This is a genomic window from Pseudomonas sp. PDM27, from assembly GCF_019219205.1.
GTDB classification, from domain to species: domain Bacteria; phylum Pseudomonadota; class Gammaproteobacteria; order Pseudomonadales; family Pseudomonadaceae; genus Aquipseudomonas; species Aquipseudomonas laurylsulfatiphila.
Genome location: NZ_JAHUWF010000018.1, coordinates 56534 through 113010 on the forward strand (window position 1 = coordinate 56534; position 56477 = coordinate 113010).

Sequence of the window (56477 nt, forward strand, 5' to 3'; positions counted from 1 at the left end):
TCTATCGCGATCCGGCCTGAAGCCCGGATGCACACAGGAGGATCGTGATGAGTGACAACATGGGCGGGTCGACGCTGGCGGTGATTCTCGCGGCCGGGCAGGGCAAGCGGATGCAGTCGCCGCTGCCCAAGGTCTTGCACCCGGTGGGTAACCGGCCGCTGCTCGGCCATGTGCTGGCGGCGGTGGAGGCGGCCGGTATCGAGCAACGGGCGGTGGTGGTGGGCGCGGGCGGCGGGCAGGTGGCTGAGTACCTGCAGCAGGTCGCACCGACGGCACAGGTGTTTACCCAGCACGAACAACGGGGCACGGCCCATGCGGTACTCGCCGCCCGACCGGCCTTGCAGGTCCAGCAGCAGGGCTATGTGCTGGTGCTGTTTGGCGATTCCCCCCTGATCACCCCGCAGACCTTGAACCGCTTGCGCAGGGCGTTGATGGACGGCGCGGCGGTGGCGGTGGCGGGTTTCCACACCCAGCGGCCGGGACCCTACGGGCGGCTGCTGGTGGAGCAGGGGCGTTTGCGGGCGATCCGCGAAGCCAGGGATGCGAGCCCGCAGGAGCTGGACATCAACTTCTGCAATGGCGGCGTCATGGGTCTGCGCGCCGATACCTGCCTGTGGTTGCTGGAGCGTATCGGCAACCGCAACGCCCAGGGCGAGTATTACCTCACCGATGCGGTGGCGCTGGCCAACGAGGCGGGGCTGATGGTGACTGCCGTGGAGGTGGAGGAAACCGATGTGCTCGGGGTCAATGACCGCGAGCAATTGCAGGTCGCCGAACAGCTGTACCAGCAGCGTCGGCAGCGCAGGATCAAGGAGTGTCCCATGGGTGACTATCAACGGTTGTACATCGGCGGCGAGTGGGTTGCCCCGGTTCAACGCGGTGTTTTCGATACGCTCGATCCGAGTGACGAGTCGGTGCTGGCGCGGGTCGCTTCTGCCACGTTCGAAGACGTCGACCGGGCGGTGGCGGCCGCGCGTTCGGCGTTTGATGAGGGGGACTGGCCACGCTGGTCCGGCGCGCAACGGGCCGAGGTCCTGCGCCGTATCGCCGAGGGTATTCGCCGCCGTCAGGACGAACTGGCCGCCATCGAAGTGCGCGACAACGGCAAGCCATTGCCGGAAGCATTGTGGGACATCGCCGACACCGCCGGTTGCTTCGACTTCTATGCCGGGTTGGCCGAGCAGTCGGATCAACAGGGTGAACAGGCGATCGATGTGCCGGATGCGCGCTTCACGTCATCGGTGATCAAGGAGCCGGTCGGTGTGGTCGCAGCGATCATCCCGTGGAATTTCCCGATGCTGATGGCTTCGTGGAAAGTGGCCCCGGCGCTGGCGGCAGGTTGCACCGTCGTGCTCAAGCCATCGGAGCTGACCCCATTGACCGCCCTCGAACTGGCCGGCATCGCCGACAAGGCAGGGTTGCCGGCCGGGGTACTGAACGTGATCACGGGTCTGGGACGCGAGGCGGGCGCGCCGCTGGCCAAACACCCGTATGTCGACAAAGTCGCCTTCACCGGCAGCGTACCGACCGGGCGCAAGATCATGCAGGCGGCTGCCAACGACATCAAAAACATCAGCCTGGAACTGGGCGGTAAATCACCCTTCGTGATCTTCGCCGACAGCGACATCGAAGCCGCCGTGGAGTGGATTCTGTTCGGGATCTTCTGGAACCAGGGCCAGGTCTGTTCAGCCACTTCGCGGGTGCTGGTGGATCGCGGGTTGTACCCGGCGTTGCTCGAGCGCCTGATTGCTGCGACCGAGCAGATTCAGATCGGCCAGGGTTTCGAGGAGGGGGTGAAACTCGGGCCGTTGGTCAGCCAGGGGCAACTGGACAAGGTGCTGGCGGCCATCGCAGCCGGTCAGCAAGAGGGCGCGCGGCTGGTGTCGGGCGGTGGCCGGCCGGGCAATCTGGAAAAGGGTTACTACCTGACGCCGGCGATTTTCGCCGATGTCCCCGAGGACAGCTCGGTATGGCGTGAGGAGATCTTCGGCCCGGTGGTGTGCCTGCGTGCCTTCGACACGGAAGCCGAAGCGATCCGTTTGGCCAATGACTCGCCGTTCGGCCTGGCGGCAGCGGTGATGTCCCGGGATATCCCGCGTTGCGAACGGGTCGCCCGTGGATTTCGCGCCGGTATCGTCTGGGTCAACTGCTCGCAGCCGACCTTCGTCGAAGCGCCGTGGGGCGGCTACAAGCAGAGCGGCATCGGTCGCGAACTGGGGGAGTGGGGCTACAACAATTACCTGGAAACCAAGCAGATCACCCGCTACAACGGCGAACCCTGGGGGTGGTACCTGAAGTGAACGCGGGTTGGCAGGTGCCCCGCGGCGCTCTCGGGTTTATCGCGAGCAGGCTCGCTCCTACAGATGGCATTGGCCGCGGGCGAAAACACAAACCCTGTGGGAGCGAGCTTGCTCGCGATGGTCGTCAACGATAACGCGGGTTGGCGGTTACCCCGCGGCGCTCTCAGGTTTATCGCGAGCAAGCTCGCTCCTACAGATGGCATTGGCCGCCGACGAAAACACAAACCCTGTGGGAGCGAGCTTGCTCGCGATGGTCGTCAACGATAACGCGGGTTGGCAGGCACCCCGCGGCGCTCTCGGGTTTATCGCGAGCAAGCTCGCTCCTACAGAAATGGGGCCGCGGCTATCCCCACACATGGGGTATTCCACCCACCTGACCGGGCCTTTTTCACCAAACTTGCGTCTCGCCTGGCACACCGTCAAACAGCTTGTTCATTAACGTGGACTTTTTCTTGGCCCCGTAGTGATGGCTCATTCGTTGCTTAACCCCTTGGTACCCGCAACAGGTTTCGTCCCGGACATCATGGAGACGGCGGGGCTTCCTGATTCGGCATGACGCGAGAGCTATTACATGTACGGCGCAAAAGGGAGAACTGGTGATGGCTTCCACGACTAAATCCATTGCTCTGATCACGAAAAGATCGACACACCGTTATACGCAACTCGCTCAGTTGAGTCTGATGGTTATCGCGTTGTTGATGATGCTGACGTTGTCCGCCGTACTGGCAATGGAGTTGACCCTTTGAGCGCTCTGACCTGCCGTCGCCGATGACCGGGCAGGTCGAATGAAAGCGGGTGGGCCAGCCTGTGAATGACCCAGCCGATGGAACTGCACACCATTCTGGCAATCGAATCCTTTACGGGCGAGACAGGCGTCGTAATGGCTACGCATTCGCATTGAACGCCCTGTATGGCTGTAAAGCCGGGAGGGTTGCATGGGTAACAGCGCGATGGTCAAGTTCTTTGCGGGCTACCTGTTCGTGTGCGCCCTGCTGGCATGGGCAGTGACCCAGGCGTCGCCCTGGATTGCCTCGCACTTGCTGCTCAACTGGATTCTCTAGCACCGCCCCCCGGTTTCCCCTGACGCATTCTGGCGGCAGACGAACGGTCATTTGCATTGCACTGTCACGGTGCGCCTCTATATAGTGGCATAACAACATCATCCCCTGATCAGCGGAGCTGCATTCACATCGTTGGGCGCTCTGGCTGACGCCTTGCCCAATAGAGAATGTGCATGCCTAACCGCTCTTTACACTTCAAGTTGTTCTGGACGGCCCTGACTGGAACAGTGGTCGTCATGGCGCTGCTCCTGGGCTCCATTGCCTGGATCGCTTATGGCACGTCGGTAAAGGAAACCTCTGCGCTGGTCGAGACCATCGTCAAGGCCAATGCCAAGGAAGTCGAAGTTGAACTGGGGGCCGGTTTCACCGTGGCCGAGTCGCTGGCCAGTGTCGCCACGGCGATGCAGCAACAGCACGTCGAGCGTGGGGCTGCCGATGCCATGACGCGCCAGTTGCTCGAGGCCAATCCGAACCTGTTGGGCCTGGGGCAATACTGGGAAGCCAATGCGTTCGACGGCAAGGACAGTGACTTCGTCAACCAGCCGAACCACGACGCCACGGGCCGTTACCTGACGTACTGGAATCGCGCGAACGGCACGGTGAAGTCCGAGCCGCTGAGCGGTTACGCTCCGGAGAATGCCGATAACCAGTACTACTACCGGCCGCTGCACACCCGTCAGGCATGGGCGACCGAGCCCTACGTCTACAGCACGGGCAACGGCCAGAAGGTGATGCTGGTATCGATCATGGCGCCACTGTTGCAGGGTGGCAAAGCGCTGGGTGTGGCCGGTGTCGATATTCCGCTGGAAAACATCAACCGGCAGTTGGCGAAAATCGATGCCTATAAAGGCTACGGTGCACTGGTCTCCAGCGACGGGCTGTACGCCAGCCATCCCGATGCCAAGCGCCTGGCACAACCGGCCGACGATTTGCCGGCTGAAGCCAAAAGCGCCATCAAGGCCGGCCAGCCCTATCATTTCGAGCGCGATGGCTGGGGCTATGTGCTGCAACCGGTGCGCATCGGCAAGACGCCGAACAGTTGGGCGTTGATGGTGGCCTATCCGCTGGCCGAAGCCATGGCCGGCATCAATCACTTCCTCTATACCGCGGTGGTCATCGGCCTGGTGGCGCTGCTGGCGCTGGCCATTGTGCTCTGGCATTTGCTGGCATGGCAGATTCGTCCGCTGTCGGGCCTGACGGTCGGTATCCAGGCCTGGGGCGGTGAACTGGGCCTGCGTTTCGAACAACGCAGCGGCGATGAAACCGGCAAGCTGGCCGGGGCGTTCAACCAGTTCATCCAGCGCCTGGGGGACCTGGTGGGGTCGATCCGCCACAGCAGCGCGACGCTGATGCAGATCTCCACGCACCTGGGCGACACCACCCAGGCGGTGGCCGAGCGCGCCACCTCGCAACACACGGCCACCGAGGAAATGGCCAGCGGCGTCACCGCGCTGGCGCACTCGGTGACGGAAATGTCCCAGCAGGCCGAGGACGTGGAACAACTGGCGCGCAATACCGAGATGCTGACCACGCATATTTCCGGGGACATGAGCCAGACCCTCGCCGGCATCACCCACATCGACCAGACCATGGATGTGGTGGCGGGCGCCGTGGGCGACCTGGAAAAACGCTCGCAGCAGATCGCCGGCATCATCGCGGTGATCCGCAGCATTGCCGACCAGACCAATTTGCTCGCGCTCAACGCGGCGATTGAAGCGGCGCGGGCAGGGGAACAGGGGCGCGGGTTTGCGGTGGTGGCCGATGAAGTGCGGCAACTGGCCGAGCGCACCAGCCGTTCGACCGGGGAAATCGGCGAGATGATCGGGGCCATTGGTTCGGACGTGCGCAACACCGTCGCCAACGTGCAGCAGGTCGGTGAGGCGGTGCGTCAGGGTGTCGTGCAACTGACCACGTCGGCGCAGGGTGTGGACCAGATCCGCCAACATGCCCGGGACATTTTGACGCGCATCAGCGAAGTGGCGCGCCAGACCCAGAGCCAGGCCGCGACGGGGGAGCAATTGTCCGTCGCGATCCAGGGTGTGAGTCGCATTTCCGAGCAGAATGATCACGCGATCCGCAGCCTGCTCGATCAGTCGTTGCAACTGCGCGACCAGGCCGGTTCGCTGAACCGGCAACTGACCCAATTCAAGGATTGAGCCAGTTGCCGATGCTGACGGGTTAGTGGAACGGAAAGATGTAGTTCATCCAGGCAGCCATGCGCAGGAGGATCTTGCGCATCATCGCGATGTGATGGAAATGCTGGCTGTACAACGCCGCCTGGCCGTAGGAACCGCCGGGCATCAGGTCGGCGTACTGGGCATAGTCGGGATCGGTGATTTCAATGATCACCGGTACCCGGCCGGCCGGAGGTGAACCGGTGAAACCGATCAGCGTGCCCGACGGTTGGATCTGGCCTTCGGCGATGACCGAAATCACGGTTTTGACCTTGCCTTCGAACACCTTCCCGGGAATGCCGTCAAATGCGACTTCGGCCTCATCGCCCTCGGTCAGGCGCAACAGGCTGTTCTGCCGCATCCACGCCGAGAAGTAATGCCCTTCGGCGGGAATGAACACCATCGACGGGCGCAGCGGCAGCTTGGTCGCCATCATGCCCGGACGCAGCGAAACATGGGTGACGAAGCCTTTGCTGGGCGCACGCACCGTGGTGTTGTCGAGTTCGTACTGCGCGTTGTCCAGTTGTGCCTTCAGGTCGTCGGTGCGGGCGACCACCATATCCAGTTCCCGTTGAGTGCTGAAATTACGCTTGATCAACTCGGTGATCCGCACACGATCGGCCTGGGCGGCAATCAGCTGTGCCTTGAGGGATTTCACCCGGTAGTCGAAAGGCGCGGGGTCGATGCGAAACAGCACATCGCCTTTTTCCAGGGGCTGGTTGGTCTTGACCGGCACGTCGATCACCTGGCCACTGACCACGGGAATCACCGGAACCGATACGAAATAGGAACGCGCCACCTCGGAGTAGGGGTGGTTGTAGTTCATCGTGAAAATCAGCGCGCCGATAATCACGATCCCGCCCAGCACCGCCGTGGGCACCGTCCATTTGTTCAGGGGGATGCGGAAGATCTTGAAGATGGCAACGCAGAGTGCCGCATACGTCAGTATGAGTAAGAGATCCATGGCTCAAATGCCCTCGCCGAGATTGTCCGTTGGCCGCCTGCTCTGCGTCGTGCCCGTCGCCGCCTCGAGGCGCTCGATGCGGCCTTGCAGTTCGGCAACCTGTTGTTCGAGGTGAACCACATGGCTCTTGGCTGAGTGTCCGTCACTGAAACCCCAGCCCCGGTCCTCTCGATAGGCCATCGCCCAGATCCACAGGAACGGCCAGAGCGCGTGCAGGGTGAACAGGCTGACCCAGCCGGTGGCGTGGATCGCATCCTGGTGAGGGTGGTTGCGGTGGACGGCAATTTCATAGGGGATGTCGTGGAGCAGGATGATCCCGTAGAACAAAACGAGCCCGACAAAGATCAGCAGGCCCAGCGCGAAGTAATCAAGCATGAATCACTCCTATTGAAGCGGGTAACGTGTGCGCATGAGTGTAGCCGTTCAATCTACACTTGACGGGGATGCGGATCTCCAGCCCGGGCACCCGGTGCCTGGCCGAAGCGTCGAGCGGTTTCGTGCAGGTAGTCCAAGGGGAGGTGAACTCATGCCAGGCAATGGTCAATTCGAAAGGGCGCCTGTACTTGACCCTGTCGAGCGCATTACCGAGGTGATCTTCGGCCTGCTGATGGCCATGACGTTCACCGGCACCATCAGCGTGGCCACGGCAGACCAGGCCGCCGAACGCACGATGATGATCGCTGCGCTCGGCTGCAATCTCGCCTGGGGACTGGCCGATGCGGTCATGTACCTGTTGCGTGCACTGGTCGAGCGCACGCGAAGGATCAAGCTGTACCTGGCCCTGCGCAATGGCGCGGATGCCGCGGCCGGTCAGGCGCTGATTGCACAAGTGTTGCCGTTGCAATTCGCCACGGCGGCCGGCAGCGAGGGCTTGGAGCTGTTGCGCCGTCGGCTGCTCGAGCAGCCGCCCTTGCCGATGAGGGCCGGCCTCGGCTGGAACGACTTCAGGGGCGCGTTCGGTGTATTCCTGCTGGTGGTGTGCTCGACCTTTCCGCTGGTGGTGCCGTTCATACTGCTCGACCAGACGGCGCTCGCCATCCGCTTGTCCAACCTGATCGGCCTCGTGGTGCTGTTCATCGCAGGCTGGATGCTCGCCAGATACGCTGGCGCGACACAGTGGCAGGGAGGGGTGATCATGGCCGCTACGGGGGGGGTGTTGATCCTTGCGATCATTGCGCTGGGCGGCTGACAACTGGACATAATTCAACACACTAAAGACTCATTCTCATTTACAATTGCCCTTCCATTTACGTCGGGCAGCCCGGTATGGATGTTCTTGCCGCAATCCATCTTTATTTATCCCAGTGGGTGATCGAGCCGGTCACCCGGCAGTTCCTGGGCATTTTCGACTTCAACGGCAGACTCGGTCTATCCTTTCTCTGCATGTCTTACGGCGTCGCTTATTGCCTGTTCCGGTACCGCAAATCCCGGGGTTTGACCGACGCGCGTTCCTTCGTTCAGTTCATCGGTGGCAGCCGGGTTTACCTGCACCGCTCGGCGCTGCTCGACTACCGCTATTACTTCGTACTGGCCATCCTCAAGGTTGTCCTGGTGCTGCCCATCGTCGCTCTGGTCGACCCGTACGTGTTGCGCTCGGCGGACTACATCGCCTTCTTCACCCGACTGTGGGGCGCGCGCACGCAAGTGGAGGAGCACCTGGCGCTGACCCTGCTCTATGGGCTCGGCGTGTTCCTGGTCAAGGACTTCAGCCATTACTGGGGCCATCGCGCTTTTCATTCGCGGTATCTGTGGGCCTTCCACAAAGTCCATCATTCGGCGCCCGTACTGGTGCCGGCGACGGCCAGCCGCGTGCACTTTCTGGAAGAGGTGGTGGAAAAGCTCACGGACATCATCTGTATCGGCGCCTTTGCCGGTGTCTTCTGGTACGCCAGTGGCGGGGAGATCAGCCGCTATACCCTGTTTGGCGTGACCTACATGGTGTTCATCTTCAATTGCCTGGCGGCCAACCTGCGTCACAGCCATGTCTGGTTGTCCTTCGGGCCGGTGCTCGAACGGGTGCTGAGCAGCCCGGCGCAACACCAGATTCATCACAGTGATGCGCCACGTCATTTCAACAAGAACTTCGGCATCAACCTGTCGCTGTGGGACTGGATGTTCGGCACGCTGTACGTCACCCGGTCCACACCCGAGGTCATCGCCTTCGGCACTGGGGAACAGGATCACGAGCGTTACCTGACGATGAAGGGTTTGATCGTCACGCCTTTTGTGGATGTTGGCCGCAAACTCCTCTGTGCAATACGCCCGAAAGCACAGCCTCAAAGCGCATCTGATCCGTATTTTTCAGTGCAATCTGCCTCTGTAACGGATACAGCCGCCAGCCCACAATAAATCTCCGGTACGGCCGCACTCGGCGCTCGCTGTACCGCCAATTCATAGTGTGGGAGGCCGCATGGCCAAGATGACGATTTTTCTCGGCGGTTTTCTGCTGTTGACCATTCTGATCGGTGTGCTGGCGACGATTCCTCCGGCGTGATCATTCCGGGGCCCCGTTTGCACCTGTGGACGCGCGGTCGAGCCATTGGTACATGCTCCACAACCCGTCCAGGCCTCCCGCGTTTTGTGCGTGTTCATCGCTGTACGCTCCTGGTGAAAGGTCGTGAATTAGACTAAACCCGGGTATCGAAGAGTGGGAGTGACAAGCGTGGCGGGATTTCGATGGACTCGATGATCACGGCCGCCGCCCAGGCGCTGGCGGCGGGCAATCCACTGGGCGCACTGGACCGCGTGGCCTTGCGCGACGATGCGCCGGCGCTGGCCCTGCGCGGCATCGCCATGGCGCAACTGGGCGATCTGGTGCGCGCCCGGGCGCTGGTCAAGCGCGCGCAAAAGGCCTTTTCGCCCAGGGAGGTGCTGGCCCGAGCCCGATGCGTGGTGGCCGAGGCCGAAATCGCCCTGGCGTCTCGGGATCTCGGCTGGCCGGTCAAGGCGCTCGAAACGGCACGGGTCACCCTTGAACAGCACGGTGACCGGGTCAATGCCGCCCATGCGCGGTATCTGCAAATCCGCCGTCTGCTGCTGATCGGCCAGCTCGATGAGGCGCAGCAGTTGCTGGCCAGCCTCGACCCCGGCCCCTTGCCGCCGGCCTTGCGTGCAACCCATGAACTGGTGCTGGCGGGGATCGCCATTCGCCGCCTGCAATCGAACGCGGCGCGGGAGGCGTTGACGCGAGCAGGGCAGGCTGCCGGTCAGACGGGGATTGCCGCGCTGATCGCTGAAGTCGAACAGGTGGCGCGCCTGCTCGACGCACCCGCGGCACGCCTGATTGCCCGGGGTGAGGAACGTGCGCTGCTGCTCGATGAAGTCGAAGCCTTGCTCGGTTCAACGGCGTTGGTGGTGGACGCCTGCCGGTACGTTGTGCGGGGCTGCGGCATGTCGGTGTCGCTGGCGACGCGACCGATCCTGTTCGTGCTCGCCCGCACCCTGGCCGAAGCCTGGCCCGCCGATGTTGCGCGGGAAACGCTGATCGCCCGGGCGTTCCGTCTGAAGCTCTCGGATGAGTCCCATCGTGCCCGGCTTCGCGTGGAAATCGGTCGGCTGCGTAAAGCGCTCAAGCCGTTGGCCGGCGTCATCGCGACGCCCCGTGGTTTTGCCCTGCAAACGTCCGTGTGCACGGAGGTGGTGACACTGGCGCAACCGGTCGAGGAAAAATTTGCCGCGGTATTTGCCTGCCTCGTCGATGGCGAGTCGTGGTCGAGTTCCGCCCTGGCCCTGGCGCTGGGTACCAGCCAGCGCACGGTGCAGCGTGCGCTCGATACACTGGCGGAGCAGGGCAAGGTGCAGTGGTTTGGCCGAGGCCGCGCGCGGCGCTGGATGACGCCGCCCGTGCCGGGATTCGCGACGACCTTGTTACTCCCGGCGCCGCTGCCCGGTGGCTAGGATGAACGCCACCAACCCCCCATTGAGGATTTCCAGATGAAACACGCAACTGCTGAAGTCATTCGTGAATATGGCCCGTTTGCCGAGGTCGATCATGTGTGCGGCGTCACCTGGGACGGCAAAAAGGTCTGGTTCGCCAGCAACAGCAAAATCAACGCCCTGGACCCGGAAAGCGGCAAGCTGCTGGACTCGATCGATGTCGCTGCCCATGCCGGCACCGCGTTCGATGGCGAGCACCTGTTCCAGATCGCCGACGACCGCATCCACAAGATCGACCCCCGCACCGGCCGCATCCTCTCGACGATTCCGGCCCCCGGCGCCGGCACCGATTCGGGGCTGACCTGGGCCGAAGGGACGTTGTGGGTGGGCCAGTACCGCGAACGCAAGATCCACCAGATCGACCCCGAGACCGGCAAGATCCTGCGCACCCTCGAATCCAACCGTTTCGTCACTGGCGTGACCTGGGTGCAAGGTTCGCTGTGGCATGGCACCTGGGAGGGCGACGAGAGTGAGTTGCGGCGCATCGACTCGCAAACCGGTGAGGTACTGGAGAGCCTCAGGATGCCCGAAGGCGTCGGTGTGTCGGGACTGGAGTCCGATGGCGGCGAGCGGTTGTTCTGCGGTGGCGGCGAAAGCGGCAAGGTGAGGGTGGTGCGTCGGCCTTCGTGAGAGTGGCCGGGTTGCCAAGTTCAACCTGTGTGGGAGCGAGCCTGCTCGCGAATGCAGAGTGTCAGGCAACATCAATGTTGACTGATTTGACGCAATCGCGAGCAGGCTCGCTCCCACAGTGGATCTTCAGTGACCAGGAAAGGTGTGTACAACACCGCTCACCCTGTGGGAGCGAGCCTGCTCGCGAATGCAGGATGTCAGGCAACATTAATGTTGACTGATTTGACGCTATCGCGAGCAGGTTGGATCGCCGCACCGTCGCTCCCACAATGGATATTCTGTGACCACGCTCCAGCCACTCAGTCCGCTTGTGGATGCTGATCGCTGATCTCGTACCAATCCGCTTTCGAGCTGACGCAAACATGTTTTTGCTTGCGTGTCCGTAGCGGCGTATCCAGCGAGCCCACGGCAATCGAAACCCACTCGGAAAACGCGCCTGTCGAGTCAGTCCAGAACAGCGAAGATCCGCAGCGGCAACAGAACTGCCGCGTGACACCTTTGGACGATTCATAGGCTTGAAGCGAATCTGCACCGCTCATGATCGACAGCGACGAGGCGGGCGCGCTCGCGTAGGTCGCAAACGCCGCCCCATGGCTCTTTCGGCATTGGCTGCAATGGCAATGGGTGAGAGCTTTCAGCTCGCTCGACACGCCATATTTGACCGCGCCGCAAAGGCAACTGCCCTGGTGAAACTCATCCATGTAAAGTCATCCCTGGATCAATAGTATTTTTCCGTCCTGCCATGTTTTCTGCTGGTCGAAATCGGTCTAAAAGCCCGGTTGGCAATCGTCCCTGTTTTGCTATCCTCAACCTTGTAGGTGAAGACGCAGACTGATGCGCAAAAGGATAGCAAGGAGACGTGGGGCGCGTTCCGAAGGGTACACGGTTAGAAAGATCCCCGCGCTGGGATCCAGCCCTTATGCCGTGTGAAGCAGAAGAGTTCCATTACGGTTTCACGACTCTTTTGTGGGAGGCCTGATAAACCTTGTAAGCCGGAGACCAGCACCGGCCACCTACTTATACTCACCCGCGAAGCCCGCCCAGTGCGGGCTTTTTAATGCCTTGGTTTTTTCACGATGTAGGAGCCAGCGTGGGCATGACCCCTTGTGGGAGCTGGCCTGCCAGCGATGGTCGTTAACGATAACGCGTGTGAGCTGGATGAACGCGGCGTACTGGAGTCCATCGCCAGCAGGCTGGCTCCTACAGTTTCAGCGTGGGCATGGCCCCTTGTGGGAGCTGGCTTGCCAGCGATGGTCGTTAACGATAACGCGGGTGAGCTGGATGAACGCGGCGTGCTTGAGTGCATCGCCAGCAGGCTGGCTCCTACAGGTATTGCGTGAAAAACGACGCGGACGCGGTCCCCTGTGGGAGCTGGCTTGCCAGCGATGGTCGTTAACGATAACGCGGGTGAACAGGATGAACGCGGCGCACTTGAGTCCATCGCCAGCAGGCTGGCTCCTACAGTAACCGTCGAGAACCTTTTTAATGCCCGCAAGATGGGTCTGGCCGGCCGCTCAAGGCGCGCCGAACAGCATCGTCCAGTAAACACCGTTGTCGCTGCGGGCGTTGGCGGCGTACGCGGCACCGACCTGGGTGAACATCGGGTTCATCAGGTTGGCGCAGTGCCCGGGACTGGCGAGCCAACCGGCCATGGCCTTGCTCGGCGAACCTTGCCCGGCGGCGATGTTTTCACCGATCTGCCGGCCACGGTAGCCGGCAGCCCTGGCGCGGTCGAGGGGCATGTCACCGTCGGGGTCCTGGTGGGCGAAGTAGTTGCCGTAGGCCATGTTCTTGCTGTGATTTTGCGCTGCGGAACCCAAGGCCGCACTCCAGGACAGCGGCCGCGCGGCGGCGAAACGTTGGCGACCGCACAGGCGCGGCTTGGCCCGGGCAGCGTTGACCTGCGCCAGCAACGCCTGGGCGGCGCTGCGTGGATCGGCGGTTTGCCGGTCGAGTACCGGCCGCGCCAGCACCACTTGCCACTCGCTCCCGGCGCGGCTGACGCCGATATCGGCGTATTGGTTGTCGAGCAGTGCGGCGCAGTGCTCGTCCTGGAACATATCGAAGGCTTCTTCGGCATCCCGTGCACCCACCACGCGGATAGAACGCACCATGGTCGCCTGATAGCCGGAAGCCTTTAACCGGTCCCGCAACCCACCGCCATAGCCAACGGGCAAGGCCAGGTTCGATTTGAGCGTCAGGGGTGACAAGCGTTGCGCGGGGCGCCGGTCGCAACGTTGCGGATGGGCGCGGTAGTCGTTGATGGCATCGACCAGTTGCCGTTGCCCATCGGCGTGGGCGGGGCTGGCAAAAACGGGGATCAGGGAACACAGGCACAGCGAAGTAAAGCGCAAGGCAACGACGGTTTGGCGCATGAACGGACAACTCGGATGAGATGACGACGAAAGGAGTGGGGAAAAACGCAGGGTATGACTGGTGACTCGACACAAGGTTCACGGCGCGAGCGAACCTGTTTGTGGCCGGAACCGAATGTCCGACGAAGGGTAGGACTTCTGTGGGAGCGGGCTTGCTCCGGGCGGCGTTCCGACGAAAGCGGTGTGTCAGGTAGCATCCATGTCGTCTGACACACCGCCTTCGCGAGCAAGCCCGCTCCCACGGGTTTTGTGTACACCAGTGACCGCTGCGGTCCTGAATCGATCAATCCACGCAGGCGTACACCACCAGCTCCACCAGCATTTCTTCCCGTGCCAGGCCCGCCACGACCATGGCCGCGCGGTTTGGGTAGGGCGCCTGGAAGTACTCGGCGTAGACCGCATTCACGGTTGCCAGGTAGCTGCGGTCGGTCACGTAGATCAGTACCTGGGTGACCGCGTCCAGCGAACTTTCGGCGGCTTGCAGGGTGTGGCGCAGATTGTCCAGGGTCTGCCGGGTCTGCGCTTCGATGCCGCCGCTCACCACCTGGCCCTGGCGGTCGATGGGGATTTGCGCGGTGTACAGCGTGCCGTTGCCGACAACCGCCCATTCCAGTGGCGCGCGCGAGGCAAAGAGGTCGGTCTTGATCGCCTGTTTCATTGATGCTTCCTGATGCGGATTTGAGGGGGGTTACCGGGCGTCGCTGCCTTCGCCGGCTCCACGGCGACGGGATTCTTCGGTGCTTTCCACCAGCACCCGTTCACCCAGTTTCTTCAACTGGGCCCAGACTTCATCATCGACCTGCAGCCCGCCCGCGGGTGTTGGCTGGCGGTGTTCAAACGTCGGGGCCGCGTCTTCGGCACTCAGGCGTGGCAGCAGCGCGAAGTGCCGGGAAATCAGCACGTTGATGCTTTGCTCGTCGCCCTGCGCCGGTTGCGGCAGGTCATACACGCGCAAGGACGGGCCGGTGCTCCCGGCGCTGAAAGTGGCCACCAGTTCCTGCCGGGCATCGCGCCAGTACACACAAAAATTCAGGCCTTCTCCGGCACAGCGCGCCAGGTAGCCCAGCAGCAGAACGCGGTTGTGGCAATGGCGGACGCGGATCAGCGCACTGCCGCCGCGCAAGGCCTTGGCCACCCCCAGTTCGATGGCCTGGGCGGCGCAGCGCAATACGCTCTGGCCATGGGCATCGAGGGTCAGTTGCGTGGCGTCTTCGTAGCAGGTTTCGATGGGGCGATCGACTTCATCGTGAAGAAAGTCCAACGCCTTTTTCAGCGCACCGATACCGTCGAGGCCTTGCTGTTGCAGCCTGGCAATCATCTCGGCGGCGTCGTCGCAATCACCGGGTGCAAAACCGATGCCTTCGAAGGCCTTGCGGCAGATCACCTGGATTTCATTGAGCGATACACGCATTTCAGAGTGCTCCGGCAGCGTTGGTCAGTTCAGGCATGACGGCAAAATTCCAGTCGTCGGGGAACGGCTGGCCAATCTCGCTGACCAGCGGTGCCCCCTGAAACAAGGTGATGCGCACCCAGCGGCTGGACTTGGGGTCGAACTTGCCGGCGCCGAAGAACGCCAGCTTGCAGCGCAGCAAGTGGATCGGCAGCATGCTGCGGTCCATCAGGTTGGCGCGGATCTCCCCGAAGGCGCAGCGGGCCATGCCTTGCAGGCGGCAGACGGTGCCTTTGAACTGCGGCAGCGCCAGCAGAAAGTGCGCGGTCAATTGCCGTGGGTGTTGCTCGCGGTAGGCAAGCAGGGCCCGATGACAACGTTGAATGTTGTGTGCGATCCCCAACTGCATTTCTTTCTCGGCGCCTGGCTCCATGGCCCGTTCACCCAAGCGTGGTTCTTCCTTTTCCGCCGAGCGATACCAGAAAAAGTGGTTGGCCTCGGCGCCGCTCAAGTCGTAATCGAGCGCCCAGCGGTACTGGGTCTCGATGAGATCGCACAGCTCATCCAATGGCATTTCGGCGTTCAGGCGAAACCCCTCGTTGACCGACATCTGCTCGGCCAGCGGATCAACCTGTTCGGGGTACAACTCCAGCAGCAGGCTGACCAGCAGTTCCTGGCAACCGGCGCCGACGCTCACTTCGGCCCAGGCCTGCAGGCGCGACCACAAACCCGCGTTGACCGACTGCCCTGCGAACCACTCGGCCAGTTGTCCGAGATCGGCCAGCGTCTGCTGGTCAATGGCGCTTTGCCGTTGGTCCTCGGTGCTGGTTTGCTGCAAGTGCCGGCGAGCCCGTAGCAGCAACGCCTGGAAGCGCTGGGCATGAGGCAGGTCAGCCGCTTGCGTCACCACCTTTGCCAGTGCGGTTTCCCTGGCCCACACCCATTGGTTGACCAGTTGCGGGTGATTGATCAGGAACGGGGCCATGCCCAACCCCGTGGAATTGCCGACCCCAAGGTAACGCTGCAGGGCAGGGTCCAGACCCACCGCCCGCTGCGGGTTGCGCGCCCGGGCCATGTGTTCGATCTGCTCGATGCTGAAATGCCGCAACAGGTACACGGTAAACATCTGGGCACTGAAGGGTTGCGTGAAGTCCACAGTGCCTTGCAGGCAGCTGAAGTCGGCGATGCCGAACTTGCCGTTGCCGTACACCGCGGTGGTGCGATACAGGTAGCCGACCTCGGCCAGTTGCCGTGGGTCTGGTTGACAGCCTTCGGCCAGCGCCTCGAGAAAACGCTCAAAGTTGCGCAGGCTACGGTTGGCCCGCGACAGCACCAGCACTCGCGAATCAAAACGCCCGGCTTCCTGTAGCGGTACATTGCGTCGCAAGTCGGCCAACTGCTGTTCGTCGACATCACCGGCAAGCAGGACAAAACTGACGTCCCATTGATCGGCTATCACTCGGTCGCTGCGTTTTTCCGGCGGCAGGTACATGGAGAAAATCACGCAGTGATAGTGGGCACTGGCGGTGTCGATGCGGTAGATCGCCGTACCGAAGCCCTCGGCATCCAGGTCGAAGCAGGTGCGCTGGATGCGCCACTGCTCGTTCATCATCCGCCGCATGCTGCTGCGCACGAAACTCAAGCGGCTTTGAAAGTGGCTGCCCAGCCGATCCAGGTCCATGACCCGGGCGGCGGGCCGCAAGGCCGAAGCGGTGTCTGTGTCGGTGTGCGACATCATTGCGATTCCTGAACTGTTCATCATCAGACTGCCTGTTCGCGAGCCATCTGCCGGGCGATGCGCAGTGCATCCCAGAGCGACGGCAGGATCAGCAGTGAAACCGGTACGGCAGTAATCACGATAAAGGATTGCAGCGCCGTGACCCCGCCCGAACCAATGGTGATCAACACCACCGCGGCCAGGCCCATGCCGATGGCCCAGAAGGCACGCAGCCATGGTTTCGGCTTGTCATTGCTGGACATCGCCATTGCCACGGTGAACGCCATCGCATCGCCGTTGGTGGCCACGGAAATGAAGCTCAGGAACAGGAACAGCGCCGAGATCAGTCCACCCAGGGGCAAGTTCTGGGTGACGCCCAGCAGCAAGTCTTCGGGCTGCGCGCCGTGGGCGGTGACGATACCCGGTGTCTGCAACTCCATGCCGATGCCAGCGCCGCCGACCACGGTGAACCAGAACATGGTCACCAGCGGGGCGATGATCGACAGGGTCATGATCACTTCGCGGATGGTCCGGCCACGGGAAATCTTCGCCACATACAGGGCGACCATCGGCGCGTAGCCAATGAACCAGCCCCAGTAGAACACCGTCCACCAGTCGAGCCATTTCGGATCGGCGCGGAACAGGGCCATCGGCATGAACTGCTCCAGATGCAAGGCGAACGCCGTGGGAAAACCGCCGAGAATGAAAGTGGTGGGCCCCAGCAGCACCATGAACACCGCCAGGCCGATCATCAGCCAGACGTTGATTTCACTGACGAAACGAATGCCCTTGAGCCCGACCAGGCAAGACGTGGTGTACATCACCGTGACCAGCACGATGGTGATGGACTGCACCACCAGGTCATTGGGAATGCCCCAGACCGAGTGCAATGCACTGCTGATTTGCAGGCCGAGGAAACCGATCGGGCCGATGGTGCCAGCGACGACGGCGATGATCGAGGTGGCATCCGCCAGGGTGCCGATCGGTCCCTTGATTGCACGCTCACCGAACAACGGATAGAGCAGGGTGCGCGGTGCCAGTGGCAAGCCTTTGTCGTAGTGCAAATGCATCAGCACGATGGCCAGCAGACTGCCCAGCACGGCCCAGGCCAGGAAGCCCCAGTGCACGAACGATTGCGCCAGCGCAGCGTGTGCGGCGGCATCGCTGTGAGGTTGCACCCCGGCGAACAACGGCGGTGGGCTGGCGAAGTGCATCATCGGTTCCGCTGCCGCCCAGAATGCGCCGCCCCCGGCGAGCAGGGCGCACATGATCACGGCGATCCAGTTGAAGGTGCTGGAGTCGGGTCGCTGATCGACGCCGCCCAGCCTGACGCGCCCGCACTTGCTGAAGCAGATGATCAGGCTCATGCCAAAGGTCGCCAGCATCAGGATCTGCCAGTACAAGCCGAAGAACTTCGTCGACCAGGCGAACAGCGTGTTCACCAACAGCGATACGCCATCGATGTCGATCAGTGCCGCGATCAGGAAGGCGCCGAGGAAGCCGCCGCTGATTAAGAACAGCGGCCAGTCGATGTCTTTTTTCGGCGGTGCAAGGTCCAGTGGCTGGACGTCGGCTTGCAGGGAGTCGGATGTTTTCATGATGCCTCCAAAATACGCGCCTGGGGCTGTGCATCGCCGGTCGGGGAGATGAACGGGAGGCTATTGTTGTTATTTTTCATGCTGTCCTCACGGTGTCGATCAAGAGTCAGTTTTGCGCCGTCGTAGCGTTTTCCAGCAGGCGCAACCAGTTGAGTCCCATGATGTTGCGTACCTCGTCCTCGGTGAATCCCCGGTCGCGCAGGCCCTGGGCGATGACCGGGAAATCCCGGCTGTCGCGGAACCATTGCAACGGTGCCGGCCAGTTGGCGTTGTCCTTTGATCCTTCGCCGTAATCCTTGTCTTTGCTCCAGCGCCCGTTGCGCATCCATTCGAGCACTTGCAGGGGTTGTTGCTGGCACAGGTCGGTGCCGATGCCGATGTGTTCGACGCCCATCAGCTCTGCCGTGCTGGCGACCATGTCGCAGAACGACTCCAGGGTGCAGCCCGACGCACCCTTGAGGTGGAAGGGGTACGTGCTGAAACCCAGCAGGCCGCCGGACTCGGCGATACCGCGCAATACCGCGTTGGACTTGTTGCGCTTGGCCGCGTGGAAACTCGACGGGTTGGCGTGGGAGACGATCACCGGCCGGCTCGACAGCTCGATGGCTTCCAGGGTGCTGCGCTCGGCGCTGTGGGACATGTCGATCAGCATGCCGACGCGGTTCATCTCGCGGATCACCTGGCGGCCGAAGCGGCTGATGCCATTGTCTTCGGCCTCGTAGCAACCGCTGGCCAGCAGGCTCTGGTTGTTGTAGGTGAGCTGCATGATCAGCACGCCAAGCTGGCGGAAAACCTCCACCAGGCTGATGTCGTCTTCAATCGGCGAGCAGTTCTGGAAACCGAAGAAAATCCCGACGCGGCCTTCCTGATGCGCCAGGCGAATGTCCGAAGCCTCGCGTACCGGACGAATCAGCTCGGGCCAGGTTTCGAAGCGACGGTTCCACTCGCCGATTCGCGACAGGGTTTCCCGGGCGTTCTCGTGGTAGGCGATGGTGGCGTGCACCGCGCTCAGGCCACCTTCCTGCATCTGGCGAAAGATCGCTTCGTTCCAGTGGGAATATTGCAGGCCGTCGATCATCAATAAGTCGTGCATGCCGATCTCCCGTTCAAGGTCGCACGTAGGTGGTCTTGACCACGGTGTAGAACTCGCGGGCGTATTGCCCTTGCTCGCGTGGCCCGAAGCTGGAGGCTTTGCGGCCGCCGAACGGCACGTGGTAGTCGGTGCCGGCGGTGGGCAGGTTGACCATGACGCAACCGGTGCGGGCCCGACGCTTGAAGTCGCTGGCATAACGAAGCGACTGGGTGATGATCCCGGCGGTGAGGCCGTATTCGGTGTCGTTCAACACGGCGAGGGCTTCTTCGTAATCGCTGACCCGGATCACACAGGCAATCGGCCCGAAGACTTCCTCGCGGTTGATGCGCATGTTGTTGTGACTGTTGATGAACAGGGCGGGGCGCATGTAGTGCCCGGCCGGTTGCAGGTTCAGCAATTGGCCACCCTCGACCAGGGTCGCGCCTTCGTCTTCGGCCAGTTGCAGGTAATGGAGGTTCTGTTCCAGTTGTCGGGCTTCAGCCACCGGGCCGATCTGCGTGCCTTGTTGCAGGGCGTGGCCGACCTTCAGTTGACGCATGCGCGCCACCAGCGCTTCGACGAAACGATCATGGATGCCGTCGCAGACGATCAATCGCGAAGAGGCCGTGCACTTTTGCCCGGTGCCGAAGAAGGCACCGTTCAACGCGCATTCCACGGCGATTTCAAGGTCGGCGTCATCGAGCACCACCAAGGCGTTCTTGCTGCCCATTTCCAGTTGGCAACGCACCAGATTGCCAGCGGTGGCAACCGCGACGCGGCGACCGGTCTGCAGGGAGCCGGTGAAGGTCAATGCGTCGATGTCGGCGGACTGGGTCAGGCTTTCGCCGACCACGGCGCCACTGCCCATGACCAGGTTGAAGGTGCCGGCAGGCAAGGCCTGGCGGCTGATGATTTCAGTCAGGGCCCAGGCACTGGCCGGCACCAGGTTGGCCGGTTTGAACACCACGGCGTTGCCGAAGGCCAGGGCCGGGGCAATCTTCCACGCGGCGGTGGCCATGGGGAAATTCCACGGCGTGATGATGCCGACCACGCCCACCGGTTCACGCTGGACTTCGATCTCGATGCCGGGGCGTACCGACGCGGCTGTCTCACCCATCTGGCGCAGCACTTCAGCGGCGTAGTAATGGAAGAACTGCGCGGAGCGATTGACCTCGCCGATGCCCTCGGCCAGCGGCTTGCCTTCTTCCCGGGAGAGCAGTTCGCCGAGTTCTTCCTTGCGCGCCATCAACTCGTTGCCGATGGCCATCAACACCTGCTGGCGCTGTTCCAGGCCGCTGGCAGCCCATTGCGGCTGGGCGTCGCGCGCGGCGGCGATGGCATCCAGCGTCTGTTCGGTGCTGGCCTGATGGTAATGGCCAATGAGGTCTTGAACATCCGAAGGGCTGTGGTTGGCGATGACGCCTTGGCCTTCGCACCAGTTACCGCCGATGTAGTTTTTGCAGGGTTGCAGTGCCATGGGAACCTCCGATTGCGTTGGCCCCATCTTGAGAGTATTACTCTGCAAATAAAAATTAATAATAAATATGAAACGATAAGGAAAACTAACCGTGTTGCCCGAGCTGAAGATCACCCAACTGCGCTATTTCGTCCTGGTTGCCCAGCTGAAAAGCTTTCACGGCGCGGCAAGGCAGGCCTATCGCACGCAACCGGCGCTGTCCCTGGCCGTACGTGAACTGGAGCAGAAGCTCGGCCAGCCATTATTCGAAAAGGGCGGTAAAACCGAACTGACGCCATTCGGCGAGCACTGCTTGCCGCTGTTCCAGGATTTGCTGGCGCATCACGACCGCATCGCCCGCGAAGTCAGCTTGCTCGCGCGGCATGAAATTGGTCAGGTGAGCATCGCGACGGTGCCGTCGGTGGCCAGTCGATTGCTGCCGCATCTGCTCGCACGGTTTGTCGGCGAGCACCCGAAAATGCAGATCAGCATGCAGGATGGCAATGCCGACAGCGTGCAGCAGTTGTTGGTCCAGGGGCAGGTGGATTTTGCGATCAGCAGCGTGTGGACGGCGGACGAAAACATTGAGTTCGTGCCGATCCTGAGTGATCGGGTGGGCGTGGTCTGCCGCCACGATCATCCATTGGTGGCGAACGGCGAGGCCTTGCATTGGTCGAGCCTGCAAGCCTATCCGCTGGTGCGCAATGGCACCTCGCGCTTGCTTGCAGGTACGGACGCGGCGGGGTTGCTGGACCGCAGTCTGCTGTTTGTCTCCAACATGATTTCGCTGATCGCGATGCTGGAAGAGGGCATCGGCATCACGACACTGCCGTCCCTGGCGTTCCCGCAGGGCAACGAGAATCTGGTGTTCCTGCCACTTTCCGAACCACGGGTGGAGCGCCAGATCGGCATCCTGTGCCGCAAGGGGCACAGCCTGTCGCCGGCGGCAGCCGAATTGATGGGGTTTCTCAAAGCGAACATGCAGATGGTCGAGCTGTAAGGTCAGTCTCCCAGTGGCGGCTCCGGGCTTTCTGTCGGTCGCAGCCTGAAGCGACAGACATGCCCGCCGCGCACCATGCACTCGCTGTGCTCGACTTCACCGCCGCCCAACGCGCCGATCAAGGCCAGGTCCAGTTCGCAGACCACCGGGTGCTCGGCGGCCAGGCGATGGAACACGCAGTTATGCGCGACGATTTCCGGCGTGCCGCCTGAGCGAAAAAACACCTCGGCTTCGTAGCCCGCCTGGTTCATGTGCTGGACGATCCTGGCTTCGTCGACGACCTGTTGTTCACGGTCCAGCGCCAGTTTGCGGCCCATGCTGCGCATCAGCGAGGCCAGGGCTTCGGGGCCGATGATGGCGGCGACTTCATCGATCAGGACGCTGGCCAGTAGCTGATAGTGGCGAGGGAACTGCTCCCGTGCGTGGTCGGTGAGCCGATACAGCTGCTCCGGGCGACGCCCCGTCGGGCGGGTGTCGCCGCGCAGCACCAGGCCGTCACGCTCCAGCGCCGCCAGGTGTTGGCGGATCGCGGTGCGCGTGACGGCCAGGTGTTCAGCCAACTCGTCAATGCTCATGCCGCCGGCATGGTGCAGCAGCGCATTGAGCAGGTCTTGCTGTGTTCGGCCCAGTCCTTCCAGCATGGGATACCCTCGCGCGATATCAGAACTTGTCCGGGAATTGCTTGACCAACGCGCCGGTCAACGCATCGGCCAGGGCCAGGATGTGCGTGCGCATCATCGCCCAGGTACGGGCTTCGCCGGCGTAATCCTGTGCCGCGAATTCATCGATCTGGGTGATGTGGTGACCGCCATGGGCTGACAACATCGTCACCAGTGTCGCCTCAGGCAGATTGGGGTTCGCCGTGGCCAGGAACGCCGCAATCGCCTTGGCATTGCCGGTCAACTCGGTGACGGCGGCCTGCTTGCCCTTGGCGTCTTTGGCAACGGTGGCATCGCTGTAGTGTTTCACCGCGCCCCAATGTCCGGCAAGCAGCTTGAGCAGTTGATCCGCCGCCGGTTGGCCGTAGAGCGGGGCGATGCTGTTGGCGATTTTGGTGGCGTTGTCGACCACCTGATCGGCCGCGACCTTGGCTTGTTTCTGGTCGGCGGATTGATTGGCCAGTGCGTAGTTTCTGATCCAGAAAATGTGTTCGACCCAAAGGTCACGCTCGGCCAGGCGCGTGGTCAGCGCGGGGCTGTCGGCAGCGGCGGGTGAGGCGGCAGGCGTCTGGCTCCAGACCGGTTGCGCACAGAAAGCCAGCAGGAGCAAAGCCAGGGTTTTGATATTCATGACGGCACCCTCTGAGAGTGGGAACGTTCGACAATATCAATATAGGCATAAAAATATGTTTTTATTGGTCGGAGGCCGAGTCTCGGACCAATGGTCACGACTGAAGGGCTTTCTGTGGTGAGGGGGCTTGCTCCCGTTGGGTCACCTGGCAACCCCAAAAGAGGGCCTGCTGCGCAGTCCAGCGGGAGCAAGCTCCCTCGCCACAGGTGGGTGTCTGATAGAGGGTTTTTCAAAGCTGATCTACACCCCCCATCCCTCCCGCACCGCGCGCCGGATCCCCTCCAGCAACATCGCAAACGCCGGATTGTCGTTGTTCTCGCGCCAGATCAGGTGCAACTCGCTCTGCACGCCTTCGCCCAGATCGATATCGCGGAACACCACGTTCCTGAACACCACACTGGTCGCGCAACGCGGCACCAGGGCCAGGCCCATGGCGGCGTTGACCAGTGCCAGGATGGTCAATGACGAGCCGAGCCACTGCACGTAATCCGGGGCGACGCGGGCCGAGCGCAGCATGCCGGTCAGCAGTTCGTTGAACGGCGGGTAAGCCGCGTGGGAGTACATCAGGAACGGTTGCCCATCGAGGTCCTGGACCGATACCGATTCGGCACTGGCCAGGCGGTGCTCACTCGGCACCGCCAGCACGAACGGCTCGCGCACCAGGCATTCGGTGGCGTAGCCCGGTTCCAGCAGCGGCGCCCGGGCGATGCCGAGGTCGATGCGGCGGGCGCGCAGGGCTTCGTGTTGCTGGTAGGTGTTCATCTCCGACAGGTCGATTTTGACGTGGGGCTGTTTGAGTCGCGCCTCGGCGATGACCTTGGGCAGGAACTCGTAGACCGCGCTACCGACGAAACCGATATTGACCGAACCGATGTCGCCCTCGGCGAATCGCCGGGCTGTCACGGCCGCTTGCTGGGCGCGCTCCAGCAGGTTCTGGGCTTCGATGAAGAAGGCCCGGCCGGCGGCGGTGAGCGCGACGCTGCGGGTGCTGCGGGTGAACAGTTCGACGCCCAGGTGATGTTCCAGCAGCTGAATCTGTCGGCTGAGAGGCGGTTGGGTCATGTTCAGCCGTTCGGCGGCGCGGCGGAAATTCAGTTCGGTTGCCACGGTGGTGAAACATCGCAGTTGAGTCAGTTCGAACATTGATCTAATCCAGGTATCAATCGAATGCCAAGTTAGATTAGACGGGATCAATACTCGCGTCCATGATCGGGCCCACCTCTGACGCAGTGCCCAAAGCAATCCCCAAAGCTATCCCTAGAAAAACAATGATCGGGAGTCGCCCCTTGAATACCCTCCAGAGTCCGCCAGACCCGAATGTGCTCGCCCGCGCCGCCGCCAAGGTCAAGCGCCATGTACTGCCGCTGTTCGTGGTGATGTTCATCGTCAACTACATCGACCGGGTCAATATCGGCTTCGTGCGCAGCCACCTGGAAACCGACCTGGGCATTGGCGCCGCCGCCTACGGCCTGGGTGCAGGGCTGTTCTTTATCGGTTACGCGATCTTCGAAGTGCCGTCCAACCTGCTGCTGCAACGCTACGGTGCCCGCGCCTGGCTGACGCGCATCATGTTCACCTGGGGCGCCGCCGCGATGGCCATGGCGTTTGTCCGTGGCGAAACCAGTTTCTACGTGCTGCGCTTCATACTCGGCGCCGCCGAAGCGGGTTTTTTCCCCGGCATCATTTACTACTTCACCCAATGGCTACCGTCGACCGAACGCGGCAAGGCGATGGCGATTTTCCTCAGCGGTTCGGCCATTGCCTCGGTGATTTCCGGTCCGGTGTCCGGTGCACTGCTTAACGTCAGCGGCTTGAGCCTGCACGGTTGGCAGTGGATGTTCCTGATCGAAGGCTTTGCTTCCATCGTGCTCTGCGGGTTCGTCTGGTTCTGGCTGCAATCCCACCCACGGCAGGCCAAGTGGCTGAGCGACGAAGAACAGACCGCGCTGATCGACGCGATCGCTCAGGAGCAACAGGCTCGCGAAGCCACGCTGGGCGTCAAACCCTCGATCTTCAAACTGCTGGCCGACCGACAGATCCTGCTGTTCTGCTTCATCTACTTTTCCATCGCCCTGACCATCTACGGTGCCACGTTCTGGCTGCCGAGCATGATCAAGAAAATGGGCAACCTCGGCGATTTCCAGGTCGGCCTGTTCAACTCGATTCCGTGGATCATTTCCATCGTCGCGATGTATGGCTTCGCGGCCATGGCCAGCAAATGGAAGCACCAACAGGCCTGGGTAGCGGTGACGCTGGTGATCGCGGCGTTCGGCATGTTCATGTCCACCACCGGCGGCCCGGTCTTTGCCTTCGTCGCCATCTGTTTTGCCGCCATCGGCTTCAAGGCAGCCTCGGCGTTGTTCTGGCCGATTCCCCAGGGTTATCTCGATGCCCGGATCGCCGCGGCGGTGATCGCCCTGATCAATTCCATCGGTAACCTCGGTGGCTTCGTCGCGCCGACCACCTTCGGGTTCCTGGAGCAGACCACCGGCTCCATCGAAGGCGGGCTCTACGGCCTGGCCGCCACTTCGCTGGTCGCCGCCATCGTGATCTTTTTCGCCCGCACCGCCCCCCGTGGCGATGCCCTCCGTGCGTTGACCGGCCAAGAGGCCGAAGGCACACCGGCAAAAAAGCCCAACAGTCATCCAGCCCTGAAAACTGATCCAACGGGAGCCGCCTCTTGAAAATCAAACGAGTCACTGTCACGCCCATCGCCTTCCGTGATCCGCCCTTGCTCAACGCCAGCGGCATCCACGAACCCTTCGCGTTGCGCTCGATCATCGAGATCGAGAGCGACAACGGCTACATCGGCCTGGGTGAAAGTTATGGCGACGCTCCGGCGCTGGCGATCCAGCAGCAACTGCAAACGCAACTGATCGGTCTTGACCCGTTCAACCTCAATCAGTTGCGTGCCATCGTCCAGGCCACCGTGGCGGCGAACAAACCGGCGAGTATTGCCGGTGCCGAACTGGCGCCGGGCTCCCATGCCAGCAAAGCCGTGAGCAATGCTTATTCGGCTTTCGAAGTGGCGTTCCTGGATTTGCAGGCGCACTCCCTGAATGTGCCCTTGGTGGACTTGCTGGGCGGGGCCGTCCGGCAGGAGATTCCGTTCAGCGCCTACCTGTTCTTCAAGTATGCGCAGCACGTCGATTCACCCTACAAGCCCGACAGTTGGGGCGAGGCCCTGACCGAAGAGCAGATCGTTGCCCAGGCGCGGCGGATGATCGAGGCCTACGGCTTCAAGAGCATCAAGCTCAAGGCCGGCACCTTGCCGCCCGAGCATGAAGTGGCGTGCATCAAGGCGCTGAAAAAGGCCTTCCCCGGTTACCCGCTGCGTATTGATCCGAACGGCAACTGGTCGCTGCAAACTTCGATCCGTATGGCCGAGCTGCTCGGTGATGACCTGCAGTATTACGAAGACCCGACGCCGGGACTGGAGGGCATGGCCGAGCTGCACAAGCGCACCGGTTTGCCCCTGGCGACCAACATGGTGGTCACCGATTTCGACGAGTTCCGCCGCAGCGTGGCACAGGACAGCGTGCAGATTGTTCTCGCCGACCACCATTATTGGGGTGGCCTGCGTGACACGCAGGCGTTGGCGAAAATGTGCGAAACCTTTGGTCTTGGGGTGTCGATGCATTCCAATTCGCACCTGGGCATCAGCCTGATGGCCATGGCGCATGTCGCCGCTGCGGTGCCGAACCTGGATTTCGCCTGCGACACCCATTACCCCTGGCAGGAGCCCGACGAAGAGGTGATCAAGGGCGGCAAGCTGCCGATTGTCGATGGCTGCGTGAAAATCACCCGCGCCCCGGGCCTGGGGCTGGAACTTGACCACGACCAGTTGGGCAAGCTGCATGACCAGTACCTGACGTGCGGCATTCGCCAGCGCGATGACGTGAAGCAGATGCAGCGCTACAAACCGGAGTGGAAGGCGGTCAAGCCGCGTTTTTGATCTACAAGCCATGCAAGAGGGGCTTGCTGTGGCGAGGGAGCTTGCTCCCGCTGGACTGCGTAGCAGTCCTGTTTTTGGGGGTTGCTTCGCAACCCAGCGGGAGCAAGCTCCCTCGCCACAGATCACAGATCACAGGTATGTTCTACCTTGCTTGCTACAACCCATCTCCCAGCGCCTTCAAGTACTCAGGGCTTTCGCCGATCGAGTTATGCCCCGTCCCCGGTATCACCTGCAACGACGCCACGCCTTTGGCAAAGTGTGTGTACAACCGCTCGGTGCTCGAACGCGGAATCACTTCATCATGCTCGGCCGCTATCAAGACCGTCGGCACCGCGATGCGGCCGGCGTACTGCCAGGACGGGTATTTGTCCTTCAACAACCAGCGCACCGGAAACCAGCGAAACTGACGAGCGGCAAGCCCTTCGAGGCTGTTGTAGGGCGTGATCAACACCAGGCGCGCGGCCGGGCGTTCGCTGGCCAGGCGCACGGCAACCCCGGAACCCAGGCTGCGTCCGACCACCGCCACATGCGAGTGGCTGGCATACACCTGGTCGAACAAGGTCAAGGCATCGCGGGCGATGGCCTCTTCGGAAGGCGAGCCGGAACTGCCGCCAAAGCCACGGTAATGCAGCAGATACAGCGCGTAGTCAGGGAACGCCTGGGTGAACCCGGGCAAGTTGCGCGAGACGTCCTCGGCGTTGCCGCCAAAGTAGATCAGCGCATTCGGGCCTTCGTGAGGCCGGACGGAGACCAGCACCCGTGCGTCGGCGACCGGCAGGGTGAGCAGCGTCCCGGCTGTGCCGACGGCGCGCGGTTGCGGGTAATAGATCAGCGACCGCTGAAACACGAACAGCGTCACGCACAGCGTCAGGTACAACGCAGCGACGATGACGACGAGTAACACCAGGGTGCGCGACATTCGACTAACGTTAGTGGGCGGCATTGACGGCTCGGGGTTTGAAAGTGGCTGGCGCCGCAGGGCCTTGTGAGTGTAGTCAATCGACCCTGGGCGCGGGTTATCCGCCGTGTCGGTGCCACAGGCCGAACCCGAACGACTGGTGAGAAGCGTTTTATGAGCCATCCTGAGGGTTACACCCGTAGAGAAATACTCACGCTGGCTGCCGGTGCTTCGGCGGTCTTCACGTTCGGTCCGGCGGGTGCGCAACCCGCGCCGTCGACGGGAACAGGAGGCAAGACCATGCAGACTCGCGCCATTCCTTCCAGCAACGAGTCCTTGCCGATCGTAGGCTTGGGCACTTACCGCGGATTCGACGTCGAGCCTTCGCAACCGGCCTACAAGGACTTGCCCGCGGTACTGGATGCGTTGTTCGACAAGGGTGGCAAGCTGATCGACAGCTCGCCGATGTACGGTCGCGCCGAACAGACCACCGGTGAACTGCTGTCGATCCATGAGCCGCGCTCGCCGGCGTTCCTGGCCACCAAGGTGTGGACCCGCGGGCGCGAGGAAGGCATCGCGCAGATGGAACAATCCTTCGCCCTGTTGCAGACCGACCGGATCGACCTGATGCAGATCCACAACCTGCTGGACTGGCAGACGCACTTGCCGACTCTGCGCCACTGGAAAGAACAGGGGCGCATCCGCTACATCGGCATCACCCATTACACGGCGTCGGCCTACGACGAAGTGGAAGCGGTGCTCAAGGCCGAGCCGCTGGATTTCCTGCAGATCAACTACGCCCTGGATGATCGCGGCGCCGAGAAACGCTTGCTGCCGTTGTGCCGTGAACGGGGCGTGGCGGTGATCTGCAATCGGCCGTTCGGCGGTGGTGGCCTGCTGGCCAGACTGAAAGACAAACCGCTGCCAGGCTGGGCGGCGCAAGTCGGGGTCAAGAGCTGGCCGCAACTGGCACTGAAGTTCCTGTTGTCGCATTCGGCGGTGACCTGCGTGATTCCGGGCACCGGCAACCCGCGCTACATGGCGGAAAATGCCCGGGCCGGTTTCGGCCCGATGCTGACCGATGCCCAGCGTCAGCAGCTGATTGCGCTGGTGGACTAGCGCAGCCGGCGAGTTGCGCAACCTCTCCTATACTGTCCGCGTCCATGCCGTTGAAAGCGCATTCGTTGCCCTGACGGCGTCCCTGTCCATCACTGCAAGGAGATCGAACATGGCTATCCGCATTGGCGACGAAGCACCGGATTTCACCGCCGAAACCACCGAAGGCACGCTCAATTTTCACCAATGGATCGGCGATGGGTGGGCCATCCTGTTTTCCCACCCCAAGGATTTCACCCCGGTGTGCACCACTGAACTGGGCTACCTGGCCAAACTCAAGCCCGAATTCGACAAGCGCAACACCAAGGTCATCGGCCTCAGCGTCGACCCGGTCAGCGACCACAACCGTTGGGTCGGCGACATCGCCGAGACTCAGGGCTGCGCGGTCAACTATCCGCTGATCGGCGATGAAAACCTGGTGGTGGCCAAGCTTTACGACATGATCCACCCCAATGCCAGCGGCGGTGCGCGCACGGCGGTGGACAACGCCACGGTGCGTTCGGTGTTCATCGTCGGCCCGGACAAGAAGGTCAAGGCCATGCTGATCTACCCGATGAGCGCCGGGCGCAATTTCGATGAAGTGCTGCGTCTGCTCGACTCCCTGCAACTGAATGCCAGGCATACCGTTGCCACGCCGGTGAACTGGCGGCCGGGTGAGGATGTGATCATCCCGACTTCGGTGTCTGATGAAGATGCGAAGAAGAAATACCCGGATGGCTTCAAGACACTGAAGCCGTATTTGCGGACGGTGGCTCAGCCGAAGTAACCGCGGCAGCCCTGAAACCGCCTTCGCGAGCAGGCTCGCTCCCACAGGGATCTCCGGTGAACACAAGATCTGTGTACGACAGAGATCCCCTGTGGGAGCGAGCCTGCTCGCGAAGAGGCCGGCCCTGCTGGCCGAGTACTTCAAACCAGATACTTTCTAAACCACCCCAACGTCCGCTCCCACGCCAGCTTCGCCGCCGCCTCGTCATAACGCGGCGTCGAGTCGTTGTGGAAACCATGATTGGCGCCGGGATAAATGTAGGCCTCATAGGTCTTGCCCCCGGCCTTCAACGCTTTCTCATAGGCCGGCCAGCCCTCGTTGATCCGCGTATCCAGTTCGCCGTAGTGCAGCATCACCGGTGCCTTGATCCGGGGCACTTCCTCAGCCGTAGGCTGACGACCATAAAACGACACGGCGGCGCCCAGTTCCGGATAGGCCACGGCGGCGGCGTTGGTCACGCCACCGCCGTAGCAGAACCCGGTGATGCCGACTTTTCCGGTGGCGGCAGGGTGTTTCATCATCCACTCGACGGCGGCGAAAAAGTCGTTCATCAGCTTTTCCGGGTCGACCGTGGCCTGAAGCTCGCGGCCCTTGTCGTCATTACCGGGATAACCGCCGACCGAGGTCAGGCCGTCCGGGGCCAGGGCGATGAAACCGGCCTTGGCCACACGCCGGGCCACGTCTTCGATGTACGGGTTGAGCCCGCGGTTTTCATGCACGACCACCACCGCTGGCACCTTGCCGGTGGCCTTGGCCGGGCGCACCAGATAAGCCCGTACCTGGCCGTTGCCCTTGGGCGAAGGGTAGGTGACGTACTCGGCAATGATGTCCGGGTCGGTGAACTCGACTTGCTCGGCCAGCGCGTAGTTGGGGCTTAGCGCGGCGAGCAGGGCACCGGCGGTCATGCTGCCGAAGGTGAACAACGCTGCGCGGTCGAGAAACTCCCGGCGATTGATCTTGCCGTGGGCGTAGTAGTCGTATAACTCAAGCAGTTGCGGGGAAAAGTCTTTGGCTGTCAGACGGGTCATCGGTGCAACTCCTCTCGACTGGTTGAACACGAAACCTGTGGGAGCGAGCCTGCTCGCGAAGACGGCGTCAGGTTCAGTATCCAGGTGTCTGACACACTGCTTTCGCGAGCAGGCTCGCTCCCACAGGGGTTAAAGGGTGAGGCTAAAATCTCATTTCACGCACTGCGCCCCGGCCTTCGCCACCTGCGCATCCTGCTCAGGCTTGACGCCCGAAACCCCGACAGCCCCAATCACCTGGCCATCGAAAACAATCGGCACGCCACCCTCGAGCGAAGTCAGCAGTGGTGCTGACAGAAAAGCGTAGCGCCCACCGTTGACCATGTCCTCATAGCTTTTCGATTCACGCCGCCCGAGGGCTGAGGTGCGGGCTTTTTCGGTGGCGATATACGCACTGCCCGGTGCGCAACCGTCGAGGCGTTCGAGGGCCAGCGGGTGGCCGCCGTCATCGACCACCACTATGGTCACGGCCCATTGATTGGCCTGTGCTTCGGCACGGGCGGCTTTGATGATCTGCTGGACTTCGGTCTGGCTCAGCACGGCTTTGCGGTTCATGGGCATCTCCGGGATTCGGTTAAGGCAGGGCGGCTTCGACCAGTTCGATCCAGTGCCGCACCGGGGTCCGGCCCGCGCCGTCGAGGTGCGACTGGCAGCCGATGTTGGCCGTGACGATGACCTCGGGATGGCCGCTTTCCAGGGCATTGAGCTTGTTGTCGCGCAGTTGTCGCGACAGTTCGGGCTGGGTCAGCGAATAGGTGCCCGCCGAGCCGCAGCACAGGTGCCCGTCGGGCACGGACGTCAGGTTGAAACCGAGTCCGCTCAGCAGCGCTTCCACGGCGCCGCCGAGTTTCTGCCCGTGCTGCAAGGTGCAGGGGCAATGGAAGGCCACGCGCTGCGAGGCGTGGATCCCGAGCTTTTCCAGCGGTTCGTCGCGCAACACCTCCACCAGGTCCCGAGCCAGTTCGCTGACCTTTTTCGCCTTGTCGGCATAGGTCGGGTCGCTGGCGAGCAGATGGCCGTAGTCCTTGATGAAGGCGCCGCAACCGCTGGCGGTCTGCACAATCGCCTCGGCGCCTTTTTCGATGCCCGGCCACCACGCGTCGATGTTGCGCCGGGCACGGTCGAGGCCGGCGGCCTGGGCGTCCAGGTGGTAGTCCACGGCACCGCAGCACCCGGCTTCGCGGGTCGCGATGACACTGATCCCCAACCGGTCCAGCACCCGCGCCGCCGCGGCATTGGTGTTGGGTGACAGGCCGGGCTGCACGCAACCTTCGAGCATCAGCACCTGACGCTCGCGCAGGGTCATGGGCCGCGGCTTGGCCGGCGGTGCATGGCGCGGCAATTTGCTTTGCAGGGTATCGGGCAGCAGTGCGCGGAACACCTGGCCGCCATTGACCAGGCTTTTAAACAAATCCGGATGCGGCACGGTCTGCCGCAACCCCTCGCGCAACAGGCGCTGTCCGAGCGGGCGCGGCACCGCCGCATCGACCACCGCGCGACCGATGTCCAGCAGGTTGTGGTAGTCGACGCCCGATGGGCAGGTGGTTTCGCAGTTGCGGCACGATAGGCAGCGATCCAGGTGTTGCTGGGTCTTTTGCGTGACGTCGTTGCCTTCCAGCACTTGCTTGATCAGGTAGATGCGGCCCCGCGGTCCGTCCAGTTCATCGCTGAGCAATTGATAGGTCGGGCAGGTGGCATTGCAGAAGCCGCAGTGCACGCAGGTGCGCAGGATGCTTTCGGCTTCTGCGGCGCGGGGCAGATGGCGGGCGCTTTCACTCAGGGTCGTCTGCATGGTTCAAAACTCCGCGTACAGGCGTCCGGGGTTGAAGATGCCCCGTGGGTCGAGTTGTTGTTTCAGGTTGCGGTGATAGCACATCAGGGCCGGGGGCAGCGGCTGGAAAGGGGTGTCGGTCAGGCCGTGGCTGAAGCAGGTGACATGGCCGCCGACTTCGTCGACGACCTGGCGGATGAACGCCGCTTCGGCATCGGACTTCAACCAGCGCTGGGCGCCGCCCCAGTCGATCAACTGGCGCCCCGGCAGCGACAGGCGCGGTGTGTTGTGCGGCAGTGACAGGCGCCAAAGCGGCTGGTCTTCATCGAAGAAGCTCAAGCGCTGTTCGTTGAGATCTTCCCAGTACGAAGCGTCCAGCCGTTCGCCACCGAGGCGCTCGTGGGCCGCCGCCACCGAACCTTCACCGCCCTCGAGCCGCAGGTGCAGGCGTGTACCGTCGTGACAGGCTGCGCTGATCGGCAACGGTTGCTGGCCCCACTCCGCCAGGCGCAGCAAGGCGCGTTCAGGGTCCATTTCCAGGCTGATGCTCAGGACTTTCCGGGGTTTTGGCAGCACTTTGAGCGAGACTTCGGTGATCAGCCCGAGGCAGCCGTAACTGCCGGTCATCAGGCGTGACAGGTCGTAGCCGGCGACGTTTTTCATCACCTCGCCACCGAAGCGCAACAGCTTGCCGTGACCGGTGATGACCCGCGTGCCGAGGACGAAATCGCGCACCGAGCCGGACCACGGGCGCCGTGGGCCGGACAGTCCGCAGGCGATAATGCCGCCGACCGTGGCGCCGTCGCCAAAGGACGGCGGCTCGCAGGGCAGCATCTGTTGCGCGGCATCCAGCGCCTGCGCCAGCTCCGCCAGCGGCGTGCCGCAACGGGCGGTGATCACCAGTTCGGTCGGGTCGTAACTGACGATGCCCCGGTGCGCCCGGGTATCGAGAATTTCCCCGGCCGTGGTGCGGCCGAGGAAGCCTTTGCTGTTGGAACCCTGGATGCGCAACGGCGTAGCGTTTTCCAGTGCCTGATTGACCTGTTCCAGGAGCAGTTGGCTGTCATCGAAGTCTGCAGGGCCGCGCATCAGAAACGCTCCAGCTCGGGGAAGGGCAATTGACCGCGATGTATGTGCATGGCACCGAATTCGGCGCAGCGGTGCAGGGTCGGAATGTTCTTGCCGGGGTTGAGCAGGCCGCTCGGGTCGAAGGCGGCTTTGATGGCATGGAACAGGGTCAGCTCTTCGCTGTTGAACTGCGCGCACATCTGGTTGATCTTCTCGCGACCCACGCCGTGCTCACCGGTGATGCTGCCGCCGACCTTCACGCACAGCTCCAGAATCTTGCCGCCCAGGTTTTCTGCGCGCTCCAGTTCGCCGGGTTGATTGGCGTCGAACAGGATCAACGGATGCATGTTGCCGTCGCCGGCGTGGAATACGTTGGCCACCCGCAGGCCGTATTCGTTCGAAAGTTCGGCGATGGCGTGCAGCACACCGGGCAGTTCGCGACGGGGGATGGTGCCGTCCATGCAGTAGTAATCCGGCGAGAGGCGGCCCACTGCCGGGAAGGCGTTCTTGCGCCCGGCCCAGAAGCGCACGCGCTCGGCTTCGTCTTTGGCCTGGCGCACCTCGGTCGCACCGGCCTGTTGCAGTACCTGGCGCACCCGGTCGCAGTCATCCGAGACATCGGCTTCAACACCATCGAGTTCGCACAGCAGAATGGCCTGGGCCTCCACCGGATAACCGGCGTGGATGAAGTCCTCGGCGGCGCGGATGGCCAGGTTGTCCATCATTTCCAGGCCACCGGGGATGATGCCGGCGGCAATGATGTCGCCGACGGCGCGCCCGGCTTTTTCCACGGAGTCGAACGCCGCCAGCAATACCTTGGCGGTCTGCGGTTTGGGCAGCAGCTTGACCGTGACCTCGGTGATCACCCCGAGCAGGCCTTCGGAGCCGGTGAACAGTGCCAGTAGATCGAAACCGGGGGCGTCGAGGGCGTTGGAGCCCAGGCTCAAATGCTCGCCGTCGACCGTGAGGATGTCGACCTTGAGCACGTTGTGCACGGTCAGACCGTACTTCAGGCAATGCACGCCACCGGCATTTTCCGCGACGTTGCCACCGATCGAACAGGCAATTTGCGAGGACGGATCCGGCGCGTAATACAGGCCGAACGGTGCCGCCGCCTGGGAAATCGCCAGATTGCGCACACCCGGCTGAACCCGTGCGGTACGGGCGGCGGGGTCGATGCCCAGGATGTTGTTGAAACGCGCCATCACCAGCAGCACGCCTTTCTCCAGGGGCAGCGCACCGCCGGACAAACCGGTGCCGGCGCCACGGGCGACGACCGGGACGTGCAGCTCATGACAGACCCGCAGCACCCCTTGCACTTCGTCGATGTGCCGGGGCAGCACCACCAGCATCGGCGTGGTGCGATAGGCCGACAGTCCGTCGCATTCGTAGGGCTTGAGTTCCTCCTGCTGATGCAGGATTTCCAGGCCTGGCAAGCGGCTCTGCAGGGCCTGCAACAGGGCCTGTCTGTCGACGTGGGGCAAGGCGCCGTCAACGCGTTCATCGTAGAGAATGTTCATGGGATCACGATTCTCGCTGGAGACCTGCGACCTTCATCATTGGCCTGATACGGCCGGCTGTCCATGGGATGTTTGTCCGCACGACGGACCATTCATTCAATAAAAACCACCGTCCCCTGTGGGAGCGAGCTTGCTCGCGATGACGGTGGCACAGTCGACATCTCTGTTGAACGTGACACCGCTATCGCGAGCAAGCTCGCTCCCACAGGTATGCGGCTTAAGCATAATCAAGTAGCGTTCGATTCAATGCCCGCCCACCACCATATGGCTGAACGGCGCAACATAGGCCTGCAAGGTCACCAGCCCGCCGACCAGAATTGCCAGCACAATCGAGTGGAAGAACACGTAGCGCAGGATTTCCCCTTCATGGCCGTACCAGCGGGTGGCGGTGGAGGCGACCACGATCGACTGGGCGTCGACCATCTTGCCCATGACCCCGCCGGAACTGTTGGCGGCGGCCATCAACACCGGGCTGATGCCCAGTTGCTCGGACGTCACCCGTTGCAGGCCGCCGAACAGCACGTTGGACGCGGTGTCCGAGCCGGTCAGCGCCACGCCGAGCCAGCCGAGCAGGGTGCCGAACATCGGGTAGAAAATGCCCGTCGCGGCGAAAGCCAGGCCCATGGTCGCATCCAGGCCGGAGTAGCGTGTGAGGAAGCCCAGGGCGAGCATCGCCGCAATGGTGATCAACGAGTAACGCACCACCCACAACGTGCGCAGGTACTGGTGAATCAGTTGTGGGATCGAGTAACCCATCAACAAGCCGCCGACGATTGCCGCCAGCAGAATGCCGCTGCCGGTGGCGGTGAACCAGGTGAACTTGTACACCGCCTCCTCGGTTTTCGGCGCGGCCACCACGGGCGGGACTTTCTCGACCTGCAAGTGCAGGGTGGTGAAGGTCACGACCGGCGCAAACAGCGGGTTGGCCTCGCGCATCGGCTTGCCCTGCGGATCGAGCTTGGCGGCACTGGTTTGCGGGTCGATGGCAGGGCGGGTGTCGAAGGTGTTCTTGAAGCCCTGGGTACCCCAGATGAACACGAAGACCGTGAGGATGATCCACGGCATCCAGGCTCGCATCACCGCCGGTTTCGCCTCGTTGGCAAAGGTTGCAGTGGGTACGGGCTTTTCGTCGTGCTCGGCGTCGATCTTCGAGTTGTCGACCCGGCCGGACAGGGCGGCAGAGGTGTGCACGGTGGCCGGTTTCCAGACCTTGAGGAAACCGGTCAGGCAGGCCATGGAAATCAGCGCGGCGATCACATCCACCAGCATGGGTCCGTGATAGTTCGAGACGAGGAACTGCGGAATGGCAAAACTGACCCCGGCCACCAGGATCGCCGGCCAGATCTCCAGCATCTTGCGCCAGCCGGCAAAGGCCCAGATCAGCCAGAACGGCACCAGCACCGAGAAGAAGGGTAATTGCCGACCGACCATCATCGACAGCTCCATCTCATCCAGCCCGGTGACTTTGGCCAGGGTGATGATCGGCGTACCGAGGGCACCGAATGCCACCGGCGCGGTGTTGGCGATCAGCGCCAGTCCCGAGGCGGCAAGCGGCGAAAAGCCGAGCCCGATGAGAATCGCCCCGGTCACTGCCACCGGCGTACCGAAGCCGGCCGCGCCTTCGAAAAACGCACCGAAGCAGAAGGCGATCAGGAGCAATTGCAGGCGCCGGTCATCGGTGATGCGCGCCAGGGAGTCTTGCAGCACCTTGAACGAACCGTTCTCGGTGGTCAGGCGGTGCAGGAAGATGATGTTCAACACGATCCAGCCAATCGGCAGCAAACCGTTGGCTGCACCGAACAGCGCCGCGGAACCGGCCATGTTCGCCGGCATGCCGAAGGCGAAGATCGCGATCAGCAAGGCCGAGGCCAGGGCGAGCAGCGCCGCCAGGTGCGCCTTGATATGGAAAAACGCGAGGGACGCCAGCATCACCACCACCGGCACAGCCGCCATGAGCGTTGAAAGCACCGGATTACCGAACGGATCGTAGACTTGCTGCCAGACCATGTTCCACCTCTGCTTTTTATTGTTGGACGTGCAGATCCCCTGGGGGGAGGTGGCCTTGAGTATAGGTGGCATTGCGCCGCTGTCAGGCCAGGCCCTCCGGTCCAGCGGGGCGGCGCAGTTCCAGGGCCTGAGCTAGCATGGCCAGTAGGGTTTGAATCCAGTCAGGGGAGGAATGCAGTCATGACCGAACGCCACATTGAGCACAAGGAGACGCTATCGAACGGATGCAAAATCAAAGTCACCGCCGAGATATTGAAAGACGGTTCGTTGGGCATGTTTATCGGTGTCTACAAGCCGGACGGCTCGGTCATCGACGAAAACCACGACCCACGGCCGCACATGCTGGACATGGAGGCGGCGATGGATTGGGGAATCGATATTGCGAGGGGCACTGGCAATAGCCAGCGTACGTTGTGAGCGGTTCGCGTCCGTGCCTGGCTGACCGGTGGTCGCCGTCAGAATCCGAAGGCGCGGGCCGAGCCTTTTGCCAGCTCGACATCCAGCAAATGCTCGGCCAGCACGTCATTCAAAAAGCGGAACTGATCATTGAGCCCGACCACTTCATTGCTGAAGTGATGATCGGCTGAGGGGATCAGCAACGCTTCGAACTTCTCGTCGAACAGCAGAGTCAACTCTTTACGTGACTCGAATTTCTGCGCGTAGAAATTGTTGCCGAACAGCGGAAAACGCACGGCGAGGGAGACAGTGTGCATCATGATGTTTGCTCCTCGCTCAGGACGTACCAGGCAAACACACTCAATGTGAACGCCGTCAGGGCCAGGCAGGTCAGCAGATGGATCAGCATGAGGTTTCCCTCCGATTCGGGGTTTCGTGTTGGCTTGGGATCGATCCTACGCTGACGGCGTGCAAGCGGAAGGCAATCGCGGCGATGGTGAATATCGACGCCAGTGATGGTGGTTTTTGTGCTGTCTGCTCTGGCCCCTTCGCGAGCAAGCCCGCTCCCACAATGTTTTGTGCTTGCCACATGATCCGGGCAAGACACGCAACCTGTGGGAGCGGGCTTGCCCGCGAAGAGGGCCTCAAAAGTGCCGCCGACCGTCGGCCAGGCACATGCCGCAACCTATACTTGAATCATGGTTTTCGAGTGCTGGACATCCCGCCCGGTGCACACTTCAGGAAGCCGCCATCTTGAACCTGCGTTCGCTGATCATTGCCGTGCTGGTGGTGCTGGCAGGGTGCGCCACGCCGCCCCGTGCGCCGGTGGAAGTGGCGCCGGTCATCGTTCCCGCCAGCACCTGGCAACAGGTGGACCGGGAGATCGTCGCCGCGTCGCAGTCGGCCACCGAGCAGACCCGAATCTACGCCCGTGGCGCCATGGAATACTGGCGCACGCGGGTCTATGAACTGACCGAAGAGAATTTCATTCCGTGGTTCAGCAGCTACTGGACCCAGGAATGGTTGTCGATGAAGGTCAGCTGGTACACCATCAGCGCCAAGGGTGAGCAGGATGCCTCGGCCAAGCGCTTGGCGGCGTACTTGCTCGAGGCCTACCAGGAGAAGGTCCTGGCCCCGGTGGCGGCGGAAATCGATCCCGATGCGATTCTTGGCCTGGCAGCGGCATTCTACGTCGACATCCTCAAGGAAGAGCTGCAGAAAATCTCCACCCGCCACGGCGTGCCGATGGCCCAGCTCAACGGGCGCATCCAGAAAATCCCGGCTATTGCCCTCGGGCCGCCGCCGGCGCGGGACGCCTCGTTGTACCAGATCGTGCACACGGAATCGTTGAACACATTGCCGGCTTATGCTGCGTTGCTCGACAAAATCCATAAGGCCGGCGGTGACCGGGGCGTGGGTTCGACCGACACCGCGATGGCGCCGGTGGCCAAGCGCGCCAGCCAGCGCATGGAAGCCGAGATGGCCCCGCGCGGGGCCGCCAGTGCCGTGGCCGCCGCGGCCGGGAGACTCGCCGGCGGCTTGATTACCGTCGGTGTGGCCGCCATTCGCGCGATCATTCAGGCCAATGACAGGCCGGACAGCGAAGCGCTGATCCGCAGCAGTCTGGGCAATACCTTCGACAAGGCCTGGATCAAGCTGGTGCAGAACCCGACCACCGGCGTCATGGCTGGCACGCTTTACATGGCGGGACAGATCGAAGGGAATCTGGGCGGCGGCGCACCACCGCCGGTCGGTTTGAGTGCCGGCACTGTCGATTGGACGCCGGCGCAACCGACTACCCAGCAGAACACCCCATGACCCAAGGAGAAGCACTCATGTCTTATGTCGATGGTTTTATCGCTGCCGTACCCACCGCCAACCGTGGGCAATACCTTAAACACGCGGAAATCGCCGCCTCAGTCTTCAAGGAAAACGGTGCCTTGAGCGTGGTCGAATGCTGGGGCGAGGATGTCCCGGAAGGCAAGGTCACCTCGTTCCCGATGTCGGTGAAGCTCAAGGAGGGCGAAACCGTTGCCTTTGGCTGGATCATCTGGCCGGACAAGGCCACCCGCAATGCCGGGATGGACAGGATGATGCAGGACCCGCGCATGAAGCCGGACGTCAATCCGATGCCCTTCGATGGCCAGCGCATGGTGTACGGCGGGTTTGAAGTACTCCTCACGGCGTGATGCCGGACGCGGGATCACTCCGGCGTCGGGGTGATCCTGCAACTCTTGCGCTGGCGGATCTCGTCGTCCGTCGGCCGCTCGCGGATGAACTCGAAGCGCGGTTCACCTTCGCTGTAATGCACCAGCCAGCCCCATTCCAGCTGGAGTTCATCCTGACCTGGCGCGGGCGGTCTGGCCCACCATGGCTCTTTGCTGATGATCTGTCGCATGGTCCCCCCTCCGGTTTTGGGATGCCAGAACTATAACGCGCCTGCCGGACGGTGCCAGAAATCCGCTGGCCGGCAGGCGGGTGTTGAGTACACTCAGACAGTCTTCCCACAAGGAGTGCGGCATGAACGACGAAACCCGCGAGCCGATCAAGCGGCTGTTCTTTGCGCTGGACTGCGCCCCGGCCCAACGCCGGGAGATCGCCCAGTGGCGCAGCGCGCTGCAACTGCGCAACGGACGACCGGTGCCAGCGGACAACTTTCACCTGACGCTGAAGTTTTTGGGCGCGGTGGGCGTGGCGCAGATCGCCGACCTCTGCACCGCTGCGGCGTCCATCCGCACCCCGGGCGAGCGCTTGACGGTGGAGCTTGACCGGCTGGACGTATGGCGCAGGGCCGGGGCGTTGGTGCTCGCGCCACAGCAGGCGCCCCCGGCATTGCTGCGTCTGGTGTATGCCCTGGAACAGGCGATGTTGCCGTTCGGGCTGGAGGAGGCCCCAAGGGAGTATCGCCCGCACCTGACCTTGGCGCGAGATTATCGGGCGCCGGTGCCGGAGTCCCCGACCGCGCCGCAATTCTTCCTGCGTGCCGACCGGTTCACCTTGTTCGAATCCCACAAGGGCCGTTATCGGGCGCTGGCCGAATGGCCGTTGATAGACCCCCCATAAAAAAAGGCGCCCGAGGGCGCCAAATTCACCTGAACCGAGGGAGCCAGGTGAGGCCGTTCTACTTGCAGGAGAGGCAGCGGTGGTAAGGCGCTGCGTGAACGGAAATGGGTAGAGCTGAAATGTGTGCTGGATGTTCTGGCCTCATCGCGAGCAAGCTCGCTCCCACAGGTACATGCCGTACCTGTGGGAGCGAGCTTGCTCGCGATGGCTATGTCAGGCTCAGCAAATCAATTGAGTGAATTACTGGCCGAGTTTCACCTTGGTCCAGCCTCGGGTCATGATTCGCTGGATGGCGATCGGCTGGTCCGGTACGGCATAGAGCGTGGCCATCACCGCTTCCGACGGGTAGGAACCCGGATCGTTGCGGATCGCTTCATCGACCAGTGGCGTGGCCGCCGCGTTGGCGTTGCTGTAGCCGATGTTGTTGGTGATGTCGGCGATCACGTCTGGGCGCATCAGGAAGTTCATGAACAGGTAGGCGTTCTCGACGTTGGCGGCATCGCGCGGGATCGCGAGCATGTCGTAGAAACTGGCGGCGCCTTCTTTCGGGATGCTGTAGTCGATCTTCACCTTGTCCCCGGCTTCCTGGGCGCGGGCCTTGGCCTGCAGCACGTCGCCGGAGTAACCGACGGCCACGCAGATGTTGCCGTTGGCCAGGTCCGAGATGTATTTCGACGAATGGAAGTACGCCACGTTCGGGCGAATCTTCATGAACAGCGCCTCGGCTTCGGCGATGTGCTGTTTGTCCTGATCGTTCACCGGGTAGCCCAGGTAGTGCAGGGCGGTCGGGATCATTTCGGTCGGCGAGTCGAGGAAGCTGATGCCGCAGGCCTTGAGCTTCTCGGCGTTTTCCGGTTTGAACAGCAGGTCCCAGGAGTTGGTCGGGGCATTGGCGCCGAGCACTTCCTTGACCTTGGCCGGGTTGAAGCCGATGCCGATCGAGCCCCACATGTACGGGATGGCGTGAGCGTTGTCGGGATCGCTCGCGGAGGCGTTTTTCAGCAGCACCGGATTGAGGTTGTTCCAGTTCGGCAGCTTCGACTTGTCCAGCGTCTGGTAGACGCCGGCCTTGATCTGCTTGGCCAGGAAGCTGTTGGACGGCACGACGATGTCGTAGCCGGATTTGCCCGCCAGCAGGCGAGCTTCGAGGGTTTCGTTGCTGTCGAACACATCGTAGGTCACCTGGATGCCGGTCTCGTCTTCGAACTTCTTGACGGTGTCCGGGCCAATGTAATCCGACCAGTTGTAGACGCGCAGAACCTTGTCATTGGCCTGGGCGCCGGTGGCGATCGCGCCCAATAAGGACAGTGTCAGCAGAGTCCTGCCAAACATTTTCATCGGTACAACTCCATTTCTTTTTTATTCAAGATCACACGGTAAATATTTGTGGCTAGAACGCTTGCGCGCTCCTTTGTAGGAGCGAGCTTGCTCCGGGCGGCGATCCGACGAAAAACTCAAGGACGCCGCGTTAATTCAGGTAGCCCGCGTCATCGTTAACGTCCATCGCGAGCAAGCTCGCTCCTACAGGGGGCGGCATCAGGCGGTGGCCGCTGTCATCTGCTTTTTCGGTTGTTGCCAGGATTCGCTGGCGGTCTGGTCCATGGCTTCCTGGATCGCGCGTTTGCGGGTGGCTTCGGCACGGCGGCTGAAGTACCAGACCATGAAGGTCACGATCGACACGGCCAACAGGATCAGGCTGGCCACGGCGTTGATCTCGGGCTTCACGCCCAGACGTACCGCCGAGAACACTTCCATCGGCAGGGTCGTGGAACCCGGGCCGGAGACGAAGCTCGCCAGCACCAGGTCATCCAGCGACAGGGCGAACGACATCATGCCGCCGGCCGCCAGTGACGGCGCGATCATCGGGATGGTGATCAGGAAAAACACCTTGAACGGTTTCGCACCCAGGTCCATGGCCGCTTCCTCGATGGACAGGTCCAGTTCGCGAAGGCGGGCGGAGACTACCACCGCCACATAAGCGGCACAAAACGTGGTGTGGGCGATCCAGATCGTCACGATGCCGCGTTCCATCGGCCAGCCGATCAACTGCGCCATGGCCACGAACAGCAGCAACAGCGACAGACCGGTGATCACTTCAGGCATCACCAGTGGCGCGGTGACCAGGCCACCGAACAGGGTGCGACCCTTGAAGCGCGTAACGCGGGTCAGCACGAACGCCGCCAGGGTACCCAGCGCCACCGCCGCGATGGCGGTGTAGCAGGCGATCTCCAGCGAACGTACCACCGAGCCCATCAGTTGCGAGTTGTCGAGCAAACCGGCGTACCACTTGAACGACCAGCCACCCCACACCGTCACCAGCTTCGAGGCGTTGAACGAATAGATCACCAGGATCAGCATCGGCAGGTAGATAAACGACAGGCCGAAAATCAGCATGAACTTTGAAAATCCGAAGCGTTTCATCCCCGTGCCTCCATCTCTTTGGCCTGACTGCGGTTGAACAGCAGAATCGGCACAATCAGGATCAACAGCATCACCACCGCCAGGGCAGACGCCACCGGCCAGTCGCGGTTGTTGAAGAACTCTTGCCACAACACACGGCCGATCATCAGGGTTTCCGGACCGCCGAGCAGTTCCGGAATCACGAACTCACCGACCACCGGAATGAACACCAGCATGCAGCCGGCGATGATGCCGTTCTTGGCCAGCGGCACGGTGATTTTCCAGAAGCTGTTGAAGGTGCTCGAACCCAGGTCCGATGCGGCTTCCAGCAGGCTCTGGTCGTGCTTGACCAGGTTGGCGTACAGCGGCAGCACCATGAACGGCAGGTACGCATACACCACGCCGATATAAACAGCCGTGTTGGTGTTGAGGATCTCGATCGGGTGCGACGTCAGCCCGGTCCACATCAGGAACCCGTTGAGCAGGCCGTTGTTGCTGAGGATGCCCATCCACGCATACACGCGGATCAGGATCGCGGTCCAGGTCGGCATCATGATCAGCAGCATCAGCACGTTCTGCGCTTCCTTGCTGGCCTTGGTGATGGCGTAGGCCATCGGGAAACCGATCACCAGGCACATCAGGGTGCTGAACAGCGCGACCTTCAACGAACCGAGATAAGCCGAAAGGTACAGCTCGTCCTGGCCCAGCAAGGTGTAGTTGCCGATGTTGAGCAACAGCTGGAATTTCTGCTCGGCGAAGGTGTAGATCTCCGAGTAGGGCGGAATGGCCAGGGCCGCTTCCGAGAAGCTGATCTTCATCACCAGGAAGAACGGCAGCATGAAGAACAGGAACAGCCAGATGAATGGAATCCCGATGACGAACTTGCGCCCGCTGGGGACCAGTCTCAGAAATTGCTGATTGAAGGTTTTCATGCGCGCAGTACCACGCCGCTGTCGTCTTCCCACCACACGTAGACCTGATCGTCCCAGGTCGGACGGGCACCACGGCGTTCGGCGTTGGCCATGAACGACTGGACGATCTTGCCGCCAGGCAGCTCGACGTAGAACACCGAGTGGCCGCCGAGGTAGGCAATGTCATGCACCTTGCCGCTGGACCAGTTGTAGCGGTTGTCCGGCTTGACGGTACTGACCAGCAGTTTTTCCGGGCGGATCGCGTAGGTGATCGACTTGTCCTGCACCGAGGTGCTGACGCCGTGACCGACGTAGATCTTCTGCTCCAGGTCCGGGCTGTGGATGATCGCGTGACCTTCCAGGTCTTCTACCACTGTGCCGTCGAAGGCGTTCACGTTGCCGATGAATTCGCAGACCATGCGGCTGACCGGTGCTTCATAGATGTCGACCGGGCTGCCGATCTGGGCGATCCAGCCCAGGTGCATGATCGCGATGCGCTGGGCCATGGTCATGGCCTCTTCCTGGTCGTGGGTCACCATCACGCAGGTCACGCCCACGCGCTCGATGATTTCCACCAGCTCCAGCTGCATTTGCGAACGCAGCTTTTTATCCAGGGCGCCCATCGGTTCGTCGAGCAGCAGCAGCTTCGGACGCTTGGCCAGGGAACGGGCCAGGGCCACGCGCTGACGCTGGCCGCCGGACAGTTGGTGCGGCTTGCGCTTGGCGTACTGGGTCATGTGCACCAAGCGCAGCATCTCCTGCACCCGGGCTTCGATCTCGGCCGCTGGCAAACGGTCCTGCTTGAGGCCGAAGGCGATGTTCTGCGCCACCGTCATGTGCGGGAACAGCGCGTAGGACTGGAACATCATGTTGATCGGTCGTTCGTACGGCGGCATGTCGGTGATGTCGACACCGTCGAGCAGAATCCGGCCTTCGGTCGGGCGCTCGAAACCGGCAAGCATGCGCAGCAGGGTCGATTTGCCGGAGCCGGAACCACCGAGCAGGGCGAAGATTTCACCCTGGTGGATTTCCAGGGACACATCGTCCACTGCGGTGGTTTCGTCGAATTTCTTGGTGACGCGATCGACTTTCACCAGGACCTTTTTCGGGGCCTGGTGACCTTCAATAGCCTTCCTGTAAATGCTGGAGGCGTTTGCCATGTGAAACTCCCAACAGGTTTCAGTCGCCCGGCCAACACGGCCCGGCTTAATAGTGGATTGCAAACCCGTATCGGGGACTTCGGTCAGAGCGCAGACCCTGTGGGAGCGAGCTTGCTCGCGATGAGGCAGCCACATTCAACATTGATGGTGACTGTTCTACCGCTATCGCGAGCAAGCTCGCTCCCACAGGGATTTGCGTTTGTTGATCGAACTCTCCCATACCGCTCCGGGTTAATTCGGCGCCGCCATCCTGGCTGCCTGGTCGTACTTGTTGTTATTGCAGTGTGTTGTTACCGCGAACGGGACGCGCAAAAGCGCCCGCCCGCCCGCTCGCGTTGGGCAGTCAATCGTTGAATGTGGGTGCCGGGTCGTCAGCTCGAGTGACGCAGCGCCGCCCGTTGCCGGCAGGCTTCGCCGAACGCCTGGAAAATACTCAAGTAAGGCGGGTTGTTCAGAACCTGCCATTCCGGGTGCCATTGCACGCCGAGGGCGAAGGCCTGGCTGTGCTCGACCGAGATCGCCTCGATCAGGCCATCGGGTGCGACGGCTTCGGCACGCAGGCCGGGCGCGAGGCGGTCGATGCCCTGGCTGTGAATCGAATTGACCTGGAACACCGGTGGCAGGTCCAGGGCTTCGAACACGCCACCGGGCTGCACATTCACCGCATGGGCGGGAGCGTATTGCACGGCCAGGTCCGGGTGGTTGGCCTCGCGGTGGTCGAGGAAGCCGGGAAGTTCATGGACTTTCTGATGCAGGCTGCCACCGAACGCCACGTTCATTTCCTGGAAGCCGCGGCAGATGCCGAGCACCGGAACGCCGGCAGCGATGGCTGCGCGGATCAGTGGCAGGGTGGTGCGGTCCCGTTGCGGATCGTGCTCCGTGCCGGGGGCGCTGTCGGGGCCTTGATAGTGGAAGGGTTCCACGTTCGACGGCGAGCCGGTCAGCAACAGACCGTCGAGCTGCGGCAGCAGGTCATCGATTTCGGTCAGTTCGCCTAAGGAAGGAATAACGACAGGCAGCCCCAGCGCTGCAACGCTGACAGCACGCAAGTACTTGTCGCCGCTGATGTGGTAGGGGTGCAGGCCAATCTGTTTGACGCACGCAGTAACGCCGATCAATGGCTTGAATGCCATTTTTATCACCTCGAAGTTTCACACTTGAACGAGCTTTTCTGGAGCTTAGCCTTGTTGATTTTAATTAACAACTCTCATGTAAAAAATTCTAAACGCCGCACGTCCGATCTTCAGGATTTATGCGTGTTTGAGGGCGTATCTGGCACTCTCGTCCTTCTAAGAGGCCCGAAAATAAACGTTGAAAGGCCAGGTGTTCGCTATTGACTTCACTTTGCCTTTCGGATTGACTGGGCTCGTGAAAGGGCGGTGAACATAATAATTAACAGTAAAAAATAGGTGCATCATGTCGGTCCCTCTGCGTGCCGTTCAACTCAACGAAGCAAACGCATTCCTTAAGAAATATCCTGAGGTTTTGTACGTCGACCTTCTGATTGCGGATATGAACGGTGTGGTGCGCGGCAAGCGCATCGAGCGCACCAGTCTTCATAAGGTTTACGAGAAAGGCATCAACCTGCCGGCGTCTCTGTTTGCTCTGGACATCAATGGCTCCACGGTGGAAAGCACCGGCCTGGGTCTGGACATCGGCGACTCCGACCGGATCTGCTACCCAATCCCGGGCACCCTGAGCATTGAACCCTGGCAGAAGCGCCCGACTGCGCAACTGCTGATGACCATGCACGAACTCGAAGGCGAGCCATTCTTCGCCGACCCGCGTGAAGTGCTGGCCAATGTCGTGCGCAAGTTCGACGACATGGGCCTGACCATCTGCGCCGCGTTCGAACTGGAGTTCTACCTGATCGACCAGGACAACGTGAACGGTCGTCCGCAATCGCCACGTTCGCCGGTATCCGGCAAGCGTCCGATGTCGACCCAGGTGTACCTGATCGACGACCTCGACGAATACGTCGACTGCCTGCAAGACATCCTCGAAGGCGCTAAAGAGCAGGGCATCCCGGCTGACGCCATCGTCAAGGAAAGCGCCCCGGCGCAATTCGAAGTCAACCTGCATCACGTGGCTGACCCGATCAAGGCCTGCGACTACGCGGTCCTGCTCAAGCGTCTGGTGAAGAACATCGCCTACGACCACGAGATGGACACCACCTTCATGGCCAAGCCGTACCCGGGCCAGGCGGGCAACGGTCTGCACGTGCACATTTCGATTCTCGACAAAGAAGGCAACAACATCTTTGCCAGCGAGGATCCCGAGCAGAACGCCGCGCTGCGACACGCGATCGGCGGTGTGCTCGAGACCCTGCCGGCGCAGATGGCGTTCCTCTGCCCGAACGTCAACTCGTACCGTCGTTTCGGCGCACAGTTCTATGTGCCGAACTCGCCGAGCTGGGGCATCGACAACCGCACCGTGGCCGTGCGTGTGCCGACCGGCTCGAAGGACGCCGTGCGCATCGAACACCGCGTGGCCGGTGCCGACGCCAACCCGTACCTGCTGATGGCTTCGGTATTGGCCGGCGTGCACCACGGCCTGACCAACCAGATCGAGCCGGGCGCCCCGGTGGAAGGCAACAGCTACGAACAGAACGAGCAGAGCCTGCCGAACAACCTGCGCGATGCCCTGCGCGAGCTGGACGACAGCGAAGTCATGGCGCGCTACATCGACCCGATGTACATCGATGTGTTCGTGGCGTGCAAGGAAAGCGAGCTGGCCGAGTTCGAGAACTCCATCTCCGACCTTGAGTACAACTGGTACTTGCATACCGTTTAACGGCCTCGTGGATGGGGGGTGTACACAGAGTCTGTGACACCACCAGTCCCCTGTGGGAGCGAGCTTGCTCGCGATGAGGCCGTCACATTCAACATTAATAGTGACTGTTGCACCGCTATCGCGAGCAAGCTCGCTCCCACAGGTACTGCGGCAATCTGATCCATGACCGAATGGCATCAGTCCGACGATCACTTATCGAGTCACAACCATGACAAACACTCGCAGCGATTGGGAGCAACGCTTCCAGTCCCTCTCCATTGAAGGTCGCGCCTTCATCGACGGCCAATACTGCGCGGCCGCCAGTGGCACCACGTTCGAATGCATCAGCCCCGTGGACGGCCGTTTCCTGGCGAACGTCGCCAGCACCGACGAAGCCGACGCCAATGCGGCGGTCGCCGTCGCGCGCCGCACTTTCGAATCCGGTGTGTGGGCCAACCTGGCCCCGGCCGAGCGCAAGCGCATCCTGATCCGTTTCGCCGACCTGATCCTGGCGAACCAGGAAGAACTGGCCCTGCTCGAAACCCTCGACATGGGCAAGCCGATCAGCGACTCCATGAGCATCGACATTCCGGCGACCGCCAACGCGATCCGCTGGACCGCCGAAGCCATCGACAAGATCTACGACGAAGTCGCCGCCACGCCCCACGATCAACTGGGCCTGGTGACGCGCGAAGCGTCCGGCGTGGTCGCGGCCATCGTGCCGTGGAACTTCCCGCTGATCATGGCCAGCTGGAAGTTCGCCCCGGCCCTGGCGATGGGCAACTCGTTCATCCTCAAGCCTTCGGAAAAGTCGCCGCTGACCGCGATCCGCATCGCGCAGCTGGCACTCGATGCCGGCATCCCGAAAGGCGTGTTCAACGTCCTGCCGGGTTACGGCCACACCGTGGGCAAGGCGCTGGCATTGCACATGGATGTCGACGTGCTGGCCTTCACCGGCTCCACGGCGATTGCCAAGCAGCTGATGATCTACGCCGGGCAAAGCAACATGAAACGCGTCTGGGCCGAAGCCGGGGGCAAGAGCGCGAACGTGGTGTTCGCCGATGCACCGGATCTGCGCGCGGCAGCACAGGCAGCGGCCAGCGGCATCGCCTTCAACCAGGGCGAAGTCTGCACCGCCGGTTCGCGCCTGCTGGTGGAGCGCTCGATTCGCGAGCAGTTCATGCCATTGCTGGTGGAAGCCTTGCAAGCCTGGAAGCCGGGCCACGCGCTCGATCCTGCGACCACCGTTGGCGCGGTCGTCGACCAGCGTCAACTGGACAACGTGCTGCGCTACATCGGCATCGGCAAGGAGCAGGGCGCCGAACTGATCGCCGGCGGCAGCCGCACCCTCGAAGACACCGGTGGCCAGTACGTGGAACCGACGATTTTCGACGGCGTGACCAACGCCATGACCATTGCCCGGGAAGAAATCTTCGGCCCGGTGCTGTCGGTCATCACCTTCGACACTGCTGAAGAAGCCCTGGCGATTGCCAACGACAGCATCTTCGGCCTGGCCGCCGGCGTCTGGACCCGCAACCTGAGCAAGGCCCACACCTTCGCCCGTGGCTTGCGTGCCGGCAGCGTCTGGGTCAACCAGTACGACGGCGGCGACATGACCGCGCCGTTCGGCGGGTACAAGCAGTCGGGTAACGGTCGGGACAAATCGCTGCACGCGTTCGACAAGTACACCGAGCTCAAAGCGACCTGGATCAAGCTCTAACACCTTTTAAACGGCGGCCGCCGACACGCTGTCGGCGACCCTCGGAGAAACCTATGAAACACAGCTCTTCTAATCAACAGCATGTAAACAGCTACTACGCCGCCACCCGCAACTTCACCGGCGATTTCCCGGTGCTGGAAGGGGCGGTGGACTGTGACGTCTGCGTGATCGGCGCCGGCTACACCGGCCTGTCCTCGGCGCTGTTCCTCGCCGAAGCGGGCTACAGCGTGACCGTGCTCGAAGCGGCCAAAGTCGGCTTTGGCGCCAGCGGTCGCAACGGCGGCCAACTGGTCAACTCCTACAGCCGCGACGTCGATGTCATCGAAGAGCGCTACGGCGACAAGACCGCCGAAGTGCTCGGCAGCATGATTTTCGAAGGCGCCGACATCATTCGTCAGCGCATACAGCACTACGACATCCAGTGCGATTACCGTCCCGGCGGCATCTTCGCGGCGATGAACAAGAAGCAACTCAAGGGCCTGGCCGAGCAGAAGAAGAGCTGGGAACGTTACGGCAACAAGAACCTGACACTGCTTGGCGAAGCCGACATCAAGCGCGAAGTGGGTTCCGATGCGTACGTCGGCGGCCTGCTGGACATGCAGGGCGGTCACATTCACCCGCTGAACCTGGCCCTCGGCGAAGCCTCGGCGATCATCGGCCTGGGCGGCAAGATCTACGAGCAATCGGCGGCGGTGGAAATCACCTACGGCGAGCCGATCACCGTGCGCACTGCCAAGGGCGTGGTGAAGGCCAAGTACCTGCTGATCGCCGGTAACGCCTACCTGCCGCAGGGTCTGGACAACCGCGTGACCAGCAAGAGCATGCCGTGCGGTTCGCAGATCGTCGTCACCGAACCGTTGTCGGAAAAGCAGGCCCGCAGCCTGATCAAGAACAACTACTGCGTCGAAGACTGCAACTACCTGCTCGACTACTACCGCCTGACCGCGGACAACCGCCTGCTTTACGGCGGTGGCGTGGTCTACGGTGCGCGTGAACCGGACGACATCGAGCAACTGATTCGCCCGAAAATCCTCAAGACCTTCCCGCAGTTGAAGGACGTGAAGATCGACTACCGCTGGACCGGCAACTTCCTGCTGACCATGTCGCGCATGCCGCAATTCGGTCGTATCGAGAAAAACGCCTACTACATGCAGGGCTACAGCGGCCACGGCGTCACCTGCTCGCACCTGGCCGGCAAACTGATCTCGGAAATGATCCGTGGCGACGCCGAGCGTTTCGACGCGTTTGCCTCGTTGCCGCACATGCCGATGATCGGCGGGCGCACCTTCTCGGCACCGCTGACCGCCCTGGGCGCCGTGTACTACTCGCTGCGCGACCGTTTCGGCATCTAAGCCTTACCTCGCCGGCGGCATCTCCCCAAAGGGTGCCGCCGGTTTTTTACAACGGCCAAAAAGGTCATGAACACTGCAGTTCCCTGTGGGAGCGGGCTTGCCCGCGATGAGGCCCTGTCAGTCACCTTTTATGTTGCCTGACACACCGCCATCGCGGGCAAGCCCGCTCCCACAGGTTCTTCAGTTGAGTGAAAGTGACAATTCGCAGGTCGTTTTTCCAGCCGTTTATCGAACCTGCTGAGCATTACCAACAAACGTGATTTAATAGCCGCCTTTCACGTTTCCGGGACCGGAAAACGGCGTGATACGCGCCAGTACTCCACCCCTCCATTATCCCTGTAGGAGCGAGCCTGCTCGCGATGGCGCTGGTTCAGTCAACATCAACGTTTAGGCTAAAATCGCAATCGCGAGCAAGCTCGCTCCTACGGGTTGGCACATAAGGCTGTCATGGACACGGGCTCACGACTCAAATTAGTACGCGAAAGCTACAAACTGTCCCAGCGCGAGCTGGCCCGGCGTAGCGGCGTCACCAATGCAACCATCTCCCTGATCGAACAGAATCGGGTCAGTCCTTCCGTCAGCTCCCTGAAGAAACTGCTGGAGGGCATTCCCATGTCCCTGGCCGACTTCTTTACCTTCGATCAGCCACCCCGCGAACACCAGTACGTCTTCCGCGCCAACGAACAGCCCGACCTCGGCCGCCACGGCCTGCGCCTGCTGCTGATCGGCGCGTCCGTACCGAGCCGGCAGATGCGCCTGCTGCGCGAGCAATACGCACCGGGCGCAAGCTCGGGCGAAGAGCCGATCGTGCATTCCGAAGGCGAGGAGTGTGGGCTGGTAACACGGGGTACGGTTGAGTTGACCGTGGATGGCCAGGTGAGCGTGTTGAACGCCGGGGATGGTTATTACTTCCCGACGACCTTGCCGCATCGGTTTCGCAACATCGGGGCGGATGAGGCGGAGATTATCAGCGCGAATACGCCGGCGAACTTCTGATTATGATGAGGCCTGATTCGGCTGCTGGCTGAAACAGCATAGACGTGGTTGATAAACAATCCGATGCCCAATCAGGCATCGGATTTTTTATGTGCCCAAAGATCACGCAATTGGGCTTGATTGACCGTTTTGACGCCGCTCTTTCATGGCGTCACGGACCTGCACTGGTTGCGCAGGTCGTCGTTATGGATATTTTCGCACCCATTGCCACTTTGCTTGGCCCGGCAATAGTTACGCTGGTCATCGTCCTTGATATTTTCGCAACCACTGCCGCCGCCTGTCTCCGCCCGGCAAGCATTTCTCATGTCGTCGTTATGGATATTTTCGCACCCGTTACCACTTTGCTTGGCCCGGCAATAGTTACGTCGGTCATCGTCCTTGATATTTTCGCAACCACTGCCGCCTGTCTCTGCCCGGCAAGCATTTCTCATGTCGTCGTTTTTGATATTTTCGCAGCCGTTGCCACTTTGCTGGGCCCTGCAATAGTTGCGCTGGTCATCGTCTTTGATGTTTTCGCACCCGGCATACGCGTAGCCGCTCAGCATCAACAACATCGCAATGATTAGTCTCATTACACACTTCCTTGAGGGGCCAGGGAACAGCCTGGCGCTGATCGATCCAGAATGATTTGCTACTGCGCGCCATCATATCGACATCAGCTTGTAGGAAAGTTCCAGGACGGAAAAATTCGGCTCAAGAGGGCGCAAGGGATGAGGGCCGCTTCGCAGCCCGGCGGGAGCACGCTCCCTCGCCACAAAGGGGCAAGTCCTACAAGTTTTTCAGACGTCAAGATTGAACGTTCGTCGGATGGCGGGTTGCTATCATCGCAATTGCCTGCCGATATCAACACGGCTGCTAAGCTTGGTCGTTGCAGTGTCCGAGCCCCGTTCCTGCTCACGCTGCAAGGGTAATCACGGAGTGCGACATCCATTCCTGTCGGCAACCTGCACGGAGGCAGGCGATGGTGATCATGAGCATGGCCGATTCGACGGCGGCGGGGTTTCCCGAGCCGCTCGATCGGGAAGAAATCGAGCGGGTGCTGGCGCTATTGCTGGTCAGCCCGTTGTTTGCCAAGTCCAGGCGCATGGGCAGTCTGTTGCGCTTTCTGGTCGAGCACGACCTTCAGGCGTGCAAAACGCCGCTGACCGAACATGCCATCGGCATCGCGGTGTTTCGTCGTGACCCGGCAGTGTATTGCACCGGCGACGATCCGGTGGTGCGGGTGCAGGTGGGGCGCTTGCGGCGCAAGCTCGCTGCGCATTACGCCGGCAACGGCCAGCAGGACCCGGTGCGCTTCAACATTCCACCCGGGTGTTATCGCTTGACCTATCAGCGGCTGCGGCCCAAGGGCGTCGGCACTCGCCATCCTGTGGTCCAGATCCAGCCGTTTACCTGCCTCACCCGCGATGGCAATGACTTTGCCCGGGGCTTGTGCGAGGAGTTGAGTTGCCGCCTGTTCGAGTCGTTCGAGCAGGCGCAGACCGGGACCAATCATGTGTTGATGCGGGTGGCACGCAACAGCGAGCCGGTAGCGGACTTCAAGCGTGGCGGGCGTTACAGCTATTGCCTGGAGGGCAGCGTTCGGGTCGAGCCTTCGCGGGTGCGAGCGTCATTGCGCCTGGTGGATGTGGCGCAGGGGCGGATTCGCTGGTCTGCACAGTTCGATCGTGATCGACCCTATGGCATCGCCACCCAGGAGGACCTCGCGCAGTCGATCTGTCGCTCGCTGACGGGCTACTTCGCCACGGCGGGTAAAGAGAAATGAAAGGGCAACCGCAAGGTTGCCCCGGTATGACGGTTACACGGTTTTCCACTGACCGCCTTCGTAAAGGCGAGCTGCGGTGTTATCGAACGTCAGGTCGATTTCGATCGCCTTGGAGCGTGAGGTACTGAACATGGTGCTGGTCTGTACGTTCTGTTCGAACCACACGAGGATGGTCTCCACCGGCGTCAGCGCGGTACTGCCGGTGACGACCTGGTTTACGGCCACGTAGATTGGCGTACTGACCTGATTGCCATCAATGCCGGTGGACAACTGGTTGACCCCCGGATGAATCGGCGCGTAGTCGTTCACGAAAGTCAGGGAAATGTTCGGGCCACCGGTTACCGCCGGGCTCAGCAGGCCGTGTTCATCAAGTGTCGAGGTTTGCCCCAGGCCAATGTTGATGATGTTGGTCGAGACTTTGACTTGCACGTTTTCCCTGAACACGTTGGAGGCGAACAGCTGATATTGCGGCGTCCAGCTGAACTCGTTGTTGCTCAGGTAAGCGTTATAGGACTGCCAGACCACGTTGTAGTCGGCGTCACCCACCTTCTTGGCAAAGCACAGCTTGTAGCCGGACTTCTTCAGCTGCGCCAGGTCGCCGGCGGCGATTTCGATGGTGACGGTTTTTTGCGAAGCCGCCAGGGCCGACCTCAGTACCCGGCCGTAATCCGACGCCTTCAGTTGCGTTGCACCCATGATCGACTTGACGGCTTCTTGCACATCATTGTGAAGCTGCTGGCTCTGTTGGCTGACAGCGATTGACTTGCTCATGGTTTCCCTCTTCCTTGGTGGTGTGTTGGGCAAACAATGGGCTGCTGGCGCTTGGCGCTGCAGTGCATTGACGGCTTCACTCTAGGGTCGAGGGGCAGGGCGGCTAAGTGTCTTGGTGTTACAAGCGGGTATCGGGGTTGTATCAGGGGTCGGGTCAGCGGGGCAGCCGATTGGCCGCCCCGCCTTGACCTCAGGCGGCCCGGGCATCGGCCCAGACGAAGTTCCAACTGGTGCGTTTGCCCTTGGCGATCTCGATCAGCTTGTTCTCGTACACCGTGTGGTTGACCACGCCGGTGTAGGTCAGGGTGCGGGCGGCATTGTTCCCGGTGACCTCGCCCGGCTGGCCGCCCGACTCGACCATGGCTTTTTTCATGTCGGCATCCGACGGGGCGCTGCTCTGGTTTTTTTCCACTTTGACGAAACTCATGATTCACCTCTTCCGTGATGGGGGGATCGGTGCTTGCGCGGGCCGACAAGTCGACGAGCCTGTTCCACACCGACGGCCATACTTTATTGGCCCGTTCGGCGGCGCAGAAGTGACAACTGCGGCGCTGAGGTAACAATCGGGAAACAGCGCCATGCATTGAAGTATCTGCGACGTATCAAGCGGGGTGAGCGGATAGTTGCGTTCGATGACTCGATGGAACCAACATCGAAAATGGCGTCTAAATTTTAGGGAACATTCCCACTATGAAGGAACGACTCATGATCAAATCTCGATCGTTGATTGCAGCAATCACCTGCCTGGCCCTGGTCGGCGGCTCAGTGTCTGCACTGGCTGATCCAGGAAACGGCCAGGGCAACAACAAGGCCAGCCATGGCAACCAGGGCAACCAGGGCAGTCATGGCAACAAGAACAAGAATTCCGGCGGCGGGGATTGGAGTCATGGTCCCAGCATCAATCGCAGCAGCGTGCTCGAGATCATTGGCGCCAGCACGGGCTACTGGAGCCCCGGGCCTGCCTTGCCACCGGGTATTCAAAAGAACCTTGCCCGAGGCAAGCCGCTTCCACCGGGCATTGCCAAAAAACTGGATGGCCGGCTGGTCGGCAGGTTGCCCCACTATGACGGTTACGAATGGCAGCAAGTCGGCACGGATCTGATCCTGGTCGCGTTGGCCACCGGGCTCGTTTATGAAATTCTCAACGGTGTGTTCGATTGATGTGTGAAGGAACTTCCAGCCGCCTGTCGTCGGGCTGGAACTGTTTGAGGGATATCGCGTCATACGTCACGCGATATCAACCACCTACGGAAGCAATCATGCTTTTCAAAAACAAGAGTCTCGTTGCTGTAATGTCATGCGCCATGATGCTTGCAGCCGCCCCTTTGCTGCCTGATGGCCTGTCGATCATGGGTTCCGCCTACGCGAAGGACGGCGGTGGCGGTGGCGGTGGAAACGGTGGTGGCGGCGGCGGTGGAAACGGCGGTGGTAATGGCGGCGGAAACGGTGGAGGCCACGGCGGCGGAAACGGCGCAGGCCACGGCGGCGGCATGGGTGGCGGACACGCCGGCACAGGCCACTCCGGCAGTAACGGCCGCGGCAACGGGCTGGACAGCGACCACGCTGGCAAATCCGTGCGCGACCATGGCCTGAGCGGCAACCACTACGGCAGTGAGCGCAACGATGACAACGGTCACGGCACCACGACCTCAGGCATCGCCCACTCCAAGGATACTCGCGGCATCTCCAAGGCCAGGGCTATTTCGGCCTCGACGCCGGGTGAGCACAACACCAAAGGCCTGAGTAAAGCCGGGCTGTCGACCTCGAAAAAAACCCATTGAGTTCACAGCAGTAGCGAGCCGTTTCAGAAAAGCCAAAAACCCGCTGAAAGGCGGGTTTTTTGCGTCTGGCATTTGATCGCCGGACATTGCGCCGCACGTTTCCCACCTGGCCTGTCATGGGTTTTCGGCACTGAAGCTGGCCGCACACCGGGCCACGCACGGACAGAAAACGAGCCACCCGGACACATCGCGCAGTGATTTGCGTTTGCAGGCGATTTGTCATGTTCAGCGTCAATGCAATGTAGATATTGGTCAGCCCAACGTGATTCCAATGAGGCTGCCCTGTGTTCCAACGACTTGT

54 protein-coding genes and 3 pseudogenes (2 of these 57 running past the window's edge) are annotated in these 56477 nt (G+C 61.8%); 28 read left to right on the forward strand and 29 right to left on the reverse strand.

Translation table 11 applies throughout. From position 1 onward, the window contains the following. From KW838_RS27765 to KW838_RS30030, 6 genes and pseudogenes are all read left to right on the forward strand, one after another. Positions 1-20, forward strand: partial view of an aldehyde dehydrogenase gene (locus KW838_RS27765; protein ID WP_218504189.1) — the final stretch only. It extends 1489 nt beyond the left edge of the window; the window shows 20 of its 1509 coding nt (coding positions 1490-1509); its start codon lies off the left edge, out of view; it ends in the stop codon at positions 18-20. Positions 21-59: 39 nt separating this feature from the next. Further along, positions 60-527 (forward strand): annotated as a pseudogene (locus KW838_RS29685) (NTP transferase domain-containing protein); the annotation flags it as partial. A gap of 294 nt (positions 528-821) precedes the next feature. Beyond that, complete coding sequence (locus tag KW838_RS27770; RefSeq protein ID WP_256358994.1) at positions 822-2300, forward strand: aldehyde dehydrogenase family protein; 1479 nt, start codon at positions 822-824, stop codon at positions 2298-2300. A gap of 935 nt (positions 2301-3235) precedes the next feature. Next, a complete protein-coding gene (locus tag KW838_RS29690) occupies positions 3236-3361 on the forward strand; it encodes a hypothetical protein (RefSeq protein ID WP_256358990.1) in 126 nt (41 codons plus the stop codon). A gap of 440 nt (positions 3362-3801) precedes the next feature. Further along, positions 3802-4656 (forward strand): annotated as a pseudogene (locus KW838_RS30025) (cache domain-containing protein); the annotation flags it as partial. Between the two features lie 324 nt (positions 4657-4980). After that, a pseudogene (locus tag KW838_RS30030) lies at positions 4981-5517 on the forward strand (methyl-accepting chemotaxis protein); the annotation flags it as partial. A 22-nt stretch (positions 5518-5539) separates the two neighbouring features. Here KW838_RS30030 and KW838_RS27780 read toward each other — a convergent pair. Next, on the reverse strand, positions 5540-6499 hold the full coding sequence (locus KW838_RS27780) for an HlyD family secretion protein (protein ID WP_102702494.1): 960 nt from the start codon (positions 6497-6499) through the stop codon (positions 5540-5542). 3 nt (positions 6500-6502) lie between these two features. Then, a complete protein-coding gene (locus KW838_RS27785; protein WP_218504192.1) occupies positions 6503-6874 on the reverse strand; it encodes a DUF3302 domain-containing protein in 372 nt (123 codons plus the stop codon). A 151-nt stretch (positions 6875-7025) separates the two neighbouring features. Here KW838_RS27785 and KW838_RS27790 point away from each other — a divergent pair, with 151 nt between their 5' ends. The 4 genes from KW838_RS27790 (at position 7026) to KW838_RS27805 (ending at position 11065) form a co-directional block, all read left to right on the forward strand. Continuing rightward, positions 7026-7688, forward strand: coding sequence for a hypothetical protein (locus KW838_RS27790; RefSeq protein ID WP_218504193.1), 663 nt, complete (start codon positions 7026-7028; stop codon positions 7686-7688). A gap of 77 nt (positions 7689-7765) precedes the next feature. Beyond that, on the forward strand, positions 7766-8848 hold the full coding sequence (locus KW838_RS27795; protein ID WP_218504194.1) for a sterol desaturase family protein: 1083 nt from the start codon (positions 7766-7768) through the stop codon (positions 8846-8848). A 327-nt stretch (positions 8849-9175) separates the two neighbouring features. Beyond that, a complete protein-coding gene (locus KW838_RS27800; RefSeq protein ID WP_218504195.1) occupies positions 9176-10396 on the forward strand; it encodes a helix-turn-helix domain-containing protein in 1221 nt (406 codons plus the stop codon). Between the two features lie 36 nt (positions 10397-10432). Further along, complete coding sequence (locus tag KW838_RS27805; protein ID WP_218504196.1) at positions 10433-11065, forward strand: PQQ-binding-like beta-propeller repeat protein; 633 nt, start codon at positions 10433-10435, stop codon at positions 11063-11065. A gap of 299 nt (positions 11066-11364) precedes the next feature. Here KW838_RS27805 and KW838_RS27810 read toward each other — a convergent pair whose 3' ends face one another. The 8 genes from KW838_RS27810 to KW838_RS27845 all read right to left on the reverse strand — a co-directional run bounded on the left by KW838_RS27810 (position 11365) and on the right by KW838_RS27845 (position 20694). Next, positions 11365-11766: a GFA family protein gene (locus tag KW838_RS27810; protein ID WP_218504197.1), complete on the reverse strand. Its 402-nt coding sequence runs from the start codon at positions 11764-11766 to the stop codon at positions 11365-11367. 813 nt (positions 11767-12579) lie between these two features. Beyond that, complete coding sequence (locus KW838_RS27815; protein ID WP_218504198.1) at positions 12580-13440, reverse strand: CAP domain-containing protein; 861 nt, start codon at positions 13438-13440, stop codon at positions 12580-12582. A gap of 283 nt (positions 13441-13723) precedes the next feature. Next, a complete protein-coding gene (locus KW838_RS27820) occupies positions 13724-14098 on the reverse strand; it encodes a RidA family protein (RefSeq protein ID WP_102702485.1) in 375 nt (124 codons plus the stop codon). A gap of 30 nt (positions 14099-14128) precedes the next feature. Further along, positions 14129-14851 carry a DUF3726 domain-containing protein gene (locus tag KW838_RS27825; protein WP_218504199.1) on the reverse strand — a complete coding sequence of 241 codons (723 nt, stop codon included), beginning with the start codon at positions 14849-14851 and terminating at the stop codon, positions 14129-14131. 1 nt (position 14852) lies between these two features. Further along, positions 14853-16568, reverse strand: a complete 1716-nt coding sequence (locus KW838_RS27830) for a hypothetical protein (protein ID WP_218504200.1) — start codon at positions 16566-16568, stop codon at positions 14853-14855. Between the two features lie 23 nt (positions 16569-16591). Next, positions 16592-18145, reverse strand: coding sequence for a BCCT family transporter (locus KW838_RS27835; RefSeq protein ID WP_218504201.1), 1554 nt, complete (start codon positions 18143-18145; stop codon positions 16592-16594). Positions 18146-18251: 106 nt separating this feature from the next. After that, entirely contained in the window at positions 18252-19238 is a 987-nt protein-coding gene (locus KW838_RS27840) for a dipeptidase (RefSeq protein WP_218504202.1), read from the reverse strand. A 13-nt stretch (positions 19239-19251) separates the two neighbouring features. Then, positions 19252-20694: an aldehyde dehydrogenase family protein gene (locus KW838_RS27845; protein WP_218504203.1), complete on the reverse strand. Its 1443-nt coding sequence runs from the start codon at positions 20692-20694 to the stop codon at positions 19252-19254. Positions 20695-20785: 91 nt separating this feature from the next. Between KW838_RS27845 and KW838_RS27850 the strand changes: the two genes are divergently transcribed. Beyond that, the gene (locus tag KW838_RS27850; protein WP_218504204.1) at positions 20786-21673 is read left to right on the forward strand and encodes a LysR family transcriptional regulator; all 888 of its coding nucleotides are present in this window, start codon (positions 20786-20788) and stop codon (positions 21671-21673) included. A gap of 2 nt (positions 21674-21675) precedes the next feature. On the opposite strand, the gene KW838_RS27855 is transcribed toward KW838_RS27850, so the two are convergent. The 3 genes from KW838_RS27855 to KW838_RS27865 form a co-directional block, all read right to left on the reverse strand. Then, entirely contained in the window at positions 21676-22314 is a 639-nt protein-coding gene (locus tag KW838_RS27855; protein ID WP_218504205.1) for a metalloregulator ArsR/SmtB family transcription factor, read from the reverse strand. A 19-nt stretch (positions 22315-22333) separates the two neighbouring features. Continuing rightward, positions 22334-22963, reverse strand: a complete 630-nt coding sequence (locus KW838_RS27860; protein WP_218504206.1) for a hypothetical protein — start codon at positions 22961-22963, stop codon at positions 22334-22336. 240 nt (positions 22964-23203) lie between these two features. Next, complete coding sequence (locus KW838_RS27865) at positions 23204-24106, reverse strand: LysR substrate-binding domain-containing protein (RefSeq protein WP_218504207.1); 903 nt, start codon at positions 24104-24106, stop codon at positions 23204-23206. 143 nt (positions 24107-24249) lie between these two features. Between KW838_RS27865 and KW838_RS27870 the strand changes: the two genes are divergently transcribed. Continuing rightward, positions 24250-25647, forward strand: a complete 1398-nt coding sequence (locus tag KW838_RS27870) for an MFS transporter (RefSeq protein ID WP_218504208.1) — start codon at positions 24250-24252, stop codon at positions 25645-25647. Next, complete coding sequence (locus KW838_RS27875; protein ID WP_218504209.1) at positions 25644-26918, forward strand: glucarate dehydratase family protein; 1275 nt, start codon at positions 25644-25646, stop codon at positions 26916-26918. Before KW838_RS27870 ends, KW838_RS27875 begins: the two co-directional genes overlap by 4 nt. Before the next feature lie 154 nt (positions 26919-27072). Here KW838_RS27875 and KW838_RS27880 read toward each other — a convergent pair whose 3' ends face one another. Then, the gene (locus KW838_RS27880; RefSeq protein WP_218504210.1) at positions 27073-27861 is read right to left on the reverse strand and encodes an alpha/beta hydrolase; all 789 of its coding nucleotides are present in this window, start codon (positions 27859-27861) and stop codon (positions 27073-27075) included. A gap of 129 nt (positions 27862-27990) precedes the next feature. Here KW838_RS27880 and KW838_RS27885 point away from each other — a divergent pair, with 129 nt between their 5' ends. Together KW838_RS27885 and KW838_RS27890 are read left to right on the forward strand one after the other, a co-directional pair. Beyond that, positions 27991-28935 (forward strand): aldo/keto reductase, encoded by a 945-nt coding sequence (locus tag KW838_RS27885; RefSeq protein ID WP_173900838.1) that lies wholly within the window; start codon positions 27991-27993, stop codon positions 28933-28935. Between the two features lie 109 nt (positions 28936-29044). Further along, positions 29045-29698, forward strand: a complete 654-nt coding sequence (locus KW838_RS27890) for a peroxiredoxin (protein ID WP_007975239.1) — start codon at positions 29045-29047, stop codon at positions 29696-29698. Positions 29699-29838: 140 nt separating this feature from the next. Here KW838_RS27890 and yghX read toward each other — a convergent pair whose 3' ends face one another. The 6 genes from yghX to KW838_RS27920 form a co-directional block, all read right to left on the reverse strand. Further along, entirely contained in the window at positions 29839-30726 is an 888-nt protein-coding gene (yghX, locus tag KW838_RS27895) for a YghX family hydrolase (protein WP_218504211.1), read from the reverse strand. Between the two features lie 150 nt (positions 30727-30876). Beyond that, positions 30877-31278 (reverse strand): heme-binding protein, encoded by a 402-nt coding sequence (locus tag KW838_RS27900; protein WP_218504212.1) that lies wholly within the window; start codon positions 31276-31278, stop codon positions 30877-30879. Positions 31279-31297: 19 nt separating this feature from the next. Further along, positions 31298-32515, reverse strand: coding sequence for a glycolate oxidase subunit GlcF (gene glcF, locus KW838_RS27905; protein ID WP_218504213.1), 1218 nt, complete (start codon positions 32513-32515; stop codon positions 31298-31300). A gap of 3 nt (positions 32516-32518) precedes the next feature. After that, positions 32519-33583: a glycolate oxidase subunit GlcE gene (gene glcE, locus KW838_RS27910; protein WP_218504214.1), complete on the reverse strand. Its 1065-nt coding sequence runs from the start codon at positions 33581-33583 to the stop codon at positions 32519-32521. After that, a complete protein-coding gene (gene glcD / locus KW838_RS27915) occupies positions 33583-35082 on the reverse strand; it encodes a glycolate oxidase subunit GlcD (RefSeq protein WP_218504215.1) in 1500 nt (499 codons plus the stop codon). Before glcD ends, glcE begins: the two co-directional genes overlap by 1 nt. A 243-nt stretch (positions 35083-35325) precedes the next feature. Continuing rightward, positions 35326-37089, reverse strand: coding sequence for an L-lactate permease (locus KW838_RS27920; protein ID WP_218504216.1), 1764 nt, complete (start codon positions 37087-37089; stop codon positions 35326-35328). Between the two features lie 180 nt (positions 37090-37269). Here KW838_RS27920 and KW838_RS27925 point away from each other — a divergent pair, with 180 nt between their 5' ends. After that, positions 37270-37506, forward strand: a complete 237-nt coding sequence (locus KW838_RS27925) for a hypothetical protein (protein ID WP_007975246.1) — start codon at positions 37270-37272, stop codon at positions 37504-37506. A 38-nt stretch (positions 37507-37544) separates the two neighbouring features. Here the strand turns inward: KW838_RS27925 and KW838_RS27930 are convergent, their stop codons facing one another. Beyond that, on the reverse strand, positions 37545-37805 hold the full coding sequence (locus tag KW838_RS27930; protein WP_218504217.1) for a hypothetical protein: 261 nt from the start codon (positions 37803-37805) through the stop codon (positions 37545-37547). A 433-nt stretch (positions 37806-38238) separates the two neighbouring features. On the opposite strand from KW838_RS27930, the gene KW838_RS27935 reads away from it, so the two are divergent. Both KW838_RS27935 and KW838_RS27940 read left to right on the forward strand, forming a co-directional pair. Next, the gene (locus tag KW838_RS27935; protein ID WP_218504218.1) at positions 38239-39303 is read left to right on the forward strand and encodes a hypothetical protein; all 1065 of its coding nucleotides are present in this window, start codon (positions 38239-38241) and stop codon (positions 39301-39303) included. Between the two features lie 17 nt (positions 39304-39320). Beyond that, the gene (locus KW838_RS27940; protein WP_102701220.1) at positions 39321-39674 is read left to right on the forward strand and encodes a DUF1428 domain-containing protein; all 354 of its coding nucleotides are present in this window, start codon (positions 39321-39323) and stop codon (positions 39672-39674) included. Positions 39675-39688: 14 nt separating this feature from the next. Here the strand turns inward: KW838_RS27940 and KW838_RS27945 are convergent, their stop codons facing one another. Further along, positions 39689-39883: a hypothetical protein gene (locus tag KW838_RS27945; RefSeq protein ID WP_095967791.1), complete on the reverse strand. Its 195-nt coding sequence runs from the start codon at positions 39881-39883 to the stop codon at positions 39689-39691. Between the two features lie 122 nt (positions 39884-40005). Here KW838_RS27945 and thpR point away from each other — a divergent pair, with 122 nt between their 5' ends. Then, complete coding sequence (thpR, locus tag KW838_RS27950) at positions 40006-40548, forward strand: RNA 2',3'-cyclic phosphodiesterase (RefSeq protein WP_218504219.1); 543 nt, start codon at positions 40006-40008, stop codon at positions 40546-40548. Positions 40549-40788: 240 nt separating this feature from the next. Here thpR and KW838_RS27955 read toward each other — a convergent pair whose 3' ends face one another. From KW838_RS27955 to KW838_RS27975, 5 genes are all read right to left on the reverse strand, one after another. Then, complete coding sequence (locus KW838_RS27955; RefSeq protein WP_218504220.1) at positions 40789-41886, reverse strand: polyamine ABC transporter substrate-binding protein; 1098 nt, start codon at positions 41884-41886, stop codon at positions 40789-40791. Between the two features lie 198 nt (positions 41887-42084). Next, entirely contained in the window at positions 42085-42969 is an 885-nt protein-coding gene (locus KW838_RS27960; protein WP_218504221.1) for an ABC transporter permease subunit, read from the reverse strand. Continuing rightward, on the reverse strand, positions 42966-43880 hold the full coding sequence (locus tag KW838_RS27965; RefSeq protein ID WP_102701223.1) for an ABC transporter permease subunit: 915 nt from the start codon (positions 43878-43880) through the stop codon (positions 42966-42968). The genes KW838_RS27960 and KW838_RS27965 overlap by 4 nt, the downstream gene beginning before the upstream one ends. Then, entirely contained in the window at positions 43877-45019 is a 1143-nt protein-coding gene (potA, locus tag KW838_RS27970) for a polyamine ABC transporter ATP-binding protein (RefSeq protein WP_007982155.1), read from the reverse strand. The genes KW838_RS27965 and potA overlap by 4 nt, the downstream gene beginning before the upstream one ends. A 371-nt stretch (positions 45020-45390) precedes the next feature. After that, complete coding sequence (locus KW838_RS27975) at positions 45391-46152, reverse strand: gamma-glutamyl-gamma-aminobutyrate hydrolase family protein (RefSeq protein ID WP_102701224.1); 762 nt, start codon at positions 46150-46152, stop codon at positions 45391-45393. 283 nt (positions 46153-46435) lie between these two features. Here KW838_RS27975 and KW838_RS27980 point away from each other — a divergent pair, with 283 nt between their 5' ends. From KW838_RS27980 to KW838_RS28005, 6 genes are all read left to right on the forward strand, one after another. After that, entirely contained in the window at positions 46436-47812 is a 1377-nt protein-coding gene (locus KW838_RS27980) for a glutamine synthetase family protein (RefSeq protein ID WP_102701225.1), read from the forward strand. A 208-nt stretch (positions 47813-48020) separates the two neighbouring features. Next, complete coding sequence (locus KW838_RS27985; protein WP_218504222.1) at positions 48021-49511, forward strand: aldehyde dehydrogenase; 1491 nt, start codon at positions 48021-48023, stop codon at positions 49509-49511. A gap of 53 nt (positions 49512-49564) precedes the next feature. Continuing rightward, entirely contained in the window at positions 49565-50863 is a 1299-nt protein-coding gene (locus KW838_RS27990) for an FAD-binding oxidoreductase (protein ID WP_102701227.1), read from the forward strand. Between the two features lie 447 nt (positions 50864-51310). Continuing rightward, positions 51311-51859, forward strand: coding sequence for a cupin domain-containing protein (locus tag KW838_RS27995; protein WP_007975263.1), 549 nt, complete (start codon positions 51311-51313; stop codon positions 51857-51859). Positions 51860-51903: 44 nt separating this feature from the next. Next, positions 51904-52425, forward strand: coding sequence for a hypothetical protein (locus KW838_RS30035; RefSeq protein ID WP_218504223.1), 522 nt, complete (start codon positions 51904-51906; stop codon positions 52423-52425). A 395-nt stretch (positions 52426-52820) separates the two neighbouring features. Further along, on the forward strand, positions 52821-53624 hold the full coding sequence (locus KW838_RS28005; protein WP_218504224.1) for a hypothetical protein: 804 nt from the start codon (positions 52821-52823) through the stop codon (positions 53622-53624). A 33-nt stretch (positions 53625-53657) separates the two neighbouring features. On the opposite strand, the gene KW838_RS28010 is transcribed toward KW838_RS28005, so the two are convergent. Both KW838_RS28010 and KW838_RS28015 read right to left on the reverse strand, forming a co-directional pair. Beyond that, the gene (locus KW838_RS28010) at positions 53658-54395 is read right to left on the reverse strand and encodes a hypothetical protein (RefSeq protein WP_218504225.1); all 738 of its coding nucleotides are present in this window, start codon (positions 54393-54395) and stop codon (positions 53658-53660) included. Positions 54396-54585: 190 nt separating this feature from the next. After that, positions 54586-54822, reverse strand: a complete 237-nt coding sequence (locus tag KW838_RS28015) for a hypothetical protein (protein ID WP_218504226.1) — start codon at positions 54820-54822, stop codon at positions 54586-54588. A gap of 278 nt (positions 54823-55100) precedes the next feature. Here KW838_RS28015 and KW838_RS28020 point away from each other — a divergent pair, with 278 nt between their 5' ends. The 3 genes from KW838_RS28020 to KW838_RS28030 all read left to right on the forward strand — a co-directional run. After that, positions 55101-55556, forward strand: a complete 456-nt coding sequence (locus KW838_RS28020) for an anti-virulence regulator CigR family protein (protein WP_218504227.1) — start codon at positions 55101-55103, stop codon at positions 55554-55556. Between the two features lie 98 nt (positions 55557-55654). Further along, positions 55655-56176, forward strand: coding sequence for a hypothetical protein (locus tag KW838_RS28025; protein ID WP_218504228.1), 522 nt, complete (start codon positions 55655-55657; stop codon positions 56174-56176). A 284-nt stretch (positions 56177-56460) separates the two neighbouring features. Continuing rightward, positions 56461-56477, forward strand: the 5' end (the start) of a protein-coding gene (locus tag KW838_RS28030) for a tyrosine-protein phosphatase (RefSeq protein ID WP_218504229.1). Its footprint extends 1903 nt past the window's final position; the window shows 17 of its 1920 coding nt (coding positions 1-17); it begins with the start codon at positions 56461-56463; its stop codon lies beyond the right edge, outside the window.

What these genes read in the sequence shown, in the direction of transcription:
- KW838_RS27995 (WP_007975263.1), top strand. Translation starts at nt 51,311, where the DNA reads ATGGACACGGGCTCACGACTCAAATTAGTACGCGAAAGCTACAAACTG.
- KW838_RS27845 (WP_218504203.1), bottom strand. Translation starts at nt 20,694, where the DNA reads ATGGCACTGCAACCCTGCAAAAACTACATCGGCGGTAACTGGTGCGAA.
- KW838_RS27810 (WP_218504197.1), bottom strand. Translation starts at nt 11,766, where the DNA reads ATGGATGAGTTTCACCAGGGCAGTTGCCTTTGCGGCGCGGTCAAATAT.
- KW838_RS27930 (WP_218504217.1), bottom strand. Translation starts at nt 37,805, where the DNA reads ATGATGCACACTGTCTCCCTCGCCGTGCGTTTTCCGCTGTTCGGCAAC.
- KW838_RS27855 (WP_218504205.1), bottom strand. Translation starts at nt 22,314, where the DNA reads ATGCTGGAAGGACTGGGCCGAACACAGCAAGACCTGCTCAATGCGCTG.
- KW838_RS27830 (WP_218504200.1), bottom strand. Translation starts at nt 16,568, where the DNA reads ATGATGTCGCACACCGACACAGACACCGCTTCGGCCTTGCGGCCCGCC.
- KW838_RS27925 (WP_007975246.1), top strand. Translation starts at nt 37,270, where the DNA reads ATGACCGAACGCCACATTGAGCACAAGGAGACGCTATCGAACGGATGC.
- KW838_RS27840 (WP_218504202.1), bottom strand. Translation starts at nt 19,238, where the DNA reads ATGCACGACTTATTGATGATCGACGGCCTGCAATATTCCCACTGGAAC.
- KW838_RS27890 (WP_007975239.1), top strand. Translation starts at nt 29,045, where the DNA reads ATGGCTATCCGCATTGGCGACGAAGCACCGGATTTCACCGCCGAAACC.
- KW838_RS28025 (WP_218504228.1), top strand. Translation starts at nt 55,655, where the DNA reads ATGCTTTTCAAAAACAAGAGTCTCGTTGCTGTAATGTCATGCGCCATG.
- KW838_RS28005 (WP_218504224.1), top strand. Translation starts at nt 52,821, where the DNA reads ATGGTGATCATGAGCATGGCCGATTCGACGGCGGCGGGGTTTCCCGAG.
- KW838_RS27885 (WP_173900838.1), top strand. Translation starts at nt 27,991, where the DNA reads ATGAGCCATCCTGAGGGTTACACCCGTAGAGAAATACTCACGCTGGCT.
- KW838_RS27805 (WP_218504196.1), top strand. Translation starts at nt 10,433, where the DNA reads ATGAAACACGCAACTGCTGAAGTCATTCGTGAATATGGCCCGTTTGCC.
- KW838_RS28015 (WP_218504226.1), bottom strand. Translation starts at nt 54,822, where the DNA reads ATGAGTTTCGTCAAAGTGGAAAAAAACCAGAGCAGCGCCCCGTCGGAT.
- KW838_RS27945 (WP_095967791.1), bottom strand. Translation starts at nt 39,883, where the DNA reads ATGCGACAGATCATCAGCAAAGAGCCATGGTGGGCCAGACCGCCCGCG.
- KW838_RS27800 (WP_218504195.1), top strand. Translation starts at nt 9,176, where the DNA reads ATGGACTCGATGATCACGGCCGCCGCCCAGGCGCTGGCGGCGGGCAAT.
- KW838_RS27975 (WP_102701224.1), bottom strand. Translation starts at nt 46,152, where the DNA reads ATGGCATTCAAGCCATTGATCGGCGTTACTGCGTGCGTCAAACAGATT.
- KW838_RS27785 (WP_218504192.1), bottom strand. Translation starts at nt 6,874, where the DNA reads ATGCTTGATTACTTCGCGCTGGGCCTGCTGATCTTTGTCGGGCTCGTT.
- KW838_RS29690 (WP_256358990.1), top strand. Translation starts at nt 3,236, where the DNA reads ATGGGTAACAGCGCGATGGTCAAGTTCTTTGCGGGCTACCTGTTCGTG.
- KW838_RS27865 (WP_218504207.1), bottom strand. Translation starts at nt 24,106, where the DNA reads ATGTTCGAACTGACTCAACTGCGATGTTTCACCACCGTGGCAACCGAA.
- KW838_RS27990 (WP_102701227.1), top strand. Translation starts at nt 49,565, where the DNA reads ATGAAACACAGCTCTTCTAATCAACAGCATGTAAACAGCTACTACGCC.
- KW838_RS28010 (WP_218504225.1), bottom strand. Translation starts at nt 54,395, where the DNA reads ATGAGCAAGTCAATCGCTGTCAGCCAACAGAGCCAGCAGCTTCACAAT.
- yghX (WP_218504211.1), bottom strand. Translation starts at nt 30,726, where the DNA reads ATGACCCGTCTGACAGCCAAAGACTTTTCCCCGCAACTGCTTGAGTTA.
- KW838_RS27965 (WP_102701223.1), bottom strand. Translation starts at nt 43,880, where the DNA reads ATGAAAACCTTCAATCAGCAATTTCTGAGACTGGTCCCCAGCGGGCGC.
- KW838_RS27780 (WP_102702494.1), bottom strand. Translation starts at nt 6,499, where the DNA reads ATGGATCTCTTACTCATACTGACGTATGCGGCACTCTGCGTTGCCATC.
- KW838_RS27815 (WP_218504198.1), bottom strand. Translation starts at nt 13,440, where the DNA reads ATGCGCCAAACCGTCGTTGCCTTGCGCTTTACTTCGCTGTGCCTGTGT.
- KW838_RS27835 (WP_218504201.1), bottom strand. Translation starts at nt 18,145, where the DNA reads ATGAAAACATCCGACTCCCTGCAAGCCGACGTCCAGCCACTGGACCTT.
- glcD (WP_218504215.1), bottom strand. Translation starts at nt 35,082, where the DNA reads ATGAACATTCTCTACGATGAACGCGTTGACGGCGCCTTGCCCCACGTC.
- KW838_RS28020 (WP_218504227.1), top strand. Translation starts at nt 55,101, where the DNA reads ATGATCAAATCTCGATCGTTGATTGCAGCAATCACCTGCCTGGCCCTG.
- KW838_RS27960 (WP_218504221.1), bottom strand. Translation starts at nt 42,969, where the DNA reads ATGAAACGCTTCGGATTTTCAAAGTTCATGCTGATTTTCGGCCTGTCG.
- KW838_RS27795 (WP_218504194.1), top strand. Translation starts at nt 7,766, where the DNA reads ATGGATGTTCTTGCCGCAATCCATCTTTATTTATCCCAGTGGGTGATC.
- thpR (WP_218504219.1), top strand. Translation starts at nt 40,006, where the DNA reads ATGAACGACGAAACCCGCGAGCCGATCAAGCGGCTGTTCTTTGCGCTG.
- potA (WP_007982155.1), bottom strand. Translation starts at nt 45,019, where the DNA reads ATGGCAAACGCCTCCAGCATTTACAGGAAGGCTATTGAAGGTCACCAG.
- KW838_RS27920 (WP_218504216.1), bottom strand. Translation starts at nt 37,089, where the DNA reads ATGGTCTGGCAGCAAGTCTACGATCCGTTCGGTAATCCGGTGCTTTCA.
- KW838_RS27980 (WP_102701225.1), top strand. Translation starts at nt 46,436, where the DNA reads ATGTCGGTCCCTCTGCGTGCCGTTCAACTCAACGAAGCAAACGCATTC.
- KW838_RS27825 (WP_218504199.1), bottom strand. Translation starts at nt 14,851, where the DNA reads ATGCGTGTATCGCTCAATGAAATCCAGGTGATCTGCCGCAAGGCCTTC.
- KW838_RS27860 (WP_218504206.1), bottom strand. Translation starts at nt 22,963, where the DNA reads ATGAATATCAAAACCCTGGCTTTGCTCCTGCTGGCTTTCTGTGCGCAA.
- KW838_RS27940 (WP_102701220.1), top strand. Translation starts at nt 39,321, where the DNA reads ATGTCTTATGTCGATGGTTTTATCGCTGCCGTACCCACCGCCAACCGT.
- glcF (WP_218504213.1), bottom strand. Translation starts at nt 32,515, where the DNA reads ATGCAGACGACCCTGAGTGAAAGCGCCCGCCATCTGCCCCGCGCCGCA.
- KW838_RS27900 (WP_218504212.1), bottom strand. Translation starts at nt 31,278, where the DNA reads ATGAACCGCAAAGCCGTGCTGAGCCAGACCGAAGTCCAGCAGATCATC.
- KW838_RS27955 (WP_218504220.1), bottom strand. Translation starts at nt 41,886, where the DNA reads ATGAAAATGTTTGGCAGGACTCTGCTGACACTGTCCTTATTGGGCGCG.
- glcE (WP_218504214.1), bottom strand. Translation starts at nt 33,583, where the DNA reads ATGCGCGGCCCTGCAGACTTCGATGACAGCCAACTGCTCCTGGAACAG.
- KW838_RS27790 (WP_218504193.1), top strand. Translation starts at nt 7,026, where the DNA reads ATGCCAGGCAATGGTCAATTCGAAAGGGCGCCTGTACTTGACCCTGTC.
- KW838_RS27770 (WP_256358994.1), top strand. Translation starts at nt 822, where the DNA reads ATGGGTGACTATCAACGGTTGTACATCGGCGGCGAGTGGGTTGCCCCG.
- KW838_RS27820 (WP_102702485.1), bottom strand. Translation starts at nt 14,098, where the DNA reads ATGAAACAGGCGATCAAGACCGACCTCTTTGCCTCGCGCGCGCCACTG.
- KW838_RS27880 (WP_218504210.1), bottom strand. Translation starts at nt 27,861, where the DNA reads ATGCCGCCCACTAACGTTAGTCGAATGTCGCGCACCCTGGTGTTACTC.
- KW838_RS27985 (WP_218504222.1), top strand. Translation starts at nt 48,021, where the DNA reads ATGACAAACACTCGCAGCGATTGGGAGCAACGCTTCCAGTCCCTCTCC.